Origin of the sequence: Chromobacterium sp. ASV23 (assembly GCF_016428945.1) — a bacterium.
Taxonomy (GTDB): Bacteria; Pseudomonadota; Gammaproteobacteria; order Burkholderiales; family Chromobacteriaceae; genus Chromobacterium; species Chromobacterium sinusclupearum.
In genome coordinates, this window is sequence record NZ_JAELTR010000007.1 from 1 (window position 1) to 53,168 (window position 53,168).

The following is a 53,168-nucleotide window of genomic DNA, read 5'->3' on the forward strand; positions in this document are numbered from 1 at the left end:
GGTGCAGGGCGGCGTGCAATTGGCCGAGGAAGCGCAGCGCCAGATCGCCGAGATCCAGTCCAGCATGCAACTTGTGGTGCGGCAGGCGGCGGAAATCCGCGACGCGGCCAGCGAACAGTCCAAGGCCACCGAAGACATGGCGCGCACGGCGGAGCAGATGTCCAATCAGGCCTCCCAGTCCGACGCCGAGATCAGCCGTGCCGGCCAAGTGGTGGCGGATCTGGAAAAACTGTCGCAATCGCTGGAGCAGGTGGTGGGGCGGTTCAAACTTTAACCACCTGCACACAGCGTTTTGTGGGGAGCAGTGCGTTTGTGATGCGCCCCAGTCCCTTCAAGCCTGCCGCTGGGTGGCAGGCCCGAGGTTTTAAGCGGCTGCCTGTTTGAGCCCCGCGACGTTAGCGCGGGGCGAGTTCAGCCGCGCCTCGGGCCTGACGGGACCCGGCGGGAAGCCGCAGGCCAGGCTTGCAGGGTGGCCTTTAGGGGTGGAGGGGATATTTGGCCACACAAATATCCCCTCCCTGCATGCCGGGCAGCCCCGGCATTGAAAATCATCATCCGCGAGGCGGATTCGAACAAAAAGCCGCTACGGTCAACCGTAGCGGCTTTTTCATTAACGGGATAAATCAGTAACCCACAGTGAAGCGGCTGCGCGGATGCGCGCCTTTTTCCAGCTCATCGATCATGGCGACGGCGTAGTCTTCGACCGAGATGTGGCTGTTGCCTTCGGCGTCGACCAAGAGCTGATCCTTGCCCAAGCGGAACTGGCCGGTGCGCTGGCCCGGTTGCAGCATCGCCGACGGGCTCAGCAGCGTCCAGTTCAGCTCGGTCTCGGCGCGCAGCAGGTTCAGCGCTTCGCGGGCGCCCAGCGCCGAGGCCTTCCATTGTTCCGGAAATTCCGGGGTATCCACCAGCTGTACGCCGGGCGCCACTTCCAGGCTGCCGGCGCCGCCTACCATCAACAGGCGCGGGGCCTGGGCCGCCTTGGCGGCGGCGATGATGGCGCGCACGCCCTTGACGTAGTAGTCGAACTGCTCGGCCTGGGCGTGGCCGCTGAAGGCGCTGATCACGGCATCAAAGCCTTTCAGCTGCTCGGCCAGCGCCGCGCTGTCCTGCACATCGGTTTTCACGGCGGCGAGGTTGGCTTGCGCTTCGATGCGTTCCGGGCGGGAAACCAGCGCGGTGACGTGGTGGCCGCGGGACAGGGCTTCTTTCAACAGGGCGGAACCGACATAGCCGCTGGCGCCGATCAGTGCGATTTTCATGGTGACACTCCTTGATGGGTAATCTGGTTGAGGCGCCGCGACGCAGCGCTGATGGACGTCATCATGCGCTTTTGAATTGATTCGATAAACGGCTTAAATCATAATTGATTGTTATTGAAAAATTGACAGTTGATATGGCGAGAGGCGTAGAGAACAATCTGGAAGGGCTGCAAATCTTCGTGGCGGTGGCCGAGGCCGGCGGCTTCACCGCCGCCGCCGAGCGGCTGGGCATGACCAAGGCCAATGTCAGCCTGCAGGTGGGACGGCTGGAGTCGCAGCTGGGGGCGATGCTGTTCCACCGCACCACGCGGCGGGTCAAGTTGACCGAGGCCGGCCAGGCCTTGTATCTGGACGCGCAGCCGGCATTGGCGGCCTTGCGCGACGCGCTGCTGCAGGCTGGCCACGGCGCGGCCGAGCTGTCCGGCGTGTTGCGGCTGACCGCTCCGGTCAGCCATATGTCGGAGTCCGTCGCGCCGGCAGCCACCCAGTTCATCCGCCAGCATCCCAAGCTGCAACTGGAGCTGCACGCCAGCGACCACATGGTGGATCTGGTGGCTGCCGGGATGGACTTGGCGATCCGGCTGGGCACTTTGCGCGATTCCTCGCTGCGGGCGCTGAAACTGGGGGAGTTCGCCCAATTGCCGGTTGCCTCGCCGGCTTATCTGAAAGCGCGCGGCACGCCGGCGCGGCCGGAGGAACTGGCCGATCACGACTGGGTGGCGCTGACGCTGTTGAAAACGCCATTGAGCTGGCCGTTTAGCGGGCCGGCAGGCGAGGAGGCGACAGTCAGGACGCGGGCGCGCATCAAGGTGGACTCCGCGGCCTCGCTGCGCACGCTGCTGCTGGCTGGGGCTGGCGTGTCGGTGCTGGATTCGTTCAGCGTGCAGGACGACATCCGCCAGGGGCGGCTGGTCCATCTGTTGCCGCAGTGGACCCTGCCCAAGGGCGGCGTCTACGCGGTGTTTCCGCCGGGCCGCCACGCGCCGGCGGCGGCGCGCGCCTTCGTCGAGTTCTACCGCGTATTGCTGGCGCGGCCGTCGCTGTCCGGCTGAGCCCGGTTATCCGGCAGCGCGGCGGCCACCCGCGGCAGCACGAAGTCGATGAAGGTTTGGTACTTGCGCGACAGCGGCGTGCGGAACGGATGCACCAGATAGATGGGCCAGTAGTCGCAGTGCCAGTCCGGCAAGACCCGCACCAGCTCGCCGCTTTGCAGATGGCGCGCGACCGCGTAGTCGGCCAACAGCGTGATGCCGTGACCGGTCAGCGCCAGGTCGGCGCGCAGCGGATAGTCGTTCAGATACAGTTGCGCGCCCACTGGCTGGCGCAGCAGCTGCTCGCCCTTTTTCAGCAGCAGGCCATCGCGTTGCTCCGATTCCATCACCAGCAAGCGATGCGCGGCCAGGTCCGATGGCTGGCGGATGGCCTGGTGGCGCGCCAGATAAGCCGGCGACGCGTACAGGTTTTCGCTGGCATAGCCGGCCAGCCGCGCCACTAGGCTCTCATCATGCACGGTGTGCGAGCGCGCCGAGCGCAGACAGAAGTCCAGCACATCGGCCACCGGGTCCTGCAGGCGGTTGTTGACCTGCAGCGACAGCTGCAATTCCGGATACAGGGCGGCCATTTCGCTCAATGCCGGCCCCAGCACGTATTGGGCCAGCGACGAGGTGGTGCTGATGGTCAGCGGCCCGGCCAGATCGCTCTGGGTTTGGTCCACCGCCATCCGGGCCTGCGCCATGGTTTCCCGCAGCCGCGCCGCGTGCGGCCGCAGCCGCTCTCCGGCCTCGGTCAGCGCCACCTTGCGCGTGCTGCGCAACACCAGCACCGCCCCCAGCTCGCGTTCCAGCGCCTTGACGCGGGCACTCACCAGGCTCTTGTGGCAGTCCAGCAGATCGGCCGCGGCGGTGAAACTGCCGGCGCGCGCCAAAGCATCGAAAGCCAGCAGGTTGTCGGGCGAGGGCATGGTTTTCATATCAGGACAATTGGTCCGGGATTGAGCGTTTATCCGGCACATTGTAGCGACTATTCTGGCATGCATCATCAACCTGACATGAAAGGCGAGGCGCCAGATGCGCTACCTCTACCGCTTGTACCCGTGGCTATTCCAACGCGAAATCGCCCAACGCTGTCGTTTCAGCCGGCGACGGCACTGGGAGATGGAGGCGCGGCGGGTCATTTTTTGATTGAGCCTCACGGGATTGGTTGCGGCCTTGGTGTGGTAGGCCAAGGCGGTTGGACCATCTGGGCATGTGGCTGGTCTCATGTATAGAAGGCGGTTCTGATACCGGCGGTGTGGATGGATTGAGGGGGAGTTTTGAAGTAGCGCTAACAAAAAAGACGCCCCGTTTCCGGGGCAGAACAAATGAGGAGAACGGGGGAGGCTCAGCGGTTCTGGAAACTTTGCAGCACGGTCAGCAGGCTGGTCAGATTATCCGCTACGCCGCCTTGCGACACTTTTTCGGTGCCGGCGGCGGCGGCCATGGTGTTCATGCTGTAGATCTGCATCACGCCCATATTGGCGGCGGCTTGCGCCAGCGTGTTTTGCTGCTGTTGGGCCGACACGGCGTTCTCGAACAAGATGCCGGTCGAATGCGCCATGGTCTGGTACATGGAGCCCATGGCCATGGCCGGCGCCTCGCCCAGCACTTTGACGTTGGATTGGGTGACGGCGTCGGTGATCTGATTATTGACTGCGGTCGGGAATGCCATTGCGTATCTCCTGGTTTAGGTTATGAAAATCAGCGGTTCTGGAAGGCTTGCAGCACGGTCATCAGGCTGGACAGATTGTCCGGGATGCCTGCTTGGGACACTTTTTCAGTGCCAGCGGCGTCGGCCATGGTGTCCACGCTGTAAATCTGCATTACGCCCATATTGGTGGCGGCCTGGCCCAGCGTGTTCTGTTGTTGTCGGGCGGATACCGCGTTTTCGAACAGGATGCCGGTGGAGTGGGACGCGGTTTGGAAAAGAGAACCCATGGCCATGGCCGGGCCTTCCGCCAGCACCTTGACGTTGGTTTGGGTGACGGCGTCGGTGATCTGGTCATTCACGGTGGTGTACGCCATGTATTAAATCTCCTTGTGTACGCTTAGCGGCGGAACGACTGCAGCACGGTCATCAGGCTGGACAGGTTGTCCGGAATGCCGGCCTGAGACACTTTTTCCGTGCTGGCGGCGTCGGCCATGGTGTCCACGCTGTAGATCTGCATCACGCCGGTATTGGCGGCGGCCTGGCTCAGCGTGTTTTGCTGTTGCTGCGCCGAGACCGAGTTCTCGAACAGGATGCCGGTGGAGTGGGACGCGGTCTGGAACAGCGAGCCCATCGCCATGGCCGGGGATTCGCCCAGCACTTTGACGTTGCTCTGGGTGACGGCGTCGGTGATCTGGCTGTTGACGGAGGTGTTGTAAGCCATGATTTAGCTCCAGTTGTGGATTAGGGACCGATCAGCGGTTTTGGAAGCTTTGCAGCACGGTCATCAGGCTGGACAGGTTGTCCGCAATGCCGGCTTGGCTGACTTTTTCGGTGCCGGCGGCGTCGGCCATGGTGTCCATGCTGTAGATCTGCATCACCCCCATATTGGCGGCGGCTTGCGCCAGGGTGTTCTGCTGCTGCTGCGAGGACACGGCGTTCTGGAACAGGATGCCGGTGGAGTGCGACGCGGTCTGGTACAGCGAACCCATGGCCATGGCCGGGGATTCGCCCAATACCTTGACGTTGCTCTGGGTGACGGCGTCGGTGATCTGGTCGTTGACGGAAGTGGGGAAGGACATGCGTTTCTCCTTGCTGGAAATGAAAATGGGCGGATTGGGCAGCCGGTAAGGGCTGGGTCGGGTTCGCCGATTTGCCGGCGCCGGCGGCCTGCCCGAGCCTAGCCCCGCCGCCACGCGAGCAGCGGGCGGAACCGGTGGCTGAGGTTGAGCGGCCGGTTGTCTAGGCGGCGGTGCGAAGACCGGGGGCCGTGGCGCGGCAAACTGCGGCCTGGCGCTGGCGGCAGGGAAGCGATTGGCGGCGGGGCGCCGGGCAGACCGCTTCCTGCGCCGGCTGAACCACGAGCGTATCCATCTGCTGAATGACATGGCTCAGCTCCGTGGCCGGGCGCCGTTTAGCGACGGAAGGACTGCAGCACGGTCAGCAGGCTGGTCAGGTTGTCGGCGATGCCGCCTTGGCTGACTTTCTCGGTGCCGGCGGCGGCGGCCATGGTGTTCATGCTGTAGATCTGCATCAGGCCCATATTGGCCGCGGCTTGGCTCAGCGTGTTTTGCTGTTGCTGCGAGGACACGGCGTTCTGGAACAGGATGCCGGTGGAATGAGCCATGGTCTGATAGATGGAGCCCATGGCCATGGCCGGGGATTCGCCCAGCACCTTGACGTTGGATTGGGTGACGGCGTCGGTGATTTGGTCGTTGACGGAAGTCGGGAAAGACATGCGTAGCTCCTTGTTTTAGATGAGAGAAATAAGACACCGGGCGGAGGGGGCGGCCGGCTGGCCGTCCTCCCCAGGTGCTACTGCATGGACGGCGGCGCGGGCGGCGTGTGAATGTCCGCGGCGGGCTCATTTGCGGCGGGGGCAGGCGAGGCGTCGGCCATGCTTTGCGGCAAGGGCGCGGCAGGCGGGCTGGCGGTAGCCATCGCTTGCGCATCCATTGCGGGGGGAGCCGCCGCCGTCGCCGGCTGCGAGACAGGGGCTGCTTGCGGCGCGGTGTCCATGGCCTGCAGCTTCATCACCACCTCCTGCAACTGCGCAGACAACGGGCCGAAATACTGCTGGAAGCACTGCTCCACCTCCTGCCGCGCGAGGTTAGACAGATGCTCGGCGATCTGGCTGAGCGCTAGCTGGCTACCCGGTTGCAGGGCGTTCATAGCCGGCTGTAGCGACGATGGTCGCAGCTCGGCCAGGCTTTGCGTACCTTCCAGCAGCTTGAGGATGGCCTGCTCTTCTGCCTCCTGCACTTGCAGCGCTTGGCTGGAGCTAGCCTGGATGGAGGACAAGAGATCGCGCATATTGGCGTTGGCGTGATGATGGCCATTTGAGATGGCATGCTGGGTCTGTTGCCGGGCTTGCTGGATGGGTGCTTGGGCTGAGGGATTTTGCGTCTTCTGCTGAAACGCCATCAGCGTTTGCGCCTCTTCCGGCTGTAAAGAACGGCCCAGGTATTGTTCCGCCACTTGGCGCAAAGCGGGGTTGAGCGGCGCGTTAGCCATGGCTGGCATCCTGGGTTTGGCTCACCAGCGGGGCCAGGGCGCTGCGCATGGCCAGGAGAGCGTGCAATACCGACAGGAAGCGGCTGTCGTCATGGCCGGCGGTGGTGTTCATCAAATCATTGGCCCAGGCGCCCAGGTGGTTGCCCAGCAATTGCGAAACCTGCTCGTGCAGATGGTTCAGTTCGTCTTGCATGGCGTTTCTCCCTAAGAAAAGAATGCGAAAACAGCCCGCGCGGCTACGCTGGCGGGCTGTTGCAAGAACGGGTGAACGCTGCGTTTGTGAAGGCGTCAGTTAACGACCGGAGTCTGGAACAATGCCTGCTCGGCTTGGCGGCGGCGCAGTAGACCCTGCACTTCTTGTCCGCCGGCGCAGTCCCAGCGCGGAAACTGTCCGGCAGCGCCGGCATAGTCGCCTTGGTTCAACAATCGCAATAGCGTGGAGCTTTGCAGATTGCGCAGGCCCAGGTTGTAGCTGAAGCTGACCAGAGCGGAAAACTGGTTGGCGTTCAGCGGCACCGTGACCAAAGCGCTGACCCCTTGTTCAACGCGCGCCAAATCGCCCTGCAATAGCCGTTCGGCTTGATCGGCTTCTATCGTAAGCCCTGCTGTCACATCCGGCCCAGTGTGGCCATAGCCTATGGTCCAAACCCCCACTTGATCCTGGTAGGCGCTCAGCCTTAAGCCTTCAGATTGCTTGATCAAATTAATGCCCGCGGTATTGGTTTGCATGCTTATCCTTTCAGGACTGGAGTAACTCGGCCTCGGTCGGCGCTTGAGTCAGCCATTGCCGCAGACTTTGGGCCAAGGCGGGGTGAAGTCCATATAGCGTCTGCTGCAGGGACTCCATCCGTTCGTCCCATAGCTGGCGGCCTTCCTGACTAGCGGCGTTGAGCGCCAGCAGGGCGTCGCCGTCGCCGCGGGCCTCTTGCAGCGCCTGATGCAGCTTGTAGCCCTGTCCGCGCCAGGCGGCGGCCCATTGCAGCTGCCACAGCAGGCATTGCCGGGCGTATTCGGTCCAGGTGTCGTCGCACTGGCGGCCCAGCTCCAGCCAGGACGCCGCGCCGGCGCGCTGTTGCCAGGCCTCCCGCCATTGCTGTAAGGCCTGTTGCTGCCATTCGCTCAGTTTCTCGCCGCCGTTCAGCCCGGCCAGCAGCCAGGCTTTCCATTGCTGTTCTTCCGGCAGACCAGCGAAGGCGAGTCGGCTCCAGGCATCTGGGGTGTTCGCATTCATGTTTTCTCCTTAGCGACGCGGGCTGTTCAAACGGTCCAGCATGGTGCGGATGGCGGCCATCTGCGGCGCTTTTTTGACGTAGTAATCCGGGTTGACCGGGTCTTTGCTGCTATAGCCCCAGAAGTCCCAGCAGCCTTGCGGATTACGGTTGGGGTCGCTGCGGATTTGCGGATATAGCACCACAATGCGGTTGCTGTCGGCGATCTCGTTGTAGCCGGTGGAAGTGTAAAAGCGGTTGCCCATGCCCATGCCCATGCCTATGCTTTTGTCGTTGCCTTTGTCTTGCTGGGTACAGCCATGGAACACCACGTGCGCGCGGCAGCTTTCCTTGCGGCAGGCGGCTGGGATATAGATATGGCCGATATCGGACAGCCCGGTATAGCCCTTCTTGGAGAACTCCGTCTGATCGAAGTCTCGCAACTCGCCGGACAGCTTGGCGACGGGCGGTTTCAATTGTCCGTACAGCTGGCGCAGGATGTCCTGCGACTGGAAAAAGCCGCAGTTGTTGAGATTGGGCGCGGCATTGGCCGGACAGGCCAAATCGTCCTCATTGGCGGTGAGCAGCGCGTGGCCGGCGTTGACGTTGTCCACGTAGCGGATCTGGGCGTCCGGCACCCCGGCGTTTTGATAGAAGGCGCGGGTCTGCGCCACCACCTTGGACAGCACAATGCTGTCCGACGCGCCGGTGAAGATGTACAGCCGCTGGCGCTGGATATTGGCCACCGGGTCGATCAGGCCTTGGCCGGCGAACTTCTGCGCCGCCTGCCAGGCCGCCGCGCCGGAGGGGACCGGACCAAGCGGGCGCATGCATAGGGTGGTGGCGGTGGTCAGGAAACGCTCCGCACCATTCAGACTGCCCAAACCGGCGCAATAGAACGGCCCGCCGGCCACGATGCCGGCGCCGGACACCGCGGCCGAGTTGGCCACGCTGAACTGCGCCGCCATGAAGGCGCCGGACGACAAGCCGGACACGGTGTTCTGTTTGGCGTCGGTTCCCAGGGCCGGCAGCGGCGCGGCGGCATGGGCCAGGCTGCCTGCGGCCAGCCACAGCGCGGCCAGCAAAGCGGATTTGAGGAAGGTGAGGCGCATGGTGGTTCTCCTTATGTGAGTTTCACTGGTTCAGTTTTTGCAGCTCATTGATGCCGGACCAGCCAACAAAGATCAGTCCCAATTCCGTGGCGCCGAACGAGTAAGGCAGCCCTACCAGAATGCCCATCGCCAGCCCCTAGCCAGCGCCATGCCGGCATCGTCCATCTGCGTCAGCGCGGCGCTGGCTGTGGTGAGCAGCAGCAACAGCAGCCCGGCCAGCAGGAAGAAGCGGATCTTGTCCGGCAAGGTCATGGCTTTGGCCATGTCCAGCAGCATCACGTCCCATAACTTGTCCGCGGCCGGCGCCACGATGGCGGCCAGCAAATGCACCGGGCTCTTGCCCAGCTCTGGAATGCTGCCGCGCAAGATGCCCGCGGGCTGGGCGGCGCGGTTGTCCTGATCGGCGTTGTCCATGGCGTGGCGTCTCTATTCATGAAAGGCACGGCGCAAGCGGCGGCCTGGCCGCGCCGTGGGTGTTGATGGGACGGCGAGAGGGCTTTGTCGTGAACGGTGTCGGAGGGGCGTTGCCCGGTAGCGCGGGTTGGCCGCAGGCCATACCCGCGAATGGATAGGTCGCGTCTGTAGACAAAAACCAGGTTTCAATACTGCATGGAGTCATTGGCAATGGCTGTCATCGCCTGACTGTAGGCATCGAATTGGGCGGAGATGTCCCCGTCGTAAGGCGTGTCGTAGATCAATATCACCGCCAAGGTGATGGAAATGGAAACCGCGAGCGTGGCGATCATCACAAATTGCAGCGCAGGGCGTGAGAAATGCATCAACCAGGCCAGCAGGATGATCAAGATCTCCCCTATCAGAGAAATCGCCCAGGCTTCCGGAGGCACGGTCATCTCTTGATGGCAAAGCCTGGCATGGCGCGCCGCGTACAGCATCTCCAATTGCTGTGAAGCCTGTTGTTGCGCCGCCACCTGTCTGGGTGTAGCCGGCTGGAAGCCGCGCAATGCGGCGCTCACCTGTGCCAGCTCAGGGGTTCCCACCGGCAGAGTTTGGCCGCTCATTTGTAACGGCGCTTCTTTTACTACGATGGTGTTCAAATAATTCAGCAGCGGCTGTTTGATACGGGCAGCCAGATTCGTGTCGCCATTTTCCGCTACGCGGTAAAGGGCAACGCTGAGACGTGATTCCTGCTCTACCGCTTCCGTGGCGATATCGAAATGGGCAATCGCCCGCATCAGTAAGGCCGCGATGATCAGGCCGTAAAATACCCCAACCACCGCGATGATGATGCCAAGTTCGTCATTTTTGTCATGCTCCAGCCAGGGGCGCAGCGGCCGCAGCAGCAGTCCGCCGCAAATGGTTATCAGTAGTCCCAGTACGCTCCAGGCGGCTATTTGTTTTGCCGATGAGAGTGCGTTGAACGCATCTAGTAGCAGCATGAATGGTCTCCATGGATTGATTGGTATGAGATGTACGGTCAGTGCGATGAGGATGTGATTGGGGTGCGCAAGCACCGGCGAGTAGATTGGTTTGACGAATCCATGCCTTAGGCATGCGAAAGTAGGCTTTTGTATAGACATGCTGATGGCCCGCTTTCGGCTAGACCGTCTGCCCGGCGGCTGCTATTTCTTCACCGTGGTGACCGAGCGCCGGCAGCGCATCCTGCTGGAGCCCGACGTGCGCGCCGCCTTGCGCGAGGCCATCCTGGCGGTGCGGCGCGAGCGGCCATTCGCCATCGATGCTTGGGTGTTGTTGCCGGACCATTTGCACGCGATTTGGACCCTGCCGGAAGGCGATGCCGATTACGCGATGCGGTGGCGCGAGATCAAGCGGCGTGTCACCCGCGCGGTGGGGCAACGGTATTTCCGGGCCGAATGGCAGAGCGCTCGCCGCGCCGCCAAAGGATGCGGCACCTTGTGGCAGCACCGCTATTGGGAGCACCGCATCCGCGACGAAGCCGATTTCGCCGCGCATTTGGATTACGTACATTTCAACCCGGTCAAGCATGGCCTCGCCGCCAGCGCGGCGGCGTGGCCGTATTCGACGTTTCACCGATATGTCCAGACCGGACGATATCCCGCCGATTGGGGCGGTAAACCGTAGCGCGGGGTGGCCAGAGGCCATACCCGCGGAATGCGGCGTGGAGAGGTATGTCGGTGAGTGTGGAGGGGAAGGCGCAAGGGTGATGACGGGTGGTCATCGAATGGATCGCGGGTATGGCCCTTTGGGCCAACCCGCGCTACCGGGCTGCGAATGGGACAGGTAGGATGCGATACCCGGCCCCGGTGAGGCGATGAAGCCCACCCATCCGCCGGGCATCGCACCGATGGCCATATGGCGCTGGAGCGGTGCGACGCCCGGCGGGTAAGGTGGTCGGTAGGAAAGATCAATGCCGGGTGTCGCACCCTACGATTGCACCGTACGGCCGTGACCTTTACTGCTCGACGTCGATCTGATCATGCGCCATATTTTGGAGTTCACCTCGAATATTCTGTAACTCTCTTAGATTAATCGCCATCGTATTAAATTCCAACGTTACCTCTCTCCCACCTTTAATTTTCTTAATAAAATCCAACACCTTCTTGGCCACGTCCTCTGCTATATGTGATAGCGCTTGAAACACTGGGACTAGTATTCTTGCGGCCACCTTATATCCAAGGATGGATATTAGTGAACTTGCTAACGCTCCTGTGCCGAAACATAACTTCAGCTTATGAAACCAACTCGACCGATGCCGATGATATATCCAATACTTTAGAGCGCTTAACAGAAAAGTTGTAAACGCTGCCGCTATCTCCATTTTCACTAAAGTATCGTTCGAGCTATTGTTCTCATCATCCCTTGCCAACTTGTCGTATAATTCTATTGCGATCGTTGCCACCGATGCTAGATACGACAAAGGCCCACATATCAAGACTATCGCCTTTTGTAACCCGCTAAGCCGCTCCCGATCCATATTCACCATATCGTCCAGGCAACTATTAGCCACCTGTCTTTCTAATGCTCGTTCCCGCACCTCGAGCTCCTCGCGTGGTGTGGGTGTTCTGTTCACCTGCATGCCATTCTCTAAGATATTTATCACGTGGTTTTGGCTATTATCTATGTTCTGGCCAATTCCTTGAGATTCGTACAAGTCAGTCATGATTGGATCCTCTTTATAACGGTGTTCACCCAAGAAGGGGCGACTCTCCGACGTGTTAAAAACTTCCGAGTGTCCGCATTATTAGCTTCTCGGATTTACTCGGTTCTTCCTAAAATGGAATGATACTTTTCCAAACTCTGATCAATCTTCTCCAGCGCAAAATGCGCCGCCTCGCCTTCCATTGCGCCGGAGGCCACCGTGACGGCGGCGGCGGTGCCGACCAATAGATCGGTGATCAAAATGCCCAGCGCGTCCTCGACGCCGCCCTTGATGTCTTCCTTGGCGAATTTCTCGGTCATGTTCTTCAGCAGCACGCTTTTGCTGGCGCCGTCGAAGTAGTTGGCGCCGGCCTGGGTGATCATCATGTTGGGGGCTACGGCGATCTGGTTGCCGGCGTAAGCGGTGGTTTCGCTGTTGGAGAGCTGTACCGCCTGCACTATCAGGCTGTTCGGTGCATCGCTGCCGCCTTATTGGCTTTTGCCGAGCAAGGCCTGATACTTACTCAAACTCTGATCAATCTTATCCAAGGCGAAATGCGCCGCCTCGCCCTCCATCGCGCCGGAGGCCGCCGCCACCGCCGCGGCGGTGCCGACTAATAGATCGGTGATCAAAATGCCCAGCGCGTCCTCGATGCCGCCTTTGACGTCCTCGGCGGCGAATTTCTCGGTCATGTTTTTCAGCAGCACGCTCTTGCTGGCCAGGGCCAGTTTGCTGGCGCCGTCGAAGTAATTGGCGCCGGCCTGGGCCACCAGGCCGCCGGCCTGGGTGATCATCATGTTGGGCGCGACGGCGATCTGGTTGCCGGCGTAGGCGGCGGTTTCGCTGTTGGAGAGCTGCACCGCCTGCACGATCTGGCTGTTCAGCGCGTCGTTGACGCCGCCGCCGGATGGCGCGGTGCTGAGTTTTTCGGTGAAGCCGCGCAGCGGGCTGGATGAGGGCGGCGGGGCGGCGGGCTGCGAGAGCTGAGTGGGAGGCGGAACGGCGGGGGCCGGCGTGCTTGACGGTGATTGGGTTTGGGCCTTCGCTCCGCCGTCTGGCGAGCCTGCTGCATTGTCGGCCCGCATGGTTTGCGTATTGGTCTCGCCGACATTGCTGTCTTGAAGCGCTTCGGCGCCGGCTGTTTGCGATTTTTCCGCTGACGAGCCGCTCTGCGATTGATTTTTTTCGCCGCTATCCTGCTTGCCGCGGAAAAAGCTTTTAATGTCCATGCTTCCATCCTCCCTGGCTTAATGGCGTCAGCTCTTGTCGCCGACGGACAGGATCATCGACACCGCTTTGGAAATCACCGCGCTGTTGATCTGGTTCAGCGCCTGCTGGCTGTGCACCGAGTTCTGCAGCGCCAGGCCGGCGGAATGGCTGGCCACCTGGTACAGCGAGGCCATGGCCTGGGCCGGGGCTTCGGCCACGACCTTGACGTTGGTCTGGGTGACGGCGTCGGTGATTTGTCCATTGACTGCGGTGTTGTCTGCCATGATTGCTCCTGATGTCGGGTCAAAGGGGGATTGCTGCGCCTTATGCGCTTGCCATGTGGACGGTGAGGACAGGCGCGTGTGAAAAGTTTTTCCTCACCAGTCCAGGCTGCCGGCGTGGATGGCGCGCAGCGCTTTTTCATATGGCTCCGGCGAGACGCAGATGTCGCCATAGAAAGGTGTGTCGTAGATCAGGATGATGGCCAGCACGATGGAGATGGACACGGCCATGGCGCAGGTGAGGAAGAAATGCACGCCCTTGCTGGGCACATGCATCAGCCAGGCGAAGAACACCAGCAGCACCTCGCCTATCAGGCTGACGGTCCAGATTTCCCAGGGAATGGTCATGGCCTGGTTGAATAGCCGGGTGTGGCGGCTGGCGTAAAGTTCGTTGAGTTTGTTTTGGGCCAGGGTCAGATATTCCGCTTCGCGGTGAGTGGCGGGATGGACCGTGGCGAGGGTTTTGCTCAGATGGCCTAGCTGCGGTGAGGAAACCGGCACTTCTTCGCCTTTTTGCTGGCGCGGCCATTCATGCCGGATCACATTTTCCAGATAGCTTTGCAGGCCGGTTTTGACTTTATGGCTGCTTTCCGGCAGGCCTTGGGCGCTGAGGCGGTACAGCGCGCTGGAGAGGCTGGCTTCGCGTTCGGCGATTTCCATGGAGGCGTCGAAGTGGGCGATGGCGCGCACCAGCAAAGCGGCGATGATCAGGCCGTAGAAAATGCCCACTACGGCGATGATGACGCCCACTTCGTCGCTCTGCATCTCCGTGATGTGTTCCGGCGCGAAACGGCGCATGACAAAATGAGTGGCAATGGCGATGGCGCAGCCGGATATGGCCCAGGCGGCGATTTGCAGCGCAGAAGGCATCGATATGAAGTGCAGCAACATAAAGTTCATCCTTGAGGTCTCCGTGGCGGGTGGGCGGGCGGCCAGGGACGATGTCCGAAGTGCAAAAGCGCTATATGGGAGCTTGCCGCCTGGCCGATGGTGGGCGGCGTTGCCGCGCGTCATGCCGGCGAGGATTTGGCTGCAAGAGGCGGCGAAGGCTGCGAGGACGGCGGAGATTCGAGCGGCCTGGTCTCCAGAGTTTTGCTGAAGGCTTGCAGCAGCAGCTTGACGCCTTCCGGCATGGCTTGTTGCTCGGCTTTGATTTCCACATGGTAGTGGGCGCTGTTGCTCTGGTTGCTGTCTTGCTTGTCTTGTCGAGTCTGGCTGGACGTGCGCGCGACCGTTCCCTTCAGCTCCACGCCAAACACGCCCCAGCCGGCGCGCGCGTCCCAAGTGGCGTCGCCTTCCTGCTTGCTGGCGTTTTGGTCGTTGGTTTCGCGTTCGAAGCTGGACTTCACTTCCATGTCGAAGGCAATGTCCACCGATTGGATGGCAAGCGCCGGCAATTGCAGCAGTGTCATCACCGGGAGGTTGAGTGTCAGGGCCGATGAGGCGGAGCCGTTGCTGGCCGATAGCTCGATGGCGGCGGTCAGCGGCCGGTAGCCGGTCAGTTTGCCCTGGGCGTCAGTGACGCGGCTGAAGCCGGTTTCCAGCAAGGTTTGGGTTTGCGCCAGCGCCAATCCGTGCTGTGCCTGGACGGCGGCCTGCAGCGGGCCGCCTATCAGCGCTTTCATCGGCAGGCCGGAAAAGTGCTGGGCCATGCTCAGCAGTTTTTCATCGTTTGTGTCAGGCATGTTTTCTCCTTTGACGGTGAGCGGCGAGGTTTAAGTGGGCAACTGGGCGTTAAGCAGTTTTTCGTAGGCGGCGACCAGCTGCCGATAACCGGCTGGCGGCTCTTGCGCCTGAATGACGATTTTCAGCTCGGCGGTTTGTTCGTCTTGCCGGCGCATCGATACCAGCACGTCGGCAGCGTCTTCGTTTGCTTCGCTGTGCGCCTGTTCCGCCAGCGCCAGACTGAGGGTGGTCAGCACTTCCACTTTTTCAATCGCGTAGCTTTTCAGCGGCAGCAGCGCGATCAAGGGCACTTGCACTTCGTGGTGTTCAAGCGTTACCGCGCTGTTGCGGCATACTTCTTTGGGCACATTCATGCCCACCATGCGCGCGGTCCAGGCACCTTCCGGAAAGCGCAGCGCTGGGTCTTGCTCGCGGTCCGGCACGAAGAACTGCCGCAGTTCCTCGATGTGTTGATGGCTGACGCTGCGCTGCGCCTCGATCACGGCTTTTTTCAAACCGCTGATCAGATTGCCTAGCGTGGCGGTCATTTCCGGCGCTCCTTGCGTAGGGGATAGGGAGATGTGGTCAGGTTGCCCAAGCGGAAAACACGCCGTTCCTGTTTGGGGGCGGCTTGCGATTTATTGCTTCGGGCATGCCGCAGCAGGCCGGCCAGCCCGATGATCCATAGGACCGTTAGGCCCGCATCCGCAGCATGGGGCAACAGCACCGGCTGCAGGGCTGCTGCGGGGGCGATTCGTAGCAGCTGGCTCAGTGGGTATGCGCAGCAGAGACAGCACAGTTCAAACCAGGGAAGTGAGCTATGGGAGCGAGGCAATAACAAGGCCAGCGCTCTCTCAAGCAACAGAGCTAGTAGGGTGCACAGCGCGAAGGCGCTGGCAAACGAGGAGGGGTAGAAGTGGGTCATATGGCCTGGGTCCTTGGTTTTCAAAGGGGTTGAACCGACAGTTGATTCGAGGAACGGGCGCCGGCGGGCGGCGTGAAAGCGGTTTCCAACTGCTTGCGCAGCGCTTTGCGCAGCAATTCCACCCGCTTGCGCGCCAGCGCTTCGTTGATGCCCAGCTGTGCGGCGATTTGCGGATAGGGCAGGTCTTCCTCGAATTTCAGACGGAACAGTTGTTGCTGTTCCGGCTTGAGGGCGGCGATGGCGCTGTCCATGCGCGCGAGCTGCTGCTTCAGGGAGAGCTGCTGTTCCGGTGTGGGGGCGCTGCCGGCGTGCGCATGCACCGGATCGCTGTCCAGTTCGGTGTCGGGATCGATCACCTTGCCTTCCCGACCCTTGCGGCGGACATGGTCGAGAAAGGCGTGGTTCAGCGCCAGGAACAGAAAGCCGGCCAGGTTTTGCACCTTGTCCGGCGAGTGCTGCAAATACAGGTGGACCTTGAGGGCGGTGTCCGACAGCAGCTCGTCGGCGCGGTGGACATCGCCTTTGCACAAATGGCGCGCGCGGCGTTGCAGCTTGGCGTGAACCTCGCGCCAGACTTGATCGAAACAATGGCCCAGCGGGGGCATGGGAGCGATATTTGGGTTCAGCATTTCGCCATCCGTTCATGACAATGGGGATTGCAGGATGGCGAAATGCGAGAGGCTTATCTGTTACTTCTGTGACATGTGAATACTAATTAAATTTAAAATAGGCATTTGTCTTATCAATTCTGTCTGGCAATTTCTTGCAGTCGGGAGGGGTCGCACACTTGCAGCGCATGGCGGGATAGCTGGATCAGCCCGGCGCGCTGCCATTGCTTTAGCTGCGCGTTGAGCCGCGGCCGGCTGGCATTGAGCATGGCGGCGAGTACGGTCTGATTGACAGTCATGGGCAGGATGGGGCCGCCGGGGCCGGCTCGTCCGCGTTGATCGATTTCCATCAGCAGATGGCGTGCCAGTCGCGCCTCCAGCCGGTACAGGCAGACGGTTTCAACAAAGTTGCTGACGCGCTGCAGCCGCTTGCACAATTGCTCTTGGACGCGAGCCATCAGCAAAGGCTCAGCCTGCAGCGGATGGAAATGCTGGCGGTGCAGCAGCAGCAAGCGGCAGTCGCGGCTGAGCTGGGCGGTGCATGTGCGCCGCCCTGGGTGCAGCAGCGCGCTTTCCCCCACGATGTCGCCTGGGCCAGAGCTGTCGATGATGACTTCGTGTCCGTCAGGTTCCTGAAGCGTGTGGTAGGCGTTACCCTGCAGTACCACTCCGATGAAGTTCTCCGGATCGCCGCGCAAGAACAGCAGCCGTGTTTGTTTACCGCTGATCAGGGTGGCATGACGTTCGATGTGGCTCAGCACATCCGGGGGGAGGCTTTCGAACAGTGGAAAACTGTCCAGTCGTATTGTCGGGGTTGAGCGGCGTGAAACAGCGGGTGGGGTGTGCATCGTAATTCCGCAAAAGGTATGGCAAGTTGAGTCAGGCAGCTTGGCGGCCATGGGACGCTATCGACAAAGCGGTAGATCAAGGTTGATGGCATTGGCCATGGCTATGGCATGCACAGGGAAAACGGCGTGCGCGGACATCTGTGAATGACATGTTCATGTTGACGCGGGACATGGCTGGCCGCATGATCCGGCCACTTAATGTAAAAGGCATGTCATGGAGATATACGGCACCAGCTGTTCCCGCGCGTTTCGCGCCTTGTGGATGGCCTGCGAGCAGGGCGCGGAGTTTGCGCATCACCCCTTGGCCGTTGAGGCTTGCGGCAGCGATCCTGCTTATCTGGCGCTCAATCCAGCCGGCACCATTCCGCTGCTGAGAGACGGCGATTTCGTGTTGGCCGAGTCCATGGCGATTAATCTCTACTTGGCGCGCAAGCATGGCCGGCTGTGGCTTGATGATGAACAGGCACAGGCTTTGGCGTGGCAATGGTCGTTCTGGGCGCTGGCCTCGCTGGAGGCTCCATATGTGAGCTGGGCGGAACAGGCGCTGTGGTTGCCTATGGCCATGCGGGACTCGACCGAGCTGGCGCGCGCGGCGCAGGCCTTGCAGCGGCCGCTGGACCGGCTGGAGCGGGCATTGGCCGACCATTCCTATCTGCTGGGGGAAACCTTCACGGTGGCAGATCTGAATGTCGCCGGCGTCATCAATGGTTTGGCGGATTTCCAGCCGCAAGCACGGCCACGCTTTCATGACTGGTTGCGGTGCTGCCTGGAGCGTCCCGCTTATCGCCGCGCCTGCCGGATGCCGTGAATGGTTGACAGCCAGATTACAAGCCGATAAGATGCGCCGCTCTGGAGGGATTCCCGAGCGGTCAAAGGGATCAGACTGTAAATCTGACGGCTCTGCCTTCGAAGGTTCGAATCCTTCTCCCTCCACCAGATTCAGCAAAAAGCCAGGCCTCGCGCCTGGCTTTTTTGCGTTTTCAGCGGCGCGGCGGGCATAATCGCCGGCATTGTCTAGCGGAGTGGGAAATGAGCATGATCATTGCGGAATCGCGGGTGGAATCCATGGTGGTGCACCGGGTGGGCAACCCGACGCGCGGCGAGCCCTTGCAACTGTCCGAACGCACCACGCTGGTGGATGAAGCGGTGTCCGGCATGCTGCTGGACGGCTATCTGAAGGGCATCGTGTCCGATCGCAAAAAGCACCAGTTCGTCCACGAGACCGACCTGAATCTGAACGAGGTCTACCATTACAGCCGCCAGTTCTTCCGCGGCGAGATCGATTTTCTGGAAGTCTCGCAGCGCATCGCCAAGCATTTGTACGGCCGCTCGCAGCACCCCAATATCAGCGCCGGCGACTTGCTGGTGATCCAGTTTGCCGGCCTCACCGACGGCGAACGCGAGGTGCGGGCGCTGGGCGTGTTCAAGTCCGAGATCCGCGACGACTTCCTCACCATCATCGAAGGCGGCGGGGTGTTCGACATCAGCCATGCCTCCGGCATCAATCCGCGGCTGATCGACAAGGGCGCGCTGATCCTGGAGCATGGCCCCACGGTCTATGCGGTGGACCGCTTGAGCCGCGAGGCCAAGTTCTGGCTCGATGATTTCCTCAAGGCGTTGCGCGTGCCGGACAAGGCGTCCAGCAGCAAGATGCTGGCCAGCGTGGTGGAGCAGCTATCGAGCGAGATTGAAGACCCGATGCAGCAGGCGCGCTTCAAGGACGAGCTGCTGACCTTGGTGGAAAGCCAGCCGGAGGAGGTGCAGGCCAAGGCGCTGACTGCCGCCGCCGAGCGCTTTGTGCCTCGCGAACAGGTGGAGGAGGCGCTGGGCAGCGCGGCGGAATCCTACGGTTTTGAGCTGGACGACGAGGCGCGGCTGCCGGCCAAAGGCGTGGCCAAGCAGCTGGAGAAGACGCTGTCGCGCTACGGCGTGGGCCACGGCATCAGCGTGCTGTTGCCGTCCGGCATTACGCTGAAGAACATCCAGTCGCAAAATGACGGCGAGGGCGGTCTGACGCTGACGCTGTTTCTGAACAAGCGCGATCTGTAAATCCGGCTAGGTTCAAAACAAAACGGCGACGGTCGCAAGGCCGTCGCCGTTTGTGTTTTCTGAATCCCGCTTAGAGCCGCTAACCAAACCTCGTTAAGAGAACCTGAGCCAACGCGCCGACTCAGGCAGTACTGAGAGGATGGCAAGGAGGCGCTGTGTAGGATCAGGGATTTTGCTTAGCGCATGGTGAACTCGACCGACCATTCCAGCGTGGCCGGATTGTAATAGGTGATTTCGGCGTTGCAGAAGGCGCCGCCGCTGCCGGTGGCCGTCTTGTTCCATTGCGGCACTTTCGGAATGACGCCGTTATTTAAGAGGCCGCCCGGCTTGGGCGCGTTGACGAAGGTGGTACGGAATTCGCATTGACGGATGCCGTCGGTGTAGCGGACGAAGGCATAGTTGACGTCGGGGCTGAGTGGGCTGCTGACAAGATAGGTGTCGCTGGAGTTGGCCTTGACCAATTTACCGGGCTTGGGTGCGGCATTGGCATAGGTTTCGTTCTCATTTTTGCCGATTGGCTGGTAGCTGACATCCCTTTGGCTTTGATTTTTGAATGTGATGGTAACGGCAGAGCCTGCCAGTATGCTAGTTGAGACGATCGACAGCGCGAGTGCAGTCAGAAGGTGCTTGCGTTTTATATTGGTTTTGCTTGCGGGTTGGAAATAGGGTCTTTGTCTAACTGGCGAATGGGCAACCAGATTGCGTCCTCTCGATTGTGATTCACGATCTCAGGTTCTAGTCTGATTCGATTTTTCAACTGTTCGACGTAATCTGATGGATAACGCGCCTGTTCTAATACCGGCAGGTTCTGATAATGGCGCAATACTTCCTCGAAGAATCCACGCCGGGTGCCAGAGCTTTCATATTCTGCACGGGCGGCTTGCACTGCTTGGCGTCGCCAGGCTTGTTCCAGATCGCTGGCGGCATAGTCTGCGGCGCGCCGTTCATTGACAGTAAAACGTCCGCTGTCGTCATTGACGATGGCGGTTAATTGTTCTCGGCTTAAACCCGAGAAGGGATTGGGTACGTTTTCTTTGCCGCCTTGGCGTGCATGAAGGAAGGCGGTTGCAGATGCTGCCAATTGCAGTCGCGCGGGGTCATCGCTTTGCGGTGTTTGCCTGTCGTATTCGTTTTGGCGAGCGTGGTAAGAGGGTCCGCTGATCTGGTTCATCGCCTGGTCTGCTAGGCTTTTTTGCTCCGAGGGAGGCATGCTGCTTACTCGGGTTTCCATCAATTGGGTGCTGTCTGCTAGCAATCGTGCAAGCGGCGAAATCTGCGTTTCCACGCTGCCGGGGATAGTGGCGCTTCCCGTGGTGACCGGCTTGGCCGCGTCTGAGCGCGGGCTTGTTGCGACAGGGGAGGACGATGAGCTGATTGCATTGAGCATGGGCTGCTTCCATTTGGCTGATTGGCAAGCTTAAAAGCATAATTAATTAAAATTATATAATCAATGTAAATATTTTTAGAGCATGAAATGCGTATTGACCCAAGCGCGTGGTCTTGACTCGTCGGTGCTTGCGGGGGAGGTGGGCTTTAGCGCGATGCCAGCCACAGCGCCGCCAGCGGCGCCAGGTTGAACACCAGAACCAGGATTTTATAGAGGCCGATGCCGCCGTAGTTGAGCAGATCGAAGGCCGGTTCGGACAGACGGAACCAGCGGCTGTGCAGCCGGTACAGCCAGCCGTGGAAGCAATGAAAAACGCCAAACCAGAGGATCAGGATGGCGTAATGAAAGGCCAGGTTGAGCAGCAGCAGGCGTTCGATTTGGGCGATGTCCATGGTGAGGCTCCTGGATGGTTCGAGAGCATAGGATGCTCATTTACATGGCATTAACATGCTTGTAGCATGCAAAGGCATGCCTTGAAATGGAGTCCTGCGGCGCGGCATCAGCATGCGTGCCTGTCCGCGAACCTGAAAAGCGAATCACGATGCATTGGTATTTCTCAGTTTTGTCCAAGTACGCGGTGTTCAGCGGCCGCGCGCGGCGCCAGGAGTATTGGTATTTCGCGCTGACCAATCTGATCATCAGTCTTATGTTGTTGGTCATTCAGCACCGTGTGCTGGGCAGTCAGAGCCAGTGGCTGACAAATATTTATTCACTGGCGCTATTGCTGCCGTCATTAGCCGTATCTATGCGCCGTTTGCACGATATCGGCCGCAGCGGCTGGTGGATGTGGATCATGTTCATCCCTGTGGTCGGCGTCCTCATCTTGCTGGTGTTTCACTGCCAGGATAGTCAAGCTGGCGGCAATCAGTACGGCCCCTCGCCAAAAGACGCGTGAGTGGCTAGCCCAATATGCGAAAAACCCGCCAATCGGCGGGTTTTGTCTTGAGGGCGATGTGTGGCTTACGCCTGCAGCGCCAGCGTGCCGCTGCGGCCGGGGATTTCGCCCATGATGACGCGGCCTTTCGGCAGCGCGGCGGCATCCAGGCTGTGGAACAGATCGATGCAGCTGACCAGCTCGTAGCCCTGGCGCTTCCAGCCGGAGAGCAGGCGGTCGAAGGTGTCCATCAGCCGCATGCCTTCCAGCTCCGCGTGCAGGGTGTAAACGTGGCCGGTTTCCGGCGTGGCTTCAGTCAGCTTCAGCAGATGCTCATGCACGTTGTCGTTGCTGAGGCCGTCCAGTCCGATCAGTTCGTCCAGCGTCGGCAGCGTGGTGGGCAGCTGCGGCACGCCCAGCGGCTGGCCGGCGGCGTCCACCGGCTGGAAGGCATGCGTGCCGCGGCCGTCGGACGCGTAGAGCATGCCGAGCTCTTTCTGGTACGCCAGCGCGGCGTCGTTGATCTGCCAGCCGGCCGCGCCATGGGTGCGCGCCGGTTCGCCGAAGATCTCGCGGAAACGGTCGGCGGCCTTTTTCATTTCGGCGCGGGTCCAGGCCGCATCCTTGCCGGCCACGTAGTCCTGCCACTTGATGTGGTCCCAGCAGTGGATGCCCACTTCGAAGCCCGCGTCGCGCACCCCGCGCAGCAAGGCCGCCTCGCGCTTGCCGATGTCGGGCCCCGGCAGCACGGTGCCGTACAGCAGGGTGTGGATGCCGTAGTGCTCCACCACGGAAGTGCGCGATACCTTGGACAGAAAGCCGGGACGGAACACGCGCTTGATGGCGCGGCCGGTGTGGTCCGGGCCCAGGCTGAACAAAAAGGTGGCGCCAGCCTGGTGGCGTTTGAGCATGTCCATCAGCCGCGGCACGCCCTCGCGGGTGCCGCGCCAAGTGTCGACGTCTATTTTGAGTGCGAGTTTTTTCATGGTGTCAAAGTAGGGCGGAAGCCCGGCCATGCCGGGCGTTCCGCCAAGCTGTAGTTGGCGGCCAGTTTACCGTTTTGCCGCCGCCAGCGCTGCGTTGATGAGGCCGCTTTTGGCTTCGGTGTCGCCGGCGCGGTCGTCGCCGTATTGCTCGGCCAATTGTTGCTTCAGCGCGGCGTAGCGTTCTCGTAACGCGGAGTCGGCGCGCAGCGCGTCGCGGAACAGCAGCTTGTCCCGCCAAAAATCCGAGTCCAGAGTCACGGCATGCAGATGGATTTGGCGCGGCGGATGGGCGGGCTGGGTGAAATAATGCCGGTCCGGTATGGCAGCCGCCATTTGCGGCTGATGGTTGAAATCGATGGCGGACAGCGCCGCGAAATACGGTTCAAGATCGCTCAGCCGCGGCAGGCCCAGCATGGTGTCGATGATGGGTTTGGCGCAGAGGCCGGGCACGGCGGTGCTGCCTATGTGCTCGACGACGGCTTGATTCGCCAGCTTGCCCAGCGCGGCGCGGAGTTTCGCCGCTTCGTCGGCGAAGCGTTGCGGCCAGGCGGGGTGGTAGGGCTGGATCATTGTTGTTAGATCAACTCAGCAATTTTTCTTCTTATAAAAACTTGGAAACTGGGGGCTAAGACATGAGTGGTCATATTGCTGGGGTCGATCTCTACAACACTCCAGTCATTCACTCTAAAGCCTGTATTAAATCCTTGAAAGTCATCCCCAAATATAAAAATGCTATCCAGTCCTTCATGAGCCTCCCCATAGATTTCCTCTGGTTCAACGAGGCTGGCATAAAGCATATATGCTGCAGCCCCGAGCTCTCCTGATCCTATTTCGAGCAAGAACGAAATGTAATCTTGGGGAAGGGCCAATTTAGGCGACAAGATGGGCGCCTGCTCGGCTGGAAGTTGAGCAAGCTTATCAAACGGGGTTCCTGTGCCTTTTCGGCTCAGCAAATCATCGTAAAGGCCCATTTTTCTCGTAGTGGGTAGGGCGGAAGCCCCAAAGGGGCGTTCCGCCATCAGAGGCTCGCGGGCGCGCGGCGGAACGCCCGGCAGAGCCGGGCTTCCGCCCTACGGCTTGGGGATTACACAGACAGATCGCGGCTGGCGGCCACTTGGTCGCGGTAGTAGTCGTAGATGCCGCGCAGGGCGTCGGCCATGGTCACGCTCGGCTTCCAGTCCAGATCGGCCATGGTGTTGTCGATCTTGGGCACGCGGTTTTGCACATCCTGATAGCCCTTGCCGTAATACTGGCCGGAGGTGGTTTCTTCCACTTTGACCTTGTCGGCGTTCAGCTGGTATTCCGGGTAGACGCGTGCCAGGTCGATCATCATTTGCGACAGCTCGCGGATGGAGTAGTTGTTGGCCGGGTTGCCGATATTGTAGATCTGGCCGGTAGCTTTGCCGTCCTTGTTCTCGATGATCTTCATCAGCGCGCTGATGCCGTCGTCCACATAGGTGAAGGCGCGCTTTTGATTGCCGCCATCCACCAGTTTGATGGTTTCGCCGCGGACGATGTGGCCCAGGAACTGGGTGATCACGCGGCTGGAGCCTTCCTTCGGCGTGTTGATGTTGTCCAGGCCGCCGCCGATCCAGTTGAAGGGGCGGAACAACGTATAATTCAGGCCTTCCTGCATGCCGTAGGCGTGGATGACGCGGTCCATCAACTGCTTGGAGCAGGAGTAGATCCAGCGCGGCTTGTTGATCGGGCCGCAGATCAGCTCAGAATTTTCCGGATCAAACTCCTCGTCGTGGCACATGCCGTAGACTTCCGAAGTGGACGGGAATACCAGGTGCTTCTTGTACTGCACGCATTGGCGCACGATGGGCAGGTTGGCCTCGAAGTCCAGCTCGAACACGCGCAGCGGGTTGTTCACATACGTGGACGGCGTGGCGATGGCCACCAGCGGCAGCACCACATCGCACTTCTTGACGTGGTATTCGATCCACTCCTTGTTGATGGTGATGTCGCCCTCGAAGAAGTGGAAGCGCGGATGGTCTTTCCACTCGGCCACGCGGTCATCCTGCATGTCCATGCCGTAGACTTCCCAGTCGGTGGTCTCGATGATGCGCTTGGTCAGGTGGTGGCCGATGAAACCGTTCACGCCCAGGATCAGTACTTTTTTCATTGGATGTCCTCACTCGCCCATAGGCGGAATAATCGAATTCTTTTACAGCGTCAGCGCGTCGGTTCCAACGCGGCCGGCGAAGTTGTCCGCAGTCAGCGGAATACCTTCCAGTTCCACTTCCAGCACCATCAGGCGGCCGCCGTCGGAGCAGCGCAGCCACAGCTGGCCGTCGGCGGCGTAAAGCTCGGCGCGCGCGGCTGGTTTGGATTCGCCTGCGCGCAGCGTTTTCCACAATAGCAGGCGGCCGGCGGCGGTGTCGGCGAAGGCGCCGGGGAATGGCCGCGTCAGCGCGCGCACGAAGTTGTGCATCTGCGCAGCCGGGGCTTGTCCATCGATGCGGCCGTCTTCCGGCTTGCGCCCGCCAAAATAGCCGCCCAGGCTTAAATCCTGCTGGATATGCGGCGCGCTGTCGGCGATCAGGCCGGGCAGACTGCGCCACAACACCATTTCCGCCGCCAGCGTGACCTTGGCGAATACTTCGTCGGCGGTATCGTCCGGCAGGATGGGCACCGCCATCTGATCGACGATGGGGCCGTTGTCCGGCTTGACGTTCATCTGGTGCAGCGTGGCGCCGGTTTCGGTCTCGCCATGGATGATGGCCCAGTTGATCGGCACCCGGCCGCGGTACTTGGGCAGCAGCGAGCCGTGCATATTGTACGCGCCGCGACGGGCGGCTTCCAACAGCGGCGCTTTCAGCATGTGGCGGTAATAGAAGGAGAACAGGAAATCCGCCTGGCAGGCTTGGACCTGCTCCACCACTTCCGGCGTATTTGGATCGTCCGGCGTGATGACGGGAATGCCGTGTTCGCGCGCCACCTGGGCCACGCTGCCAAACCAGATGTTTTCGTTTGGGTTGTCTTGGTGGGTGACGACCAGAGAGACATCGACGCCGCGGCCGATCAGCGCCTTCAGGCAGCGCACGCCGACATTGTGGTAGGCGAAAACCACGGCCTTCATGCCTGCTCTCCCTTTTGTTCCAGCACCGCCTGGATCACATAGCGCGGGCGCGAGCGCACTTCTTGATAGATGCGGCCGATGTATTCGCCCAGCAGGCCGATGCCGAACAGCGCGATGCCGATCAGGAAGAAGGCGATGGCGAACAGCGTGAACACGCCGCCCACTTCCGGCCCCAGGATCAGCCGGCGCAGCAGCAGGTAGACCACCAGCAGGCCCGAGCCGGCGGATACCGCCATGCCCAGCAGCGAGAACCATTGCAGCGGGACGATGGAGAAGCCGGTCATCAGGTCGAAGTTCAGCCGGATCAGGCTGTACAGCGAGTACTTGGATTCGCCGGCGAAGCGCTCCTCATGGCCAACGGTCACTTCGGTCGGATTTTGCGCAAACTGGTAGGCCAGCGCCGGAATGAAGGTGTGCAGCTCATTGCATTGATTGATGGTGTCGATGATGCGGCGGCTGTAGGCGCGCATCATGCAGCCCTGGTCGGTCATCTTGATGCGGGTCAGCTTCTCGCGCAGCCGGTTCATCGCGCGGCTGGCCACGTGGCGCCACAGGCTGTCGTTGCGCTGGCGGCGGATGGAGCCGACGTAGTCGTGGCCCTTGTCCATCTCGGCCAGCAGCAGGCCGATGTCTTCCGGCGGGTTCTGCAGGTCGGCGTCCAGCGTCACCACGCGTTCGCCGCGGCTGTGCTCGAAGCCGGCCAGAATGGCGCGGTGCTGGCCGAAGTTGCCGTTGAACAGCACCACGCGCGTGACGTCCGGCCGCTGGGCAAACTGATCGGCCAGCATGGCGGCGCTTTTGTCGCGGCTGCCGTCGTTGACGAACACGATCTCGTAGCGCAGGTTCAGCGCATCGAGCGCGGGGTACAGGCGGTCGAACAGCGCCGGCAGCACGTCCTGTTCGTTGTAGACCGGGATGACGACGGAAAGGTTGATGGCGGTATTCATGAGTCTCAGTGTAAAACGGCGCGCAGCACGGCGCTGAAGGTTTGGCAGACGCGGATCACGTCTTCATCGCGCATGGCGGGGAACAGCGGCAGCGTGACAGTGCGCGCGCCGACGTCTTCTGCCATCGGGAATTGTCCCTCGGCGTAACCCTTCTCGCGGAACAGCGTGAACAGGTGCATGGCCGGGTAATGCACGCCGACGCCGATGTGCTCGGCCTTCATGCGGGCGATGAACTCGCCGCGGCTGATGCTCATCCGCTGCAAGGGCAGCAGCGGCTGGAACATGTGCCAGTTGGACTGCTCGAAGTCCGCCGGCGGCAGCTCGCAGCCGAGCGAGCGGTCAAAGTGGGCGAAATACAGCTTGGCCAGTTCGCGGCGGCGGGCATTGAAGCCATCCAGCTGTTTCAGCTGGCCGAGGCCGATCGCGGCGGCGATGTCGGTGAGGTTGGCCTTGCCGCCCAGCACGTCCACGTCCATGGTGCCGTCGGCGAAGCGGGTGACGCCCTGCAGCCGCAGCTTCTCGAACAGCCGCGCTTCCTCTGCATTGTTCAGCACCAGGCAGCCGCCTTCGCCGCTGGTCATGTTCTTGTTGGCGTGGAAGCTGAACGAGATCAAGTCTCCCTCGCTGCCGATGCGCCGGCCCTGCCAATTGGCGCCCATCGATTGAGCGGCGTCTTCCACCACGCGCAGGCCATGGCGGCGCGCGATGTCGTACAGACGGTCGCGATCCACCGGCAGGCCGGCCAGGTCCACTGGAATGATGGCCTTGCAGCGCGGGGTGATGGCCGCTTCCAGCTTGGAGAGGTCGATATTGCGCGTGGCCGGATCGGCATCGACGAACACCGGCGTCGCGCCGACTTTCAGGATCACGTTGGCGGTGGCGATCCAGCTGAGCGGGCTGGTGATGACTTCGTCGCCGGGGCCGACGCCGGCGATCTGCAGCGCCATCTCCAACGCGGCGGTGGCGGATGAAACCAGCCGCACCGGGCGGCCGCCGCAAAAGGCGGACAGCTCGGCTTCCAGCTGCTGGCAGCGCGGGCCGGTGGTGATCCAGCCGGAGCGCAAAACTTCGCCGACGGCGGCGATGGTGTCCTCGTCTATGGCGGGACGGGTAAACGGCAGAAAATCCATAAGTGTCTTTTCAAAACCTTTTCTTATGGCCACGAAAACCACGAAATAACACGGGAAAAACTTAACGCGTAATAGTATGCGGCCACTGCTGGCGCAACCAGGCAAGACGAAGCGTTGAGATTGTGTTCGTGTGCTTTCGTGGTTTTCGTGGCAAAAAAATCAGCTGCGCGCCACCAGCACCACGCCGACGATGATCACGGCGATGCCGATCAGCTTCTGCGCGGTGAGGGCCTCGCCAAACATCCAGTAGGCCAAGAGCGCGTTGACCACATAGCCGATGGACAGCATGGGGTAGGCCACGCTGACCTCGACGCGCGACAGCGCCATGATCCACACCACCACGCTGACCACATAGCAGGACAAACCGCCGATGATGGGCAGATTGGTGGCCAGCGACCAGGCGGTCGGCCAGGCATTGGCCAGCGAAAAATCAAAGTGGCCGATCTGGCGCACGCCGGCCTTCAAGCATAGCTGCGCGGCGGCATTCAGCAGCACGCCGAACAGGATCAATCCAAATTCAATCAGTTTCATGTCTTAATCTTAATGAGCCACGAAATCCACGAAACAACACGAACAAAGTCTTTGCTGGATTTGGTGGCAAAAGTCTTATTGAGCGCGTTAAGGCTTCGCCACCACCATGCGCCGCGGGTCCTGATAGATCACCTTCATCGGCAGGCCCTGTTTCAGCAGCTCCTGATAGGTATCGTCGCCCAGCATGGCCACGGCCTTGGGCGCGGCGCGCCAGCGTTCGACAAACTGCCCGATATGCGGCATCCAGCGTTGCGGCTCCTGTCCTTCGCCAAACTCGAACTCGTCGACGAATTCCACCAGCGTCACCGGCCGGCCTACGTAATACGGGAAGGTCTGATCATAGTAGCGGACGGAGTAGATTTCGCTGTCCGGCGTCAGATACGGCTGGATTTGCGCGACGATTGCCTTGCTGCCCTTCAGGCGGCCATAGCTGTCGTGGCCGCTGGCGGCCAGCGTCACCGCCAGCAGGCTGCCAAAGGACAGCGCGGCCACGGCCGCCAGCATCTGCTGGCGGCCCAGCGCGCGCCAGGCGAAGACCGCGCTGATCAGGAACAGCGCCGCGCCGGCGGCGATGAAGCGGGCAAACGGCAGGATCACGTCCAGCGGCGAGTCGGCGTTGGCGAAGCGGCTGGCGAACGGCCAGGCGGCCAGCAGCGCCAGCCACAGCAGGGCCGGCAGAATCATGTGTTTTTTCAGCTCGCGCGGCGCCATCCGGCTGAAGCTGTGCGCCAGCAGCAGCGCCAGCGCCGGGAACAGCGGCAGGATGTAGGACGGCAGCTTGGAGCTGGACTTGCTGAAGAAGGCGAAGATGAACACGCTCCAGATCAACAGCAGGCGGCCGACGCGCAGGCCGGCGGCGCGATCGGCCCAGCCCTCCTTGACGAGGCGCGGCAGCAGCGTGGTCCACGGCAGCAGGCCCAGAATCAGGTAGGGCACGAAATACCATGGCGCGCCGGTGCGCTTGTGCTCGGTGGTCAGAAAGCGTTCGAAATGTTCGCGGATGAAGAAAAAGTGGGCGAAGTCCGGATTGCGTTCCGAAACTAGCACGAACCACGGCGCGGTGAGCGCGAAGAACAGCGCCAGGCCGCTGAGCCAGTGCATGCGTTTCCAGAACGCCCACTGCCAGTTGACGAGGCTGTACAGCACCAGCGTGGCGCCGGGAATCAGCAGGCCGATCAGGCCCTTGCTGAGCACCGCGCCGGCCATGGCCGCCCAGGTCAGCCACATCGCCCAGCGGGTTTCCGCGCGGCTCGCGCCGTCGCGCTGGGCCAGCAGGAAGCCGCACAACGCAGCGGTCAGGAAGAAGCTGACGCCCATGTCCAAGGACAGGAAATGGCTGTTGGCGATGATCCAGGCCATGCCGCCTGCCGCCAGCGCGGCATAGCGGCCGGCGTCCACGCCCCATAGCTTGCGCGCGGTCAGCGCCACCGCCGCCACGCTGAGGAAGCCGGTCAGGCCCGGCCAGAAGCGGGCGGCGAACTCGTTGACGCCGAAGGCGGCGAAGCTCAACGCGCCCATCCAGTATTGCAGGATGGGCTTTTCGAAATACAGCAAGCCGTTGAGCCGGGGCGTGATCCAGTCGCCGCTGTGCAGCATGAACAGCGAGATGGTCGCGTAGCGGCCCTCGTCGGCGTGGATCAGGCCGCGGTAGCCGAGACTGCCGAACCAGATCAGCGCGAACAGCAGCCAGAGCGCGGTTTCCAGCGCGCGGGGCAGGTCAGTGGCCTTGGAGTGGTGCATCGATGATTCCGGAGTCGTTTGTCAGAAGGCGCTTAGGCCAGCAAACCGGCTAGGATACCCGATCCCGCCGCCGCTGTGGGTTGCGCGAAGGCCAGCCCATGCTGGTTCACACCCAGTCGCGCGCTGGCAGGAAATCGGTGTACAGCTGGGCTTCCGCGCTGCCCGGCTCCGGTTGGTAGCCGTATTCCCAGCGCACCAGCGGCGGCATCGACATCAGGATGGATTCGGTGCGGCCGCCGGACTGCAGGCCAAACAGCGTGCCGCGGTCCCATACCAGATTGAATTCGACGTAACGCCCACGGCGGTATAGCTGGAACTGGCGCTCGCGCTCGCCCCAGGCGGTGTGCTTGCGCTTGTCCACGATGGGCAGGTAGGCATCCAGATAGCCGTTGCCCACGGCTTGCATGAAGGCGAAGCTCTGGTCGAAGCCCCATTCGTTCAGATCATCAAAGAACAGCCCGCCGACGCCGCGCGCCTCGTTGCGGTGTTTCAAGTAGAAGTATTCGTCGCACCATTTCTTGTAGCGCGGGTAGACCTCGGGGCCGAACGGCGCGCACAGATCGCGCGCCACCGTGTGCCAATGCACCACGTCCTCCCGCGCCGGGTAGAACGGCGTCAGGTCGAAGCCGCCGCCGAACCACCACACAGGCGCCTCGCCTTCTTTCTCCGCGATGAAAAAGCGCACATTGGCGTGGCTGGTGGGGACGTGCGGGTTATGCGGATGGATCACCAGCGACACGCCCATCGCCTCGAAGCGGCGGCCGGCCAGCTCGGGGCGGTGCGCGGTGGCGGAGGCGGGCAGGGCGTCGCCATGGACATGCGAGAAGTTGACGCCGGCCTGCTCGAACACTGCGCCGTTGCTGAGCACGCGGCTGCGTCCGCCGCCGCCGGCCTCGCGCTGCCAGGCATCCTCGACAAAGCGCCCATCGCCGTCCGCGCCCTCCAGCGCCGCGCAGATGCGGTCTTGCAGGTCGAGCAGAAAGGCTTTTACGGCGTCGCTGTGCGGGTGGCTCATGTCGGGGTCCGTGGATCGGGGTAACAGAGGGCGATTGTAGCAGAGCCGGCGCTTATGCTGCCCGGTTGCCGCCATGGCGCGGAAATCAAAAAATTGCCCGCCTAGCGGCGGGCCGAATCGTACAAAGGGATGGAACTGAGTCCGGCGTTCAGGCCGCCACGTAGGCGGTCCAGCCGTAAGAGGGTTCTGCCGCCTTCGGTTGCGGGGCGGCGTTGAAGAATTTCAGGCTGCGTTGCAGCACCTCGGCGCGTTCGTTGTCCACCATCACCATGTGGTAGCTGTTGGACAGCGGCATGAAGTCGACCGGGCCGCCCAGGTATTGCATCAGGTAGTGGGCGGAGCGCGGGCTGGTGATGTCGTCCTCGTCGGCGTGCACGATCAGTGTCGGACAGGTGATTTCGTGCAGATGGCGCTTCAGCTGGCGGCGCAGGCGGTCCACTTCGCGGATGCAGGCCAGCGGGATGTAGGCGTAGTGGAAACGATCGCCGCGCTCGAAGCGCTGCTGGATGGCCTTGCGGATGCGCACGTTCTTGATGCCGAACGGCGACACCTCCGGCACGCGCATCTTCTTGGCCAAGCGCGGGATGTGATAAACCGCATGGCGCAGCCAAGTCAGCTTGGGCAGGCTCCAGCCGTCCAGGAACATCGGCGGCGCGTACAGCGCCAGCTTGTCCTGATGGTTTTCCCGGCGCGCCACTTCCAGCGCCACCAGGCCGCCCAGGCAGACGCCAGCCAAGTGCACCACCTTGTGCTTGGCCTTCAGCGCGCGGTATTCCTTGCGAATGCTTTCCACCCAATCCTCCCAGCCGACGCTGAGCAGGTCTTCCGGCGAGCCGCCGTGACCGGGCAGCACCGGGGAGTGGGTAACGATGTCGGCGTCCTCCAGCGTGCGGCCCAGCGCGCCCAAATCATAAGCGGTGCCGCCTAGGCCGTGTACCAGCAACGCCGCCGGTCGAGTGGAAACCATTCTGCATAATCCCTGATGAGTTGATGATGGGATTATCCGGAATGGCCGGTAAGCGGTCTGTTGGCTTCCTGTCGGCGCTTTGTGACGGTGAGTGACTTATTGCGGCGGCAGCGACGGTTGCGCAATGATCATGCGGAAGCGCGCGCCGCCCAGATCGCTGGCGCCGGCGCTGGCCTGGCCGTGGTGGTGTTCGGCGATCAAGCGGACGAAGGATAGGCCTAGGCCATGGCCGCCGGTGGCGCGGTCGCGGCTGCGATCCAGCCGCAGGAAGGGCTCGAACACTTTGTCGCAGTCTTCCTCCGGAATGCCGCAGCCGTCATCGTCCACTTCTATGATCAACTGCTCGCCTTGGTGGTAGACCTTCATCCTGACCTGGGCGTGGGCGTACTTGAAGGCATTCAGCAGCAGATTGCGGGTGGCGATGTACATCAGCTTGCGGTCGAAGGCGCCGTCCTCGTGCGGACAGTCCAGCGTCAAGGCCAAGTTGGCGGGTTTCAGGGGCGTGACCAGGTCGATCAGGTCGTCGAACCAGTCGAACAGATCGATCGTCTCCAGGTGCAGCGGAACCTCGCTGCGCCTGAGTTTGGAGAATTCCATGCTGGAATTGATCAGTTCTTCCAGCTCCTGCATATCGCGCTCCATGCCGTCGCGGTAGCGCTGCCATTCCTTGGGATCTTCCTCCTCCTCCAGCATGGTCAGGCCGAAGCGCAGCCGGGCGATGGGGGTGCGAATCTCATGGGCGATGGCGTGCGACAGCGCTTGGCGCGTTTCCATCTGTCGCTCCAGCCGCGAGGCCATGCTGTTGAAGGCCAGCGGCAGCGGCGCGAACAGCCGGCTGGTGGCGGAGCGCGCGCGGGCGCTGAAGTCGCCCTCGGCAAAGGCCTCGGCGGTGCGCCTCACTTCCAGCAGATCGGTCCACAGCGGCCGCAGAATGAAATAGAGCAGGGTGCCCAGGGTGCTGCCGGACAGCAGCATCCAGATCAGCAGCACCTGAATGTCCTCGCTGATCCAGGTGCTCTCGCTGGATTGCACATCCAGCGGGCCCAGCGCCAGCAGGCGTTTGTCGCCCGGCATCGTCACATATAGCAGCTGGTTGTCGCTGTCGAGATACGGTTTGCCCTGGCGCAATAGCGGAGCGGCGTCCTTGGCGATGTCGGTCGGTGGCTGATCGACCAGCCGCAAGGGGTAGCTGAAGCGGCTGGACAGATTGGCCAGTTCGGCATCCCAGCGTTGCGGCGGTTGCTGCAGCAGCCGGTCTTGAATCAGCGACACGGTGCCGTTCATGAAATGCACTCGGCTGGACTGATCGCTGGTTTCATACAGCTTGGTCACCAGAAAGCCGAAGCCGATGATGATCAACAGCTCCACTAGCATGGTGATCAGGAAGTAGCGTGCGAACAGGGTGCCCAGCGTAGGCTTGAACCAGACGCGCAGCTTTTTCGGCGACATGGTTTATTCCCAGTCGCTGCGCGAGAACAAATAGCCCTTGCCGCGCACGGTCTTGATGCGGGCCGGGGTGTCGGGGTTGTCGCCCAGCTTGCGGCGCAGCCGCGAGATGCGGGCGTCGATCGAACGGTCCAGGCCGTCGAAGCCGATGCCGCGCAGCTCGCTCATGATGTCGTCGCGCGACAGCACCTGGCCGGCGTGAGTGGCCAACAGCCACAGCAGGTCGAATTCGGCCGTGGTCAGCTCGATCTGCTCGTCGCCGAGCAGCGCCTCGCGCGTGGCCTGGCTGATGCGGAACTGGCCGAAGGTGATGCTGTCGTTCTCCACCACGACGCCGCCGCCTTCCGCTTGCGCGCCGCTGCGCCGCAGCAGGGCTCGGATGCGCGCCAACAGCCGGCGCGGCTCCACCGGCTTGGCCAGGTAATCGTCAGCGCCCAGTTCCAGGCCGAGGATTTCATCCACGTCTTCGTCGCGCGCCGTCATCATCAGAATGCGGCCGCTGTAGTGCGGGCGAACGTCGCGGCAGACGTCGAAGCCTTCACGGCCCGGCAGCATCACGTCCAGCACCACCAGGTCGGGCCGGGTGTCCAGGATGACCGCCGGCGCGGTGTCGCCGCGGCCATGCAGGCTAACCTGATAACCATGCTTGGTCAGATAGGCCGCGATCAATTCCGCCAGCCTGGCGTCGTCTTCCACGATGAGAATGTGTTGTGCCATTGCGTCCGAGTTTTTCGATCCCTTGGGCAAAAATAGTAACACGCGTTTGAATACTTGGCAGTCGGGGTTTTAGCGCCTGTGCAAAGTCGTTTTTCAAATGACGCCGATCCGCTCGCGGTTTTGAAGCCGGCCGCCGGGCGCTGGCCTATTGGCCTGGCTGCCGCTTCAGCCGTTTTGGTGGGATATGGAGTGGTGCAATTTCCCTGGCCATGGCTGGTATAGGCAGGATGTTTTCGCGTTGGGCAGGGCGCGGAAAATAAGCGCTGGCAAAATAAAGACATTCAATAGGATATTGGCTCTAATTTCTCTTGAGTTTCATTCCGCATGTCGACAAAATCAATAGTATAGAACCATACCCGGACACCGGCCGGCAGATGGGCTGCCCGTCAAGGAAAGCTGGGGGAGATAGAGAACAGGGACTCCTTATGCAACAGATCAAGCAGTGCGTCGTCTGGCTGCTGGTGGCGCTGGCGGGGGCGACGGCCTTCGCCATGATGGCGCTGAACCGCGGAGAGACGATCAACGCGGTATGGCTGGTGGTGGCCGCCTTGTCGGTCTATGCCATCGCCTACCGCTTCTACAGCCGCTTCATCGCCGACAAGGTGCTGGAGCTGGACGCGCGCCGGCTGACGCCGGCGGAAAAATTCAACGACGGGCTCGATTACGTGCCCACCAACAAATGGGTGGTATTCGGCCACCACTTCGCCGCCATCGCCGGCGCCGGTCCGCTGGTGGGCCCCGTCCTGGCGGCGCAGATGGGCTATCTGCCCGGCACCTTATGGATTCTGGTCGGCGTCATGCTGGCCGGCGCGGTGCAGGACTTCCTGATTCTGTTCCTGTCCATGCGCCGCGACGGCAAGTCGCTGGGCGAGATGATCCGCCAGGAGCTGGGCGACATCCCTGGCGTGATCGCTTCCATCGGCGTGCTGATGATCATGGTGATTCTGCTGGCGGTGCTGGCGCTGGTGGTGGTCAAGGCGCTGGCCGACAGCCCGTGGGGCACCTTCACCATCGCCTGCACCATTCCGATCGCGCTCTTGATGGGCGTCTATAGCCGCTTCATCCGGCCGGGCAAGATCGGCGAGGTGTCGGTGCTGGGCTTCATCCTGTTGATGCTGGCCATCGTCTACGGCGGCGACGTGGCCAAGAGCGCCACCTTGGCGCCGCTGTTCACGCTGAAGGGCACCACGCTGGCTTGGGTGCTGATCGGCTACGGCTTCATCGCCTCGGTGTTGCCGGTCTGGCTGCTGCTGGCGCCGCGCGACTACCTGTCCACCTTCCTGAAGATCGGCACCATCGTCGGCCTGGCCATCGGCATCCTGATCGTGGCGCCGCCGCTGCACATGCCGTCCGTCACCAAGTTCATCGATGGCAGCGGCCCGGTGTTCGCCGGCAATTTGTTCCCCTTCCTGTTCATCACCATCGCCTGCGGCGCGGTGTCTGGCTTCCATTCGCTGGTGGCCTCCGGCACGACGCCGAAGCTGATCGAGAATGAAACCCAGGCGAGGATGATAGGTTACGGCGCCATGCTGGTGGAGAGCTTCGTCGCTATCATGGCGCTGATTGCCGCCTGCGTGCTGGATCCGGGCGTGTACTTCGCCATGAACAGCCCTGCCGCCGTGATCGGCAAAACCGCGGTCGACGCCGCGCAGGTGATTTCCGGCTGGGGCTTCGTCATCACGCCGGATGCGCTGACGCAACTGGCGACCGATGTCGGCGAGCATTCCGTGCTGTCCCGCGCCGGCGGCGCGCCGACCTTGGCGGTGGGCATGGCGCACATCTTGTCCGGCGTGATCGGCGGCAAGACCATGATGGCCTTCTGGTACCACTTCGCCATCCTGTTCGAAGCGCTGTTCATCCTGACCACGGTGGACGCCGGCACCCGCGTGCTGCGCTTCATGATTCAGGATTTGCTGGGCTTCTTCGTCAAGCCGATGGCGAATACCGAATCGTGGGTGGCTAACTTCGTCGCCACCGGCCTGGCCGTCTCCGCCTGGGGTTACTTCCTGTACCAGGGCGTGGTCGATCCGCTGGGCGGCATCAACACCTTGTGGCCGCTGTTCGGCATCGCCAATCAGATGCTGGCCGGCATTGCGCTGATCCTGGCCACGGTGGTGCTGGTGAAAATGCAGAAGACCCGCTACGTATGGGTGACCGCGCTGCCGACGCTCTGGTTGCTGCTGGCCACGCTGACCGCCGGCTGGCAGAAGCTGTTTGACGCCAGCCCCAAGATCAGCTTCCTGGCGCATGCCGAAAAGTTCTCTGCCGCTGCGGCCAAGGGCGAAGTGCTGGCCCCGGCCAAGAATATGGCGCAAATGCAGCAGATCATCTTCAATGATTATGTGGATGCCACGCTGACTGCCATGTTCATCGCGGTGGTGGTGGCGATGCTGCTGTTCGGCCTGCATGTGATACGCAAGTCTTTGGCCGTGAAATGGGTCACCACCAAGGAAGTGCCGGCGGTATACCGGCAAGGAGAGGCAAATGGCTGAGATCTGGAAAACCTTGGCCCAAACCGCACGCTTGATGGTGGGGGTCAAGGATTACGATGCCTATGTGGTCAGTCGGCGACGTTTCAATCCCGAGGCTGAAGTGATGAGCCGCGAGGCTTTTCTCCTCCGTTGCCAGGAAGAGCGCTACGGCGGCAAGTCCATGAAGAAATGCCCATGCTGATTTGAATGATCACAGGGTAATGCGAAAGCCGCCCGGCAATGCCGGGCGGCTTTATTTATTGGCTGGTTCAATCGGCTTGATGGCTGAGCGCCATGCCGGGGCTGCCGGCATAGAAAACCAGTAGCTCCACCGCTTCATCGCCGGTGAAGCCGCGATGCGTTTCCCCAACCATTTCCGGCAGGGTATCGCCTGCGCGCAATTGCTTTTGCAGGCCATCGGCTTTTTTCTGCACGGTCAAGGAGCCGGACAGCACATACGCGGCGTTGGGCATGGGGTGGGTATGCCAAGGCAAGCTGGTGTGAGGCGGAATGGTGATTTTGAGCAAGGTCAGCTCCGGCTTGCCTTCGGGATAGGCTGCGTAGGCCTTGCCATCCCATGACGCGCTAGTTTTGAGCAAGACCTCCGCGCGCACGGATTCTGTTCCTGCAGCGGGTTCCGTGCTGGCGGCTTGAGCCAGCGGAGCGCACAGCCAAAGCGTGCTTGCCAGGAGCAGCGCAATAAAGGGGGAGTGACTCATCGATTTTCTCCTTGGTCTACGAAAGCGATTGCGCCGCCCAAGAGCCGACTAGCAAGAAGCCCCTGACTGGCAGGGGCTTGGCGAGCGTTGTTGGGATTAGCGTAGCAGGCTTAGCACGCCCATATTGATCAATCCGCCGCCTATGATCAACCAGCCGAACAGCGCGCTAGCCAGCAGCATCGGCTTGGCGCCGGCCTGGCGGATGGCTGAGACGTGGGTGGTGATGCCCAGCGCGCCCATGGCGGCCGCCAGCAGCAGGTTGTCCAGCGCGATGATCTGTTGCACCAGCGTGTGCGGCAGCAGGCTGAAGGAGTTGAAGCCGGCGACGGCGAGGAAGGCGACGGCGAACCAGGGGATGCTGATGCCGGTCTTCTCATGGGTGTTGCCGCGATGTTTCTTGGCAACCCAGGAGGACAGGGCGATCAAGAACGGCGCCAGCATCATCACGCGTATCATCTTGGTGATCACCGCGGTATTCATCGCCGCGTCGCTGACCGACTTGCCGGCGGCCACCGCTTGCGCCACTTCATGAATGGTGGAGCCGGCGAACAGGCCGTAGCTGAATTCGGAAATGCCCAGGTGGCGCACCGCCTCGAACATCATTGGCCACAGGAACATGGCGGCGGTGCCGAACACCACCACGGTGGCGACGGCGACCGCGACTTTTTCCGCGTGAGCCTTCAGCACTGGCTCGGTGGCCAGGATGGCGGCGGCGCCGCAGATCGAGCTGCCGGCGCCGATCAGGATCACGCTCTGCTCGTCCAGCCCCAGCTTCTTGCGGCCAATCCAGTACGCCAACAGAAAGGTGGAGGTCAGCACCAGCGCGTCGATCAGCACGCCGGAGAAACCGACGGCGGCGATGTCCTGGAACGTTAGCTTGAAGCCGAACAAGATGATGCCGGCGCGCAGCAGTTTTTGCTTGGAGAAGGCGATGCCTTGATGGCTGGGCACGGCGATAAAGCGATAGACGGTATTGCCGATGATCATGCCGCCGACGATGGCGATGGTGAGGGCTGAGAAGCCCAGGCTTTTCATCGCCGGCAAATCGGCCGCCCAGATGGCGGCGCCCGCCAGACCCAGCGACAGCGCCAGGCCGGGAATAATATTGCGATAGTTAGTCATATGTTCATGCCTCTTTGCTATATGCCTAACGATACGCGCAGCTGTGTAAGTAGAAAAACGGATAAAATTAATATATACAATTAGAAAAACTGTTTTGGAGGCGGCATGAGCCTGCACATCAGCCTGCGCGAACTGGAAGTGTTCGTCGCGGTTGCGGAATGGGATACCGTCACGCGCGCCGCCGAGCAGGTGGCGCTGACGCAGTCGGCGGCCAGCCAGGCGCTGGACAAGTTGGAGCAGGGGCTGGGCGTCAAGCTGTTTGACCGCGTCGGCCGCCGGCTGCTGATCAACGAGCATGGCCGCTTGCTGCTGCCGCGCGCCCGGGCGCTGCTGGATGCGGCCTGCGACGTGCAGGGGCTGTTCAGCGGCGGCGAGCTGGCGCTGCGCATCGGCGCCAGCACCACCATCGCCAACTATCTGCTGCCATCGCTGCTGGCCGCGTTCCGCAAGGACTGGCCGCAGGCGCGGCTGGAACTCGACGTCGCCAATACCCGAGACATCGTCGAAGCGGTGGCGGCGTTCCGCGTCGATTTCGGCTTGATAGAAGGCCCCTGCCATCACCCGGAGCTGCTGGCCAATGCATGGCGGCAGGATGAATTGCTGGTGTTTGCCGCCGTCGATCATCCGCTGGCAGGGCGCAAGGTGACGGCGGATGAACTGGCCGACGCGTCGTGGATTCTGCGCGAGCCCGGTTCCGGCACCCGCGAGGAAGTGGAACGGGTGCTGCTGCCCCACTTGAAACGGCTGGCCATCGGCATGGAGCTGGGCCACTCGGAGGCGATCAAGCATGCGGTGGCGGCCGGCCTTGGCGTCAGCTGTTTGTCCCGTCACGTGGTGGCGGATTTGCTGGCGGCCGGCAGCGTGGTGGAAGTGGAAGCAAACCTTCCCTTGCTGACGCGGACGCTGTTCCGGGTGCAGCACCGCGACAAGGCGGTCAGCCGCGGGATGGAGGCGTTTGACGGATTTCTGAAGTAATACGGAATAGCCACGAAAACCACGAAAGAACACGAACACAACTGGATCGATCCCCGTCTCGTGTTTGTGAAAACGGTTTGGAGTCTGATGTCGATATTTCGTGTCGTTTCGTGGTTTTCGCGGCTGATCCCATGGCTTTAACGCTAATGCGCCCCGCTATCCCCGCCGGAGGCGGTAAACGGCGGTTTGGCGAACCACACCAGGGCGATCAGCAGCACGAACAGGATGCCGGACACCCAGAAGATCTCGTTGGCCGCCATGATGTAGCCCTGCTGGGTGATCTGCAGCTGAGTCAGCGCCTGCTGCTGCGTGGTGCCCAGACCCAGCTTGCTCATCGCGTCGAACCAGGAGACCGAGGCCGGATCGTATTGCGTCACATGTTCAGTCAGCTTGGAGTGGTGCAGCGCCTCGCGGCGGTCCCACATGGTGGTGGTGATCGAGGTGCCGATGCTGCCCGCCAGAATCCGCAAGAAATTCGACAGGCTGGAAGCGCTGGCGATGCGCGACGGATGCAGGCCGGACAGCGTGATCGTGGTCAATGGCATGAAGAAGCAGGCCACGCCTATGCCTTGCACGACCTGCGGCCACACCACATAAGAAAAGTCCATCTGGGTGTTGAAGTTGCTGCGCCAGAAAAAGCAGATGGCGTAGACGCTGAAGCTCAGCGTCACCAGCCAGCGCATGTCCCAGCGGTGCGCGTTCTTGCCGATGATGGGCGACAGCACCACCGGAATCAGGCCGATGGGCGCGGCGGCCAGGCCGGCCCAGGTGGCGGTATAGCCGAGCTGGGTCTGCAGCATCAGCGGCAGCAGCACCACGGCGCCGAAGTACAGCATGAAGCCCAGGCTGATGGCGATGGTGCCGACCGTGAAGTTGCGCTCCTTGAACAGCGTCAGGTCGACGATGGGGTGGTCCTCGCCCAGCTCCCAGATCACCAGATAGACCAAGGCCAGCACGGCCACCACCGCCAAGGTGATCACCTCGGTGGAATTGAACCAATCCAGTTCCTTGCCGCGGTCCAGCACCATCTGCAGCGAGCCGACGCCGATCACCAGCAAGGCCAGGCCTATCTTGTCGATAGGCAGGTCAAAGGTGTCGGTTTCACGGCTCTTCAGGATGCGCCAGGAGACGAAGGCGGCAGCCAGCCCCACCGGCACGTTGATGAAGAAGATCCAGCCCCAGTGCCAGTTGTCGCTGATGATCCCACCCAGAATCGGGCCGAATACCGGCGCGACGATAACCGTCATCGCCCATAGCGCCAGCGCCATGCCTTTCTTGGCAGGCGGATAGCAGGACAGCAGCAGGCTCTGCGACAGCGGAATCATCGGGCCGGCCACCGCGCCTTGCAGCACGCGGAAGAAAATCAGCATTTCCAGGCTGCTGGACATGCCGCACAGCCAGGAGGTCAGCACAAACAGCAGGGTGGAGGCGGTGAACAGCTTCACCTCGCCGAAGCGCTTGGCCAGCCAGCCGGTCAAGGGCACCGAAATGGCGTTGGCCACGCCGAACGAGGTGATCACCCAAGTGCCCTGGCTGGTAGCGGCGCCGAGGTTGCCCGAAATGGTGGGCAGCGCCACGTTGGCGATGGTGGTGTCCAGCACCTGCATGAACACCGACATCGACAGCGCCAGCGTGATCCAGACCAGTTTCGAGCCGGTCAGTGGCGGTTGATTCATGGGCGGGCGTCCTTACTTGCCGGCATTGGCGGCCAGGATCTCGGCCACCAGCTTGTCAGCCTGCTTCAAGTCCGGCAGCGTGCCGTTATGTTCGCTCGGGGCTTGCGCCGGCGCGGCTTCGGCCAGCGATTTGCCATCCTGGTTGCTGGTGTCCACCACCACGTCCATGGACAGGCCAACGCGCAGCGGGTGATTCTTCAGATCCTGCGGGTCCATCGCGATGCGCACCGGCACCCGCTGCACGACCTTGATCCAGTTGCCGGTGGCGTTCTGCGGCGGCAACAGCGAGAAGGCGCTGCCCGTGCCGGCGGCCAGACCCTGCACCTTGCCGTGGTAGACCACTTTGCCGCCGTACAGGTCGGATTTCAGCTCCACCGGCTGGCCGACGCGGATCTTGGCCAGCTGGCCTTCCTTGAAGTTGGCGTCCACCCACAGGTTTTCCAGCGGCACCACGGCCATCAGCGGCGTGCCGGCGGCGATGCGCTGGCCCACCTGCACATTGCGGCGGGCGACGGTGCCGGCCAGCGGCGATTTGATTTCGGTGCGCTGCAGCGCCAGCCAGGCTTCCTTCAGGCGGCTGGCGGCGGCTTTCACCGCCGGCTGCTGCGCCAGCGCATCCTTGCCCACCAGCGCCAGGCCGGCCTTGGCTTGTTCTTGCGCGGCGGCCAACGCAGCCTGGGCCGCGGCGACGGCGTCGTTGGCGTGGCCCAGCTCCTCGGCCGACATCGCCTCGCTGCCGGCCAGCTGCTTGCGGCGCTTCAGGTCGGATTCGGCGCGGGACAGCTCGGCCTGGCGCAGCGCGACCTGGGCGTCCAGCTGCTGGCTGTTGGCCATCAACTGACGCGTTTGGCGCACGGTCTGGGCGAATTCATTGCGGGCGCGCTCGAAGGCCAGCTCGGCGTCGCTATTGTCATAGCTGACCAGCACCTGGCCAGCCTTAACGGCCACGGTATCGTCCACCATGACTTTGGCGACGGTGCCGCCGACTTCCGGCGTGACTTGAACCAGATGGCCGCCGACATAGGCGTCATCGGTATTTTCCTGGTGGCTCAACACCAGGGTCCAGTAAGCGCCATAGGCGATGGCGACGGCGGCGAACACCGTGGAGGCGACCAGCAGATTGCGTTTGCGGCTCTTGGCGGTTTCCAGTTTCTGATCCATTTGTTTTGTGTCCTTAGCGGGTGGCGGGCTCGGTTTGGAAGCCGCCGCCCAAAGCGGTGTTCAGGGAGGCCCAGGCCAGACGATTGGCGGCCGTGGCGTCGATGTAGATGGATTGCTGGCTCAGCTGCGAGTCTTGCGCGTCCAGCAGCGACAGCTTGTTGACCAGGCCGGCGCGCAGGCGCGCGGCCATCGCGTCGCTGGCGCGCCGGCTGCTGTTCAGCGCGCGTTCGGCCTGCTGCAGCTGACGCTGGCTGCTCTGCCAGCCGGACACGCTGTCGGCGGCGTCGCGCAGCGCATCGACGACCGTCTGGTTGTATTGCTGCACTGCCATGTCGTAGCCGGCCTGTTGCTTGGCCAGGTTGGACTGCAGCTGGCCGGAATGGAAGATCGGCAGGCTGATGGCAGGCATGAAGCCCCACAGCGAGGAATTGCTCTTCCACAGTTGATCCAGTTCCAGCGAGCTCTGTCCGGCGAAAGCCGTCAGCTTGACGTTGGGGTAGAACTCGGCGCGGGCTTCCTTGACCGATTGGCTCATAGACTCCACGCGCGCGCGCTGGGCGGCGATGTCGGGACGGCGGCCCAGCAGGTCGGCATTCAGGCTGTCCAGCGCCGGGGCCGGCGGCAGCGCCAACGGCGCGGCATCGAGGCCGGCTGCGGCCTGCGGGCCTTGGCCAGTCAGCGCGGCCAGCGCGTGGCGATTGCGTTCGATGTCGGCGTTCAGCGCGCTTTGCTGCTGCTGCAGTCGATCAATCGACACTTCATTGCCGCGTTGATTGTCGCCCGGCAACAGGCCGGCGTTGACGCGAGCCTGGGTCAGCGCGCGGCGGCTTTCGGCGATGGCCAGACGTTGGCTGATCAGCTTGGCCTGCGCTTGATTGCGCTGCAATTGGGTGTACTGGGCCAGCACCGCTTGCGTCAGCAGCAGGCGGGTTTGCTGTCCTTCAAAGGCGATGGCCTGCTGTTGGCCCAGCGCCGCGCTGACGGCCGCGTGGTTCTTGCCCCAGAAATCGAATTCCCAGCTGCCCACCAGCGCGGCGGTGTAGGCGGTCAGATGGTCTTTTTTCAGCAGCGGCTGCAGCGGATCGTAATGCAGATCAACGGCATTGGCGGTGGCATCCAGTTGCGGGCCGTCCTTGCTTTCGACGATGCCGACGGCGGCGCGGGCCTGGCGCAGGCGAGCCGCGGCCAGTTTCAGCGATGGCGCGTCCTGCAGCGTGGCGTCCACCAGGCGGTTCAGGGTGGGGTCATTCAGCTGGCGCCACCAGTCGGCGCTCACACTCTGCTTGCCCGGCGCGGCCAGCTTCAGCTGTTCGGCGCTCAACGCCTGGTCAGGCGTGACGTCGGGGCCGAAACTGGCGCAGCCGCCGATCACGGCGCTAAGCAGCAGCGCCCCGGCGGTTTGTGGCCATGATTTCTTGTTCACCTTGTCGGTCTCCAATCGATGTGTGTCGGTCGCGTCATGATTTATCGCGCGATAATCACGACAGTTATTATTCGGGCAAATGAAGGCGCGTCTGGCTCAGCCGCCCAATTGGCGCAACAACTTGCGCATCAGCCGTTCCAGAATCTGTTTTTCGTCGTCGTCGAAGTCCGCCCACAATTGCTTGTGCACCTCGCGGGAGAATGGCAGCAGGCTCTCGACCAGCGCGACACCGGTCGGTGTCAGCTCTAGAACGATCTTGCGCCTGTCTTCGGCGCTGGCCGAGCGGGCCGCCCAGCCGTTCTTCACCAACTCGTCAGCGATGCGGGTGGCGTTGGTGCGCGAGGAGTCCAGCGTTTCGCTGATGTCGGACGGGTTCAACGTTTGGTTGGGGCAGGCGTACAAGGCCAGCAACGCCATCCAGACGGTTTCGTTCAAGCCGTGCTGTTTCAGGTTGTCGCACAGATGGGTGCTCAAGCGCGGCATGATGTGGAACAGCAGCCGGGTCAGGATGACTTCCTGGCGCGGCGTGCCGGGGAAGCGCGCTTCCACCCGGTTGATGGCCTGTTCGAGCTGGGAAAATGACTTGTTTGGGCTCATGTGGCGATTTTAGTAACATGAGTTACTATTTTGCAAGTGACAATAACGTGACTGACGAGATCGACGAGCCGCTGTGGCGGAATGTACACGCACCTGTCCTGTTTGCCGTGCCAATGCAAAAGGCCCTTTCCTGGCGGAAAGGGCCGTGAGTGTTAGCCAAACGGTTTGATGTCGTGACCAGCGGGCCTGGCGCATCCTGCGCATGCCGCTGACGACATCGCCTATTTCTGATCCATCCCGCTGCATGGGATGGACGATCCGCGCGGCCTTAGTCGCGCAGCAGATTCAATACTTGCTCCGGCGGCCGGCCGATGACGGCTTTGTTGCCGCGGACGGCGATGGGGCGTTCGATCAGATTAGGGTTGTCCACCATCGCGGTAATCAGGTGCTTGCGCTCCAGCGTGATGTCGTCCAGGTAGAGGTCGGCGTATTCCTCTTCCTTCTTGCGCATCAGCTCGCGCGGCTCCATCCCCAGCAAGTTTAACAGTTGGTCCAACTCCTCCGGGCTGGGAGGATGTTTCAGGTATTCGACAACCTCGATCTCGGCGCCGGCCTCTTCCAACAGGGCAAGCGCGGCGCGGGATTTCGAGCATTTGGGATTATGGTAAAGGCGTATCATGTGGCTTCTCCCTTGTTGTTTGGGCGGGGATCTGCGGCATGCGGTCCAGCATAACCCGCCAGTCGTGGCTTGGGAAGGGCGGCATCGTGGCATGGATTGTCAGGAATGGCCAGTACGGTCTGCTTAAGCCATGGGGATTTTCCTGGGGTCTGACACCGCGGTCAGATCTCGCAGCGCGCTTGGGCCAAGAGGCGGCGACGCAGATCGTGCAGCCTGGCGGCGCAAGGCAGGATCAGGGGTTTTGTTCGTGGCGCTTAGCCGCTAACATGTTCGAGTTAACCCTATTCGTGTCCTCATGTCCTCTTCTTCCCCACGCAAGCATTTAGGCTTGGCGGCGTTACTGGCCGCGCTGTCCACGCTTGGCCCGTTTTCCATCGACACCTTCCTGCCGGCGATGCGCGCCATCGGTGACAGCCTGGCGGCGTCGCCGCTGGAAATGCAGCAGGCTTTGACGGTTTATTTGTTCTGCTATGCCTTGATGATGCTGTGGCACGGCTCGATTTCCGACGCGGTGGGCCGCCGTCCGGTGGTGCTGGCCACCACGCTGCTGTTCGGCCTGGCGTCGATAGGCTGCGCGTTGTCGGAGAGTTTGGGCACGCTGCTGCTGTTCCGCGCCCTGCAGGGCCTTTGCGGCGGGGCCGGCCTGGTGGTGGGGCGCGCCATCATTCGCGACAAGCTGGATGGCGCGGCGGCGCAGCGGCTGATGTCGCAGGTGACCATGCTGTTCTCCTTGTCGCCGGCGATCGCGCCGGTGGTGGGTGGCTGGTTGTACGGCGCCTTCGGCTGGCATTCGATCTTCGTCTTCATGGGGCTGGTCGGCTTCGCCCTGTTTGCGCTGTCCTGGTTCTGGCTGGAGGAAACGCACCACGCGCATGCCCGCCAGCCCTTGAAAGCGCGCTATCTGCTGGCCAATTACTGGCAAGTCGGGCGCAAGCCGGATTTCCAGCTACTGACGGCCGCGGTGTCGTTCAATTTCGCCGGTTTCTTTCTGTATATCCCATCCGCGCCGGTATTCCTGATGCAGCATCTGCATCTAGGGCCGACCCAGTTCTTGTGGCTGTTCGGCCCGGCGGTGTTCGGCATCATGTTTGGCGCGTTTCTGTCAGGCCGGATGGCCGGGCATTTCAGCCAGCGCGAGATCGTCAGCCGGGGCTATTGGGTGATGTTCGTCGCGGCCGCGCTGAACTTGGGCTATAACCTGGCGGCCAGCCAGATGGCCTTGCCGTGGGCGGTGCTGCCCCTGGCGCTGTACACCACCGGCATGTCGCTGGCGGCGCCGTCCATCACGCTGAATCTGATGGACCAGTTTCCATCGCTGCGTGGCACGGTGTCGTCGCTGCAAGGGTTCTGCCAGACCATGATGTCCAGCCTGGTGGCCGGCGTGCTGGCGCCGCTGGCTTGGGCCAGCCCCCTGCGCTTGGCCAGTGTGATGTGCGTGTTGCTGATGCTGGGGTTCGCGTGCCGGATGGGGTATCGGTTGCGGCAGAAGGGGAAGCCATAAAAAAGCCGGCCGCGCAAGGCGGCCGGCTTGATTGTCACTTTACTTGTTGAGGTTTTAGTTCACCCAGAAGTGTTGACGCTGGCGGTGCGCCAGTAACAACTTTTGAAATACCTTTGGGTCTTTGGTGTAGGTCAGCTCGCCGCTAATCGGCTGGTACAGGTCCTGCAGCCGCGATACCCAAAAACGCAGCGCCGCCGCGCGCAGCATGACGGGCCAGCAGTCTCGCTCCGCTTGGCTCAGCGGCCTTTCCGACTGGTAGCCGGCAAGGAACGCTCGCGCCAGTTCATCATCGAGTTCCCCATCATCCCTTCGTGCCCAATCGTTGACCGCGATGGCGATGTCGTACAGCAGAATGTCATTGCAGGCGTAATAGAAGTCGATGAAGCCGCTGATGCTGTCTCCATCCAACAAGACATTGTCGCGGAACAGGTCGGCATGGATGACGCCGCTTGGCAGATGATCGAAACGGTGGCCGTCCTGGAAGTGGATTTCCTCTGCCAATGTTTCGGCAATGTCTGTCGGCAGTTGCGGATAGAGCTGCTGCGCGGTGAGGCTCCACCAGTGCGGGCCGCGTGGGTTGTGCATTTTCCGCGGGAAAGTGGCGCCGGCCTTGTGCATTTGCGCCAACATCTCGCCGACGGCGCGGCATTGCGCCGCCGTCGGATGGCTGACGTCAGTGCCTGTCAGGCAGCTGACCAGGCAGGCCGGCTTGCCGGCGAGCAAGGAGGCGAAGCGGTCGGAATGGTCGGCGATGGGCGCCGGACAGGCGACGCCGTGGCGCGCCAGGTGGCTCATCAAGGACAGGTAGTACGGCAACTCGTCCAGGCGCAGCGTTTCGAACAGCGTCAACACATAGCGGCCGTGCGTGGTGGTCACGAAGTAATTGGTATTGGTGATGCCTGCTGCAATGCCCTGGAAGTCAATCAGCTGGCCTAGCGCATAGCCTTGCAGCCACTGCTGCAGACTATCGCGGCTGACCGTGGTGTAAACCGACATGCGACCTCCGTCAGAAACGCACCAGCACCCAACGCGGGATGACGATGCGGTTGGCCGGGTCCACCTGTTTCATGGTGCCGGAGCCATTATCGTCGACCAGATAATAGGGCACGCCGTGCGCCGGCGTGACCTTGACCATGTACAGTTTGCCGTTCAGTCGATATTCCTCGATTTTTTCATCGCCTTTTTGGATCAGGCGCACTTCCGGCTCCGGTTCGGCGGCGTTTTGCGGGCTGATCACCGGCGGCGGCGGCACCACGGCCTTGGCCGGCGCGGATGCGTCGGCGGCGAAGGCCGGGGCCAGCGGCAGGAGTAGGAGCAGGGCGATGAGGCGGCGCATGGAGTTTCCTTGTATTTGAGTGTGGCGATTATAGGTTGAGCAACTGTTCGCGTTCTTCCGGCAACGCTTCGAAGCCGCGGGTTTCGTAGTGCTTGAAAATGGTGTCGACGATTTGTTGCGGGTCGTCTATCAGCTGGATCAGGTTCAGATCGTCCGGATTGATCATGCCCTCGCTGACCAGGCGGTCCTTCACCCAATCCAGGAGGCCGGCCCAGAATTCGTGGCAGCACAGGATGATGGGTATCTTGCGGCTCTTGCCGGTCTGGATCAACGTCAGCGCCTCGAACATTTCGTCCAGCGTGCCAAAGCCGCCGGGCATCACCACGTAGGCGATGGCGTGCTTGACGAACATCACCTTGCGGCTGAAGAAGTGGTTGAACTTGACCGACAGATCCTGGTACTCGTTGGGTTTCTGTTCGTGCGGCAGCACGATGTTGAGGGCAACCGACGGGCTTCTGCCGTAGAATGCGCCTTTGTTGGCGGCCTCCATGATGCCTGGGCCGCCGCCGGATATCACCGAGAAGCCGGAGTCGGACAGACGCCGCGCCACTTCCTCGGTCAATTTGTAGTATTTGTGATCGCGCGGCGTGCGCGCGCTGCCAAATATGCTCACTGCCGGAGTGATGCCTTGCAGTTCCTCGGCCGACTCGACAAACTCCGACAGGATCTTCATCACGTGCCAGGCTTCGCGCGAACGGAAGCGCTGCATCATGGCGTGACGGTCGCTGGTCTGCGGTAACTTATCGGACAAGCTCATATTCTGCCTCTTATGAAAACATTGTTATTGATCGACGGCTCTTCTTATTTGTACCGCGCCTTTCACGCGATGCCCGATTTACGCTCTCCGGATGGCCGCCCGGTGGGGGCTGTCTATGGCATGGTGAACATGCTCAGGCGGCTGGAGAAGGAGGTTGAATTCGATTATAGCGCCTGCGTCTTCGACGCGAAGGGCAAGACTTTCCGCGATGATCTGTACCCCGAATACAAGGCCAATCGCCCGTCCATGCCCGAGGAGCTTGCCTCCCAGATTACGGCGGTCCACGACGTGGTGCAAGCCTCCGGCTGGCCGATGCTGGTGGTGCCGGGCGTGGAAGCGGACGACGTGATCGGCACGCTGGCGCGCGCCGCGGCGGCGGCGGGAATGAAGGTAATCGTCTCCACCGGCGACAAGGACATGGCGCAGCTGGTCACGCCGGACATCACGCTGGTCAACACCATGACCAACGAGCTGCTGGACGAGGCCGGCGTGAAGGAGAAGTTCGGCGTGCCGCCGAGTCTCATCATCGACTACCTGACCCTGATCGGCGACAAGGTCGACAACGTGCCCGGCGTGGATAAATGCGGCCCGAAGACGGCAGTGAAGTGGCTGGAGGAGTACGGCAGCCTGGACGCCATCATCGCCCAGGCCGACAGCGTCGGCGGCAAGGTGGGCGAAAACCTGCGCGCCGCGCTGGACTGGCTGCCGATGGGCAAGCGCCTGATCACTATCGATTGCGCGGTCGATTTAAGCAATGATCTGCCGCACGGGCTGCCGGGCCTGCAGCATGGCCAGAAGGACAAGCGGCGCCTGGCCGAGCTGTTCCAGGACCTGGGCTTCCGCACTTTCTACCGCGAGGTGACCGAGGGCGCGGAGATGCCGGCCGTGGTCCAGCGCAGCGAGGAGGCTCCCGCCGCGCAAAGCGATCTGTTTGGCGCGGACGAACCTGCCGCGGCGCAGCCGCAACCGGGCCATATCGAGCGTCATTACGAAACCATCCTCACCGAGGCGCAACTGGACGCCTGGCGGGACAAACTGGCTGCGGCCAAGGTGACCTCGTTCGACACCGAAACCACCAGCCTGGAGCCGCTGCAGGCGCGCATCGTCGGCATCAGTTTCTCGGTGGAGGCGGGCAAAGCCGCCTATCTGCCGCTGGCGCATCATTACGCCGGCGCGCCGGAGCAATTGCCGCTGGATGCCGCCTTGGCCAAGCTCAAACCGTGGCTGGAAGATGCCGGCAAGAAGAAATGCGGCCAGAATCTGAAGTACGACTGCCACGTGCTGGCCAATCATGGCATCACGCTGCGCGGCATCGCCGACGACTCGATGCTGGCTTCCTACGTGCTGGAGAGCCACCAGCGCCACAATATGGATGATCTGGCGCGCCGCCATCTGGGCGAGAACACCGTCAGCTACGAGGACATCTGCGGCAAAGGCGCCAAGCAGATCGGCTTTGCCGAAGTGGATGTCGCCACTGCGGCCAATTATTCTGCCGAAGACGCCGACATCACCCTGCGCTTGAACCAGTTCTTCGCCGGCGAGCTTCGCGGCGACCTGGAAAAGGTCTACCGCGATATCGAGTTGCCGGTGGCCGAGGTGCTGTTCAAGATGGAGCGCCACGGCGTGCTGATCGACCGCGACAAACTGAATGCCCAGAGCCACCAGCTGGGCAGCCAGATGCTGGAGCTCGAACAGCAGGCGTATGAGCTGGCCGGCCAGCCTTTCAACTTGAACTCGCCCAAGCAGCTGCAAGAAATCTTGTTCGGCAAGCTGGCCATCCCGACCAAGGGCGTGAAGAAGACGCCGAGCGGCGGCTATTCCACCGACGAGTCGGTGCTGGAGCAACTGGCGCTGGATCATCCGCTGCCCAAGCGCATTCTGGAGTACCGCGGGCTGGCCAAACTGAAGTCCACTTACACCGACAAACTGCCGACGCTGATTTATCCACAGACTGGCCGCGTCCACACCACTTATTCACAGGCGGTGGCGATTACCGGCCGGCTGTCCAGCAATGATCCCAATCTGCAGAACATCCCGGTGCGCACCGCCGAGGGCCGCCGCGTGCGCGAAGCCTTCATCGCGCCGGCCGGCTGGCAGATCGTGTCGGCCGACTATTCGCAGATCGAGCTGCGCATCATGGCGCATCTGTCCGACGACGAGGGCATGCTGAAGGCTTTCGCCAGCGGCGAAGACATCCACCGCGCCACGGCTGCGGAAGTGTTCGGGGTCGACTTGTCCGCCGTCACATCCGATCAGCGCCGCGCCGCCAAGGCGATCAACTTCGGCCTGATCTACGGCATGAGCGCGTTTGGACTCGCCGCCCAACTCGACATCGAGCGCAGCGCCGCCCAGCAGTACATCGACCGCTACTTCATGCGCTACCCGGGTGTGGCCGAGTACATGCAGACCACGCGCGAGAAGGCGCGCGAGCAGGGTTACGTCGAAACCGTGTTCGGCCGCCGGTTGTATCTGCCGGACATCAAATTGTCCAATCCAGCCCGCCGCGCCGGCGCCGAGCGCGCGGCGATCAACGCGCCAATGCAGGGCACGGCCGCCGATCTGATCAAGCTGGCGATGATAGCCGTGCAGAACTGGCTCGAGCGCGACGGCTTGCAGAGCAAGCTGATCATGCAGGTGCACGACGAACTGGTGCTGGAAGTGCCGCAGGCCGAGCTGGATCTGGTCAAGCAGAAGCTGCCGGCCATCATGGCGGGCGTGGCTGAGCTGAAAGTGCCGCTGCTGGCCGAAGTGGGCGCCGGCGACAGCTGGGAAGCCGCGCACTGATTCGTCTGTGAACCATCCCATTCAACGGCGCCCTGAGGCGCCGTTTTCGCATCCGCGACGTTGCACCTGAACTAAGGTCGGGGTCTGGCATCGCTGGCTCCGGCTTTTGGACAGGCGGAGCTTGGTTGCCGCGCCCAGCTTTTCCAGACTGGAAACTCTTGAATAGCGACGGAGGCGATATGGGCCGACCAGCCCAACAAGGCATGACGCTGGCGGAGCTGATGGCGGCAGTTGGCATCGCGGTGATTCTTTCCCTGCTGGCCGTTCCGCTGCTGGGCGCGGCGCGGGACAGACAGCGCCTGCTCAGCCACGGCCTGCTGTTGCTGAACAGCGTCCATCAGGCTAGGGCCGAGGCCTTGCGCCGCAACCAGCCGGTTTTCCTGTGCGCCGCCAATCTCAAAACCAACCTCGAATTGCAGGGCTGCCAGCCGGCGCAGCCAGGTTCGCAACAGGTCTGGCGCGAGGGGGGATTGGTTTATGCCGACAAAGGCATGGACAACGCCAGTTACGACGGCGGCGAGCGCTTGCGGCTGGCGATGTTCGACAGTGAGCAGGTGCGCGTGCAGGCGCCGGTGCGGCAATTGACGTTGCTGCCGGAGGGACGGGTGGAGCCGGAGGGCGGCTTGGTCTTTCAGCTGCGTTCTGGCAGCCGTTGCCTGGCCGTGTCGGTGGCGGCGGATGGCCGCGTTGCGTTGGGGAGCATTGCCGATGATTGCGCGTGAGTCCGGTTTCAGTCTCTTGGAAACCATGGTGGCGCTGTCGATTTGGCTGGCGGCGCTGCTGGCGCTGGCCAGCATGCAGGCGCGCTCATTGCACCATGCGCGGGAGGCGGAGCTGCGCGCCCGCATCGACATGGCAGTCAGCAATCTGGCCAGCGCCATCGAGGCCCGGCCGGAGGCGCACTGGATTCATTATCTGGAAAGCGGTTACGACGATCACCTGTCGGCGCCGGACTGCGCAGTAGGCTGCGATCCGGCGCAACAGGCGGCAGCCGATTTATCGCGTTTCAAGCAAGCCTTGCGCGCCAGCGGCAACCCGGCGGAGCGGGCGCGCGCCGCGGTGTGCCGCGGCGATGTCAAAAACAAGCCCACGCTGCACGCGCCTGGTTGCGGCGGCAGCGGGCCTTTGGCGATACGCGTGGCCTGGCGCAGCCGCCAAGGGCGGGGCTGGCAGGAGCATGCCGATGTCTGGCCGTTGCAGCCTTAACGTCCAGCGCGGCGGGGCGCTGCTCGGCATCTTGCTGGCCACCGCGCTGGGCGCGCTGGTGACGGCTTTTGCGCTGACCTCGCTCACCGCGACCAATCAGTCCGTGAATGACGTCGCACGGCATTTGGAGGCGCGGCAGCAGGCCCTCTGGGCGATGGGGCAACTGGCGAGAGACGTGGCGAAGCACCGCCATTTTGGTTGCGGCGCGCAGCCGTGGACGGCGCAGGATTTTGCCACCGGCCATTGGCGACTATGGCTGCCCGGCCGCTGGCTACCGCATCGTAAATTGCTGAGCGACGATAAGCAGCAACTGGCCGGAATCGAACTGGAACCGCTGGCGAGCAGCAATAGCCAGTCGTGGCCGCAGAGTCTGTTGAGCAGCTGCGCGGCAACATGGGCGTTGACGGGCGCGTCGGCGCAATGGCTGGGCGGCGCCAATGCGCCTCTGCTGCAACTGACGCCTGCCCTGCCATTGCAGACGGCGGAGCAGGCCGATGGCCTGCATGCGCCTTCGCTGCAGCTGTGGCTGCCGCTGGAGCGCCACTATGAGTTGC

Annotated in this window: 63 protein-coding genes and 1 tRNA gene (1 of these 64 running past the window's edge); 15 read left to right on the forward strand and 49 right to left on the reverse strand. The window is 62.1% G+C overall.

Features of this window, described 5'->3' with window-relative positions; genetic code table 11:
• Positions 1-274: hypothetical protein (locus JHD59_RS04815; RefSeq protein ID WP_199153361.1), on the forward strand; the 274-nt coding region annotated here is incomplete at its 5' end.
• Between the two features lie 349 nt (positions 275-623).
• Here the strand turns inward: JHD59_RS04815 and JHD59_RS04820 are convergent.
• Positions 624-1,262, reverse strand: coding sequence for an NAD(P)-dependent oxidoreductase (locus tag JHD59_RS04820; protein WP_199153362.1), 639 nt, complete (start codon positions 1,260-1,262; stop codon positions 624-626).
• Between the two features lie 134 nt (positions 1,263-1,396).
• Between JHD59_RS04820 and JHD59_RS04825 the strand changes: the two genes are divergently transcribed.
• Positions 1,397-2,314: a LysR family transcriptional regulator gene (locus JHD59_RS04825; RefSeq protein ID WP_233163900.1), complete on the forward strand. Its 918-nt coding sequence runs from the start codon at positions 1,397-1,399 to the stop codon at positions 2,312-2,314.
• Here the strand turns inward: JHD59_RS04825 and JHD59_RS04830 are convergent.
• The 13 genes from JHD59_RS04830 to JHD59_RS04890 all read right to left on the reverse strand — a co-directional run bounded on the left by JHD59_RS04830 (position 2,275) and on the right by JHD59_RS04890 (position 10,175).
• On the reverse strand, positions 2,275-3,222 hold the full coding sequence (locus JHD59_RS04830; RefSeq protein ID WP_233163901.1) for a LysR family transcriptional regulator: 948 nt from the start codon (positions 3,220-3,222) through the stop codon (positions 2,275-2,277). The two genes, JHD59_RS04825 and JHD59_RS04830, sit on opposite strands and share 40 nt — an antisense overlap.
• A gap of 419 nt (positions 3,223-3,641) precedes the next feature.
• A complete protein-coding gene (locus JHD59_RS04835) occupies positions 3,642-3,968 on the reverse strand; it encodes a RebB family R body protein (RefSeq protein ID WP_071109856.1) in 327 nt (108 codons plus the stop codon).
• Between the two features lie 29 nt (positions 3,969-3,997).
• Positions 3,998-4,321 carry a RebB family R body protein gene (locus JHD59_RS04840; protein ID WP_071109857.1) on the reverse strand — a complete coding sequence of 108 codons (324 nt, stop codon included), beginning with the start codon at positions 4,319-4,321 and terminating at the stop codon, positions 3,998-4,000.
• A 23-nt stretch (positions 4,322-4,344) separates the two neighbouring features.
• Positions 4,345-4,668: a RebB family R body protein gene (locus JHD59_RS04845; RefSeq protein ID WP_071109858.1), complete on the reverse strand. Its 324-nt coding sequence runs from the start codon at positions 4,666-4,668 to the stop codon at positions 4,345-4,347.
• A 31-nt stretch (positions 4,669-4,699) separates the two neighbouring features.
• On the reverse strand, positions 4,700-5,026 hold the full coding sequence (locus JHD59_RS04850) for a RebB family R body protein (protein WP_103321250.1): 327 nt from the start codon (positions 5,024-5,026) through the stop codon (positions 4,700-4,702).
• 332 nt (positions 5,027-5,358) lie between these two features.
• Positions 5,359-5,682, reverse strand: a complete 324-nt coding sequence (locus JHD59_RS04855) for a RebB family R body protein (protein ID WP_071109860.1) — start codon at positions 5,680-5,682, stop codon at positions 5,359-5,361.
• Between the two features lie 77 nt (positions 5,683-5,759).
• Complete coding sequence (locus tag JHD59_RS04860) at positions 5,760-6,458, reverse strand: hypothetical protein (RefSeq protein ID WP_199153365.1); 699 nt, start codon at positions 6,456-6,458, stop codon at positions 5,760-5,762.
• The gene (locus JHD59_RS04865) at positions 6,451-6,651 is read right to left on the reverse strand and encodes a hypothetical protein (RefSeq protein ID WP_199153366.1); all 201 of its coding nucleotides are present in this window, start codon (positions 6,649-6,651) and stop codon (positions 6,451-6,453) included. The genes JHD59_RS04860 and JHD59_RS04865 overlap by 8 nt, the downstream gene beginning before the upstream one ends.
• Positions 6,652-6,746: 95 nt before the next feature.
• Entirely contained in the window at positions 6,747-7,187 is a 441-nt protein-coding gene (locus JHD59_RS04870) for a lysozyme (protein ID WP_199153367.1), read from the reverse strand.
• Between the two features lie 10 nt (positions 7,188-7,197).
• Complete coding sequence (locus JHD59_RS04875) at positions 7,198-7,689, reverse strand: hypothetical protein (protein ID WP_199153368.1); 492 nt, start codon at positions 7,687-7,689, stop codon at positions 7,198-7,200.
• 9 nt (positions 7,690-7,698) lie between these two features.
• Positions 7,699-8,778 (reverse strand): poly(3-hydroxybutyrate) depolymerase, encoded by a 1,080-nt coding sequence (locus JHD59_RS04880; protein WP_199153369.1) that lies wholly within the window; start codon positions 8,776-8,778, stop codon positions 7,699-7,701.
• Between the two features lie 111 nt (positions 8,779-8,889).
• Positions 8,890-9,192, reverse strand: coding sequence for a hypothetical protein (locus tag JHD59_RS04885; RefSeq protein ID WP_199153370.1), 303 nt, complete (start codon positions 9,190-9,192; stop codon positions 8,890-8,892).
• A 185-nt stretch (positions 9,193-9,377) separates the two neighbouring features.
• Positions 9,378-10,175 (reverse strand): DUF4239 domain-containing protein, encoded by a 798-nt coding sequence (locus JHD59_RS04890; RefSeq protein WP_071109867.1) that lies wholly within the window; start codon positions 10,173-10,175, stop codon positions 9,378-9,380.
• A gap of 145 nt (positions 10,176-10,320) precedes the next feature.
• On the opposite strand from JHD59_RS04890, the gene JHD59_RS04895 reads away from it, so the two are divergent.
• Positions 10,321-10,839, forward strand: a complete 519-nt coding sequence (locus JHD59_RS04895) for a transposase (RefSeq protein ID WP_199153371.1) — start codon at positions 10,321-10,323, stop codon at positions 10,837-10,839.
• A 331-nt stretch (positions 10,840-11,170) separates the two neighbouring features.
• Here JHD59_RS04895 and JHD59_RS04900 read toward each other — a convergent pair whose 3' ends face one another.
• From JHD59_RS04900 to JHD59_RS04940, 9 genes are all read right to left on the reverse strand, one after another.
• Positions 11,171-11,878 (reverse strand): hypothetical protein, encoded by a 708-nt coding sequence (locus tag JHD59_RS04900; RefSeq protein ID WP_199153372.1) that lies wholly within the window; start codon positions 11,876-11,878, stop codon positions 11,171-11,173.
• A 95-nt stretch (positions 11,879-11,973) separates the two neighbouring features.
• Positions 11,974-12,315, reverse strand: a complete 342-nt coding sequence (locus JHD59_RS04905; protein WP_199153373.1) for a hypothetical protein — start codon at positions 12,313-12,315, stop codon at positions 11,974-11,976.
• A 30-nt stretch (positions 12,316-12,345) separates the two neighbouring features.
• On the reverse strand, positions 12,346-13,086 hold the full coding sequence (locus tag JHD59_RS04910) for a hypothetical protein (RefSeq protein WP_233163902.1): 741 nt from the start codon (positions 13,084-13,086) through the stop codon (positions 12,346-12,348).
• Between the two features lie 27 nt (positions 13,087-13,113).
• Positions 13,114-13,350: a RebB family R body protein gene (locus tag JHD59_RS04915; RefSeq protein ID WP_071109869.1), complete on the reverse strand. Its 237-nt coding sequence runs from the start codon at positions 13,348-13,350 to the stop codon at positions 13,114-13,116.
• Between the two features lie 93 nt (positions 13,351-13,443).
• On the reverse strand, positions 13,444-14,238 hold the full coding sequence (locus tag JHD59_RS04920; RefSeq protein WP_199153374.1) for a DUF4239 domain-containing protein: 795 nt from the start codon (positions 14,236-14,238) through the stop codon (positions 13,444-13,446).
• Between the two features lie 119 nt (positions 14,239-14,357).
• Positions 14,358-15,032 (reverse strand): DUF2589 domain-containing protein, encoded by a 675-nt coding sequence (locus tag JHD59_RS04925; protein ID WP_199153375.1) that lies wholly within the window; start codon positions 15,030-15,032, stop codon positions 14,358-14,360.
• Between the two features lie 30 nt (positions 15,033-15,062).
• Positions 15,063-15,560 carry a DUF2589 domain-containing protein gene (locus tag JHD59_RS04930; RefSeq protein ID WP_199153376.1) on the reverse strand — a complete coding sequence of 166 codons (498 nt, stop codon included), beginning with the start codon at positions 15,558-15,560 and terminating at the stop codon, positions 15,063-15,065.
• 397 nt (positions 15,561-15,957) lie between these two features.
• A complete protein-coding gene (locus JHD59_RS04935; protein WP_233163903.1) occupies positions 15,958-16,566 on the reverse strand; it encodes an RNA polymerase sigma factor in 609 nt (202 codons plus the stop codon).
• Between the two features lie 113 nt (positions 16,567-16,679).
• A complete protein-coding gene (locus tag JHD59_RS04940; RefSeq protein ID WP_083340931.1) occupies positions 16,680-17,393 on the reverse strand; it encodes a Crp/Fnr family transcriptional regulator in 714 nt (237 codons plus the stop codon).
• Between the two features lie 214 nt (positions 17,394-17,607).
• On the opposite strand from JHD59_RS04940, the gene JHD59_RS04945 reads away from it, so the two are divergent.
• From JHD59_RS04945 to JHD59_RS04955, 3 genes are all read left to right on the forward strand, one after another.
• Complete coding sequence (locus JHD59_RS04945) at positions 17,608-18,201, forward strand: glutathione S-transferase family protein (protein WP_199153377.1); 594 nt, start codon at positions 17,608-17,610, stop codon at positions 18,199-18,201.
• A 43-nt stretch (positions 18,202-18,244) separates the two neighbouring features.
• Positions 18,245-18,329 (forward strand) — tRNA-Tyr (locus JHD59_RS04950).
• A 93-nt stretch (positions 18,330-18,422) separates the two neighbouring features.
• Positions 18,423-19,442, forward strand: coding sequence for a nucleoid-associated protein (locus JHD59_RS04955; RefSeq protein ID WP_233163904.1), 1,020 nt, complete (start codon positions 18,423-18,425; stop codon positions 19,440-19,442).
• Positions 19,443-19,618: 176 nt separating this feature from the next.
• On the opposite strand, the gene JHD59_RS04960 is transcribed toward JHD59_RS04955, so the two are convergent.
• From JHD59_RS04960 to JHD59_RS04970, 3 genes are all read right to left on the reverse strand, one after another.
• Positions 19,619-19,903, reverse strand: a complete 285-nt coding sequence (locus tag JHD59_RS04960) for a hypothetical protein (protein ID WP_199153378.1) — start codon at positions 19,901-19,903, stop codon at positions 19,619-19,621.
• Positions 19,904-20,076: 173 nt separating this feature from the next.
• Positions 20,077-20,829 (reverse strand): hypothetical protein, encoded by a 753-nt coding sequence (locus JHD59_RS04965; RefSeq protein WP_199153379.1) that lies wholly within the window; start codon positions 20,827-20,829, stop codon positions 20,077-20,079.
• A gap of 146 nt (positions 20,830-20,975) precedes the next feature.
• Positions 20,976-21,221 carry a DUF6868 family protein gene (locus JHD59_RS04970; protein ID WP_106075770.1) on the reverse strand — a complete coding sequence of 82 codons (246 nt, stop codon included), beginning with the start codon at positions 21,219-21,221 and terminating at the stop codon, positions 20,976-20,978.
• Positions 21,222-21,307: 86 nt separating this feature from the next.
• Between JHD59_RS04970 and JHD59_RS04975 the strand changes: the two genes are divergently transcribed.
• Positions 21,308-21,724 carry a DUF805 domain-containing protein gene (locus tag JHD59_RS04975; RefSeq protein WP_199153380.1) on the forward strand — a complete coding sequence of 139 codons (417 nt, stop codon included), beginning with the start codon at positions 21,308-21,310 and terminating at the stop codon, positions 21,722-21,724.
• Between the two features lie 65 nt (positions 21,725-21,789).
• On the opposite strand, the gene JHD59_RS04980 is transcribed toward JHD59_RS04975, so the two are convergent.
• The 13 genes from JHD59_RS04980 to JHD59_RS05040 all read right to left on the reverse strand — a co-directional run bounded on the left by JHD59_RS04980 (position 21,790) and on the right by JHD59_RS05040 (position 34,267).
• Positions 21,790-22,689, reverse strand: a complete 900-nt coding sequence (locus tag JHD59_RS04980; RefSeq protein WP_199153381.1) for a 4-deoxy-4-formamido-L-arabinose-phosphoundecaprenol deformylase — start codon at positions 22,687-22,689, stop codon at positions 21,790-21,792.
• Between the two features lie 66 nt (positions 22,690-22,755).
• Positions 22,756-23,259 (reverse strand): GrpB family protein, encoded by a 504-nt coding sequence (locus JHD59_RS04985; RefSeq protein ID WP_199153382.1) that lies wholly within the window; start codon positions 23,257-23,259, stop codon positions 22,756-22,758.
• A 5-nt stretch (positions 23,260-23,264) separates the two neighbouring features.
• A complete protein-coding gene (locus tag JHD59_RS04990) occupies positions 23,265-23,708 on the reverse strand; it encodes an SMI1/KNR4 family protein (RefSeq protein WP_199153383.1) in 444 nt (147 codons plus the stop codon).
• A 65-nt stretch (positions 23,709-23,773) separates the two neighbouring features.
• Positions 23,774-24,817: a bifunctional UDP-4-keto-pentose/UDP-xylose synthase gene (locus JHD59_RS04995; protein WP_199153384.1), complete on the reverse strand. Its 1,044-nt coding sequence runs from the start codon at positions 24,815-24,817 to the stop codon at positions 23,774-23,776.
• 42 nt (positions 24,818-24,859) lie between these two features.
• Positions 24,860-25,774 (reverse strand): formyltransferase, encoded by a 915-nt coding sequence (locus JHD59_RS05000; RefSeq protein WP_199153385.1) that lies wholly within the window; start codon positions 25,772-25,774, stop codon positions 24,860-24,862.
• On the reverse strand, positions 25,771-26,721 hold the full coding sequence (locus JHD59_RS05005; protein ID WP_103321235.1) for a glycosyltransferase: 951 nt from the start codon (positions 26,719-26,721) through the stop codon (positions 25,771-25,773). Before JHD59_RS05005 ends, JHD59_RS05000 begins: the two co-directional genes overlap by 4 nt.
• A 5-nt stretch (positions 26,722-26,726) precedes the next feature.
• Positions 26,727-27,851, reverse strand: a complete 1,125-nt coding sequence (locus tag JHD59_RS05010) for a DegT/DnrJ/EryC1/StrS aminotransferase family protein (protein WP_199153386.1) — start codon at positions 27,849-27,851, stop codon at positions 26,727-26,729.
• A gap of 159 nt (positions 27,852-28,010) precedes the next feature.
• Positions 28,011-28,382 carry an SMR family transporter gene (locus tag JHD59_RS05015; RefSeq protein WP_103321233.1) on the reverse strand — a complete coding sequence of 124 codons (372 nt, stop codon included), beginning with the start codon at positions 28,380-28,382 and terminating at the stop codon, positions 28,011-28,013.
• A gap of 87 nt (positions 28,383-28,469) precedes the next feature.
• Positions 28,470-30,122 (reverse strand): glycosyltransferase family 39 protein, encoded by a 1,653-nt coding sequence (locus tag JHD59_RS05020; protein WP_199153387.1) that lies wholly within the window; start codon positions 30,120-30,122, stop codon positions 28,470-28,472.
• Positions 30,123-30,228: 106 nt separating this feature from the next.
• A complete protein-coding gene (gene hemF, locus JHD59_RS05025) occupies positions 30,229-31,137 on the reverse strand; it encodes an oxygen-dependent coproporphyrinogen oxidase (RefSeq protein ID WP_199153388.1) in 909 nt (302 codons plus the stop codon).
• 148 nt (positions 31,138-31,285) lie between these two features.
• Positions 31,286-32,104 (reverse strand): carboxylesterase, encoded by an 819-nt coding sequence (locus JHD59_RS05030; protein ID WP_103321230.1) that lies wholly within the window; start codon positions 32,102-32,104, stop codon positions 31,286-31,288.
• A gap of 96 nt (positions 32,105-32,200) precedes the next feature.
• Entirely contained in the window at positions 32,201-33,553 is a 1,353-nt protein-coding gene (locus tag JHD59_RS05035) for an ATP-binding protein (protein ID WP_199153389.1), read from the reverse strand.
• Between the two features lie 3 nt (positions 33,554-33,556).
• Positions 33,557-34,267: a winged helix-turn-helix domain-containing protein gene (locus tag JHD59_RS05040; RefSeq protein WP_103321228.1), complete on the reverse strand. Its 711-nt coding sequence runs from the start codon at positions 34,265-34,267 to the stop codon at positions 33,557-33,559.
• 425 nt (positions 34,268-34,692) lie between these two features.
• Between JHD59_RS05040 and JHD59_RS05045 the strand changes: the two genes are divergently transcribed.
• Both JHD59_RS05045 and JHD59_RS05050 read left to right on the forward strand, forming a co-directional pair.
• Complete coding sequence (locus JHD59_RS05045) at positions 34,693-36,759, forward strand: carbon starvation CstA family protein (RefSeq protein ID WP_103321227.1); 2,067 nt, start codon at positions 34,693-34,695, stop codon at positions 36,757-36,759.
• A complete protein-coding gene (locus JHD59_RS05050; protein ID WP_103321226.1) occupies positions 36,752-36,940 on the forward strand; it encodes a YbdD/YjiX family protein in 189 nt (62 codons plus the stop codon). Before JHD59_RS05045 ends, JHD59_RS05050 begins: the two co-directional genes overlap by 8 nt.
• A 67-nt stretch (positions 36,941-37,007) precedes the next feature.
• Here JHD59_RS05050 and JHD59_RS05055 read toward each other — a convergent pair whose 3' ends face one another.
• Together JHD59_RS05055 and JHD59_RS05060 are read right to left on the reverse strand one after the other, a co-directional pair.
• Positions 37,008-37,457 carry a cupin domain-containing protein gene (locus JHD59_RS05055; RefSeq protein WP_233163905.1) on the reverse strand — a complete coding sequence of 150 codons (450 nt, stop codon included), beginning with the start codon at positions 37,455-37,457 and terminating at the stop codon, positions 37,008-37,010.
• Positions 37,458-37,553: 96 nt separating this feature from the next.
• Positions 37,554-38,579: a YeiH family protein gene (locus JHD59_RS05060; RefSeq protein ID WP_199153390.1), complete on the reverse strand. Its 1,026-nt coding sequence runs from the start codon at positions 38,577-38,579 to the stop codon at positions 37,554-37,556.
• Positions 38,580-38,684: 105 nt separating this feature from the next.
• Between JHD59_RS05060 and JHD59_RS05065 the strand changes: the two genes are divergently transcribed.
• Positions 38,685-39,554 carry a LysR family transcriptional regulator gene (locus tag JHD59_RS05065; protein ID WP_103321223.1) on the forward strand — a complete coding sequence of 290 codons (870 nt, stop codon included), beginning with the start codon at positions 38,685-38,687 and terminating at the stop codon, positions 39,552-39,554.
• A 143-nt stretch (positions 39,555-39,697) separates the two neighbouring features.
• On the opposite strand, the gene JHD59_RS05070 is transcribed toward JHD59_RS05065, so the two are convergent.
• The 5 genes from JHD59_RS05070 to arsC all read right to left on the reverse strand — a co-directional run bounded on the left by JHD59_RS05070 (position 39,698) and on the right by arsC (position 45,030).
• Positions 39,698-41,230 carry a DHA2 family efflux MFS transporter permease subunit gene (locus tag JHD59_RS05070; RefSeq protein ID WP_103321222.1) on the reverse strand — a complete coding sequence of 511 codons (1,533 nt, stop codon included), beginning with the start codon at positions 41,228-41,230 and terminating at the stop codon, positions 39,698-39,700.
• Positions 41,231-41,242: 12 nt separating this feature from the next.
• Positions 41,243-42,391, reverse strand: coding sequence for an EmrA/EmrK family multidrug efflux transporter periplasmic adaptor subunit (locus tag JHD59_RS05075; protein ID WP_199153391.1), 1,149 nt, complete (start codon positions 42,389-42,391; stop codon positions 41,243-41,245).
• Positions 42,392-42,404: 13 nt separating this feature from the next.
• On the reverse strand, positions 42,405-43,814 hold the full coding sequence (locus tag JHD59_RS05080) for an efflux transporter outer membrane subunit (protein ID WP_199153392.1): 1,410 nt from the start codon (positions 43,812-43,814) through the stop codon (positions 42,405-42,407).
• 96 nt (positions 43,815-43,910) lie between these two features.
• Positions 43,911-44,411 (reverse strand): MarR family transcriptional regulator, encoded by a 501-nt coding sequence (locus tag JHD59_RS05085; RefSeq protein WP_199153393.1) that lies wholly within the window; start codon positions 44,409-44,411, stop codon positions 43,911-43,913.
• Between the two features lie 268 nt (positions 44,412-44,679).
• Positions 44,680-45,030: an arsenate reductase (glutaredoxin) gene (gene arsC / locus JHD59_RS05090; RefSeq protein WP_103321219.1), complete on the reverse strand. Its 351-nt coding sequence runs from the start codon at positions 45,028-45,030 to the stop codon at positions 44,680-44,682.
• Positions 45,031-45,358: 328 nt separating this feature from the next.
• On the opposite strand from arsC, the gene JHD59_RS05095 reads away from it, so the two are divergent.
• Positions 45,359-46,531 carry a multidrug effflux MFS transporter gene (locus JHD59_RS05095; protein ID WP_233163906.1) on the forward strand — a complete coding sequence of 391 codons (1,173 nt, stop codon included), beginning with the start codon at positions 45,359-45,361 and terminating at the stop codon, positions 46,529-46,531.
• A 54-nt stretch (positions 46,532-46,585) separates the two neighbouring features.
• Here JHD59_RS05095 and thrB read toward each other — a convergent pair whose 3' ends face one another.
• From thrB to JHD59_RS05110, 3 genes are read right to left on the reverse strand one after another with little or no spacing between them, the layout of a single operon-like run.
• Positions 46,586-47,527: a homoserine kinase gene (gene thrB, locus JHD59_RS05100; RefSeq protein ID WP_199153395.1), complete on the reverse strand. Its 942-nt coding sequence runs from the start codon at positions 47,525-47,527 to the stop codon at positions 46,586-46,588.
• A 10-nt stretch (positions 47,528-47,537) separates the two neighbouring features.
• Positions 47,538-47,867, reverse strand: coding sequence for a DUF2782 domain-containing protein (locus JHD59_RS05105; protein WP_043628021.1), 330 nt, complete (start codon positions 47,865-47,867; stop codon positions 47,538-47,540).
• A 28-nt stretch (positions 47,868-47,895) separates the two neighbouring features.
• Complete coding sequence (locus JHD59_RS05110; protein WP_103321213.1) at positions 47,896-48,624, reverse strand: TIGR00730 family Rossman fold protein; 729 nt, start codon at positions 48,622-48,624, stop codon at positions 47,896-47,898.
• A 12-nt stretch (positions 48,625-48,636) separates the two neighbouring features.
• Between JHD59_RS05110 and polA the strand changes: the two genes are divergently transcribed.
• From polA to JHD59_RS05130, 4 genes are all read left to right on the forward strand, one after another.
• Positions 48,637-51,408 carry a DNA polymerase I gene (gene polA, locus JHD59_RS05115; protein WP_199153396.1) on the forward strand — a complete coding sequence of 924 codons (2,772 nt, stop codon included), beginning with the start codon at positions 48,637-48,639 and terminating at the stop codon, positions 51,406-51,408.
• A 179-nt stretch (positions 51,409-51,587) separates the two neighbouring features.
• Positions 51,588-52,130, forward strand: a complete 543-nt coding sequence (locus tag JHD59_RS05120) for a GspH/FimT family pseudopilin (protein WP_199153397.1) — start codon at positions 51,588-51,590, stop codon at positions 52,128-52,130.
• Positions 52,117-52,614 carry a hypothetical protein gene (locus tag JHD59_RS05125; RefSeq protein WP_199153398.1) on the forward strand — a complete coding sequence of 166 codons (498 nt, stop codon included), beginning with the start codon at positions 52,117-52,119 and terminating at the stop codon, positions 52,612-52,614. The genes JHD59_RS05120 and JHD59_RS05125 overlap by 14 nt, the downstream gene beginning before the upstream one ends.
• A protein-coding gene (locus tag JHD59_RS05130) for a hypothetical protein (RefSeq protein ID WP_199153399.1) crosses the window boundary here: on the forward strand, positions 52,592-53,168 show its 5' portion. It continues 296 nt past the right edge of the window; 577 of the gene's 873 nt are visible here — the first part of the coding sequence; its start codon is at positions 52,592-52,594; its stop codon lies off the right edge, out of view. The genes JHD59_RS05125 and JHD59_RS05130 overlap by 23 nt, the downstream gene beginning before the upstream one ends.

Bases quoted from the DNA above. Each gene is read 5' to 3' on its own strand.
- JHD59_RS04820 (WP_199153362.1), bottom strand. From the start codon at position 1,262: ATGAAAATCGCACTGATCGGCGCCAGCGGCTATGTCGGTTCCGCCCTG.
- JHD59_RS04825 (WP_233163900.1), top strand. From the start codon at position 1,397: ATGGCGAGAGGCGTAGAGAACAATCTGGAAGGGCTGCAAATCTTCGTG.
- JHD59_RS04830 (WP_233163901.1), bottom strand. From the start codon at position 3,222: ATGCCCTCGCCCGACAACCTGCTGGCTTTCGATGCTTTGGCGCGCGCC.
- JHD59_RS04835 (WP_071109856.1), bottom strand. From the start codon at position 3,968: ATGGCATTCCCGACCGCAGTCAATAATCAGATCACCGACGCCGTCACC.
- JHD59_RS04840 (WP_071109857.1), bottom strand. From the start codon at position 4,321: ATGGCGTACACCACCGTGAATGACCAGATCACCGACGCCGTCACCCAA.
- JHD59_RS04845 (WP_071109858.1), bottom strand. From the start codon at position 4,668: ATGGCTTACAACACCTCCGTCAACAGCCAGATCACCGACGCCGTCACC.
- JHD59_RS04850 (WP_103321250.1), bottom strand. From the start codon at position 5,026: ATGTCCTTCCCCACTTCCGTCAACGACCAGATCACCGACGCCGTCACC.
- JHD59_RS04855 (WP_071109860.1), bottom strand. From the start codon at position 5,682: ATGTCTTTCCCGACTTCCGTCAACGACCAAATCACCGACGCCGTCACC.
- JHD59_RS04860 (WP_199153365.1), bottom strand. From the start codon at position 6,458: ATGGCTAACGCGCCGCTCAACCCCGCTTTGCGCCAAGTGGCGGAACAA.
- JHD59_RS04865 (WP_199153366.1), bottom strand. From the start codon at position 6,651: ATGCAAGACGAACTGAACCATCTGCACGAGCAGGTTTCGCAATTGCTG.
- JHD59_RS04870 (WP_199153367.1), bottom strand. From the start codon at position 7,187: ATGCAAACCAATACCGCGGGCATTAATTTGATCAAGCAATCTGAAGGC.
- JHD59_RS04875 (WP_199153368.1), bottom strand. From the start codon at position 7,689: ATGAATGCGAACACCCCAGATGCCTGGAGCCGACTCGCCTTCGCTGGT.
- JHD59_RS04880 (WP_199153369.1), bottom strand. From the start codon at position 8,778: ATGCGCCTCACCTTCCTCAAATCCGCTTTGCTGGCCGCGCTGTGGCTG.
- JHD59_RS04885 (WP_199153370.1), bottom strand. From the start codon at position 9,192: ATGGACAACGCCGATCAGGACAACCGCGCCGCCCAGCCCGCGGGCATC.
- JHD59_RS04890 (WP_071109867.1), bottom strand. From the start codon at position 10,175: ATGCTGCTACTAGATGCGTTCAACGCACTCTCATCGGCAAAACAAATA.
- JHD59_RS04895 (WP_199153371.1), top strand. From the start codon at position 10,321: ATGGCCCGCTTTCGGCTAGACCGTCTGCCCGGCGGCTGCTATTTCTTC.
- JHD59_RS04900 (WP_199153372.1), bottom strand. From the start codon at position 11,878: ATGACTGACTTGTACGAATCTCAAGGAATTGGCCAGAACATAGATAAT.
- JHD59_RS04910 (WP_233163902.1), bottom strand. From the start codon at position 13,086: ATGGACATTAAAAGCTTTTTCCGCGGCAAGCAGGATAGCGGCGAAAAA.
- JHD59_RS04915 (WP_071109869.1), bottom strand. From the start codon at position 13,350: ATGGCAGACAACACCGCAGTCAATGGACAAATCACCGACGCCGTCACC.
- JHD59_RS04920 (WP_199153374.1), bottom strand. From the start codon at position 14,238: ATGTTGCTGCACTTCATATCGATGCCTTCTGCGCTGCAAATCGCCGCC.
- JHD59_RS04925 (WP_199153375.1), bottom strand. From the start codon at position 15,032: ATGCCTGACACAAACGATGAAAAACTGCTGAGCATGGCCCAGCACTTT.
- JHD59_RS04930 (WP_199153376.1), bottom strand. From the start codon at position 15,560: ATGACCGCCACGCTAGGCAATCTGATCAGCGGTTTGAAAAAAGCCGTG.
- JHD59_RS04935 (WP_233163903.1), bottom strand. From the start codon at position 16,566: ATGCTGAACCCAAATATCGCTCCCATGCCCCCGCTGGGCCATTGTTTC.
- JHD59_RS04940 (WP_083340931.1), bottom strand. From the start codon at position 17,393: ATGCACACCCCACCCGCTGTTTCACGCCGCTCAACCCCGACAATACGA.
- JHD59_RS04945 (WP_199153377.1), top strand. From the start codon at position 17,608: ATGGAGATATACGGCACCAGCTGTTCCCGCGCGTTTCGCGCCTTGTGG.
- JHD59_RS04955 (WP_233163904.1), top strand. From the start codon at position 18,423: ATGAGCATGATCATTGCGGAATCGCGGGTGGAATCCATGGTGGTGCAC.
- JHD59_RS04965 (WP_199153379.1), bottom strand. From the start codon at position 20,829: ATGCTCAATGCAATCAGCTCATCGTCCTCCCCTGTCGCAACAAGCCCG.
- JHD59_RS04970 (WP_106075770.1), bottom strand. From the start codon at position 21,221: ATGGACATCGCCCAAATCGAACGCCTGCTGCTGCTCAACCTGGCCTTT.
- JHD59_RS04975 (WP_199153380.1), top strand. From the start codon at position 21,308: ATGGAGTCCTGCGGCGCGGCATCAGCATGCGTGCCTGTCCGCGAACCT.
- JHD59_RS04980 (WP_199153381.1), bottom strand. From the start codon at position 22,689: ATGAAAAAACTCGCACTCAAAATAGACGTCGACACTTGGCGCGGCACC.
- JHD59_RS04985 (WP_199153382.1), bottom strand. From the start codon at position 23,259: ATGATCCAGCCCTACCACCCCGCCTGGCCGCAACGCTTCGCCGACGAA.
- JHD59_RS04990 (WP_199153383.1), bottom strand. From the start codon at position 23,708: ATGGCGGAACGCCCCTTTGGGGCTTCCGCCCTACCCACTACGAGAAAA.
- JHD59_RS04995 (WP_199153384.1), bottom strand. From the start codon at position 24,817: ATGAAAAAAGTACTGATCCTGGGCGTGAACGGTTTCATCGGCCACCAC.
- JHD59_RS05000 (WP_199153385.1), bottom strand. From the start codon at position 25,774: ATGAAGGCCGTGGTTTTCGCCTACCACAATGTCGGCGTGCGCTGCCTG.
- JHD59_RS05005 (WP_103321235.1), bottom strand. From the start codon at position 26,721: ATGAATACCGCCATCAACCTTTCCGTCGTCATCCCGGTCTACAACGAA.
- JHD59_RS05010 (WP_199153386.1), bottom strand. From the start codon at position 27,851: ATGGATTTTCTGCCGTTTACCCGTCCCGCCATAGACGAGGACACCATC.
- JHD59_RS05015 (WP_103321233.1), bottom strand. From the start codon at position 28,382: ATGAAACTGATTGAATTTGGATTGATCCTGTTCGGCGTGCTGCTGAAT.
- JHD59_RS05020 (WP_199153387.1), bottom strand. From the start codon at position 30,122: ATGCACCACTCCAAGGCCACTGACCTGCCCCGCGCGCTGGAAACCGCG.
- hemF (WP_199153388.1), bottom strand. From the start codon at position 31,137: ATGAGCCACCCGCACAGCGACGCCGTAAAAGCCTTTCTGCTCGACCTG.
- JHD59_RS05030 (WP_103321230.1), bottom strand. From the start codon at position 32,104: ATGGTTTCCACTCGACCGGCGGCGTTGCTGGTACACGGCCTAGGCGGC.
- JHD59_RS05035 (WP_199153389.1), bottom strand. From the start codon at position 33,553: ATGTCGCCGAAAAAGCTGCGCGTCTGGTTCAAGCCTACGCTGGGCACC.
- JHD59_RS05040 (WP_103321228.1), bottom strand. From the start codon at position 34,267: ATGGCACAACACATTCTCATCGTGGAAGACGACGCCAGGCTGGCGGAA.
- JHD59_RS05045 (WP_103321227.1), top strand. From the start codon at position 34,693: ATGCAACAGATCAAGCAGTGCGTCGTCTGGCTGCTGGTGGCGCTGGCG.
- JHD59_RS05050 (WP_103321226.1), top strand. From the start codon at position 36,752: ATGGCTGAGATCTGGAAAACCTTGGCCCAAACCGCACGCTTGATGGTG.
- JHD59_RS05055 (WP_233163905.1), bottom strand. From the start codon at position 37,457: ATGAGTCACTCCCCCTTTATTGCGCTGCTCCTGGCAAGCACGCTTTGG.
- JHD59_RS05060 (WP_199153390.1), bottom strand. From the start codon at position 38,579: ATGACTAACTATCGCAATATTATTCCCGGCCTGGCGCTGTCGCTGGGT.
- JHD59_RS05065 (WP_103321223.1), top strand. From the start codon at position 38,685: ATGAGCCTGCACATCAGCCTGCGCGAACTGGAAGTGTTCGTCGCGGTT.
- JHD59_RS05070 (WP_103321222.1), bottom strand. From the start codon at position 41,230: ATGAATCAACCGCCACTGACCGGCTCGAAACTGGTCTGGATCACGCTG.
- JHD59_RS05075 (WP_199153391.1), bottom strand. From the start codon at position 42,391: ATGGATCAGAAACTGGAAACCGCCAAGAGCCGCAAACGCAATCTGCTG.
- JHD59_RS05085 (WP_199153393.1), bottom strand. From the start codon at position 44,411: ATGAGCCCAAACAAGTCATTTTCCCAGCTCGAACAGGCCATCAACCGG.
- arsC (WP_103321219.1), bottom strand. From the start codon at position 45,030: ATGATACGCCTTTACCATAATCCCAAATGCTCGAAATCCCGCGCCGCG.
- thrB (WP_199153395.1), bottom strand. From the start codon at position 47,527: ATGTCGGTTTACACCACGGTCAGCCGCGATAGTCTGCAGCAGTGGCTG.
- JHD59_RS05105 (WP_043628021.1), bottom strand. From the start codon at position 47,867: ATGCGCCGCCTCATCGCCCTGCTCCTACTCCTGCCGCTGGCCCCGGCC.
- JHD59_RS05110 (WP_103321213.1), bottom strand. From the start codon at position 48,624: ATGAGCTTGTCCGATAAGTTACCGCAGACCAGCGACCGTCACGCCATG.
- polA (WP_199153396.1), top strand. From the start codon at position 48,637: ATGAAAACATTGTTATTGATCGACGGCTCTTCTTATTTGTACCGCGCC.
- JHD59_RS05120 (WP_199153397.1), top strand. From the start codon at position 51,588: ATGGGCCGACCAGCCCAACAAGGCATGACGCTGGCGGAGCTGATGGCG.
- JHD59_RS05125 (WP_199153398.1), top strand. From the start codon at position 52,117: ATGATTGCGCGTGAGTCCGGTTTCAGTCTCTTGGAAACCATGGTGGCG.